This window comes from Janibacter sp. FSL W8-0316, assembly GCF_038004165.1.
GTDB lineage: Bacteria > Actinomycetota > Actinomycetes > Actinomycetales > Dermatophilaceae > Janibacter > Janibacter indicus.
This window is the reverse complement of record NZ_JBBOQX010000001.1, coordinates 2,982,789-3,040,459: the sequence shown is the minus strand read 5'-3', so window position 1 is coordinate 3,040,459 and position 57,671 is coordinate 2,982,789. Positions and strand designations below refer to the sequence as shown.

At 73.3% G+C, this 57,671-nt stretch carries 49 protein-coding genes and 1 tRNA gene (2 of these 50 cut by a window edge); 17 read left to right on the top strand and 33 right to left on the bottom strand.

All coding sequences use genetic code 11. The features are described 5' to 3' along the window. Together NYE39_RS14965 and NYE39_RS14960 are read left to right on the top strand one after the other, a co-directional pair. On the top strand, positions 1-752 hold the 3' portion of the coding sequence (locus NYE39_RS14965) for an IclR family transcriptional regulator (protein ID WP_341013149.1). It extends 55 nt beyond the left edge of the window; only the last 752 of its 807 coding nucleotides appear in the window; its start codon lies beyond the left edge, outside the window; its stop codon occupies positions 750-752. Next, positions 749-1,138 (top strand): Rieske (2Fe-2S) protein, encoded by a 390-nt coding sequence (locus NYE39_RS14960; protein ID WP_341013148.1) that lies wholly within the window; start codon positions 749-751, stop codon positions 1,136-1,138. Before NYE39_RS14965 ends, NYE39_RS14960 begins: the two co-directional genes overlap by 4 nt. A 20-nt stretch (positions 1,139-1,158) precedes the next feature. On the opposite strand, the gene NYE39_RS14955 is transcribed toward NYE39_RS14960, so the two are convergent. Both NYE39_RS14955 and NYE39_RS14950 read right to left on the bottom strand, forming a co-directional pair. After that, positions 1,159-1,347 (bottom strand): hypothetical protein, encoded by a 189-nt coding sequence (locus NYE39_RS14955; protein ID WP_341013147.1) that lies wholly within the window; start codon positions 1,345-1,347, stop codon positions 1,159-1,161. A gap of 11 nt (positions 1,348-1,358) precedes the next feature. Continuing rightward, on the bottom strand, positions 1,359-2,639 hold the full coding sequence (locus tag NYE39_RS14950; protein WP_341013146.1) for an aromatic ring-hydroxylating dioxygenase subunit alpha: 1,281 nt from the start codon (positions 2,637-2,639) through the stop codon (positions 1,359-1,361). Between the two features lie 169 nt (positions 2,640-2,808). Between NYE39_RS14950 and NYE39_RS14945 the strand changes: the two genes are divergently transcribed. From NYE39_RS14945 to NYE39_RS14930, 4 genes are all read left to right on the top strand, one after another. Further along, entirely contained in the window at positions 2,809-4,593 is a 1,785-nt protein-coding gene (locus NYE39_RS14945) for a PEP-utilizing enzyme (protein WP_341013145.1), read from the top strand. Then, the gene (locus NYE39_RS14940) at positions 4,590-5,672 is read left to right on the top strand and encodes a PEP/pyruvate-binding domain-containing protein (RefSeq protein WP_341013144.1); all 1,083 of its coding nucleotides are present in this window, start codon (positions 4,590-4,592) and stop codon (positions 5,670-5,672) included. Before NYE39_RS14945 ends, NYE39_RS14940 begins: the two co-directional genes overlap by 4 nt. Before the next feature lie 137 nt (positions 5,673-5,809). Beyond that, entirely contained in the window at positions 5,810-6,601 is a 792-nt protein-coding gene (locus NYE39_RS14935) for an IclR family transcriptional regulator (protein ID WP_341013143.1), read from the top strand. A gap of 36 nt (positions 6,602-6,637) precedes the next feature. Next, complete coding sequence (locus NYE39_RS14930; protein ID WP_072623925.1) at positions 6,638-7,150, top strand: 4'-phosphopantetheinyl transferase family protein; 513 nt, start codon at positions 6,638-6,640, stop codon at positions 7,148-7,150. Here the strand turns inward: NYE39_RS14930 and NYE39_RS14925 are convergent. The 4 genes from NYE39_RS14925 to NYE39_RS14910 form a co-directional block, all read right to left on the bottom strand. After that, positions 7,117-8,433: a M1 family metallopeptidase gene (locus NYE39_RS14925; RefSeq protein WP_341013142.1), complete on the bottom strand. Its 1,317-nt coding sequence runs from the start codon at positions 8,431-8,433 to the stop codon at positions 7,117-7,119. The two genes, NYE39_RS14930 and NYE39_RS14925, sit on opposite strands and share 34 nt — an antisense overlap. Then, positions 8,430-12,305: a Pls/PosA family non-ribosomal peptide synthetase gene (locus tag NYE39_RS14920; RefSeq protein WP_341013141.1), complete on the bottom strand. Its 3,876-nt coding sequence runs from the start codon at positions 12,303-12,305 to the stop codon at positions 8,430-8,432. The genes NYE39_RS14925 and NYE39_RS14920 overlap by 4 nt, the downstream gene beginning before the upstream one ends. Positions 12,306-12,511: 206 nt before the next feature. Next, positions 12,512-12,588, bottom strand: a tRNA-Met gene (locus tag NYE39_RS14915). A gap of 50 nt (positions 12,589-12,638) precedes the next feature. After that, positions 12,639-15,599 (bottom strand): UPF0182 family membrane protein, encoded by a 2,961-nt coding sequence (locus NYE39_RS14910; RefSeq protein WP_341013139.1) that lies wholly within the window; start codon positions 15,597-15,599, stop codon positions 12,639-12,641. 45 nt (positions 15,600-15,644) lie between these two features. On the opposite strand from NYE39_RS14910, the gene NYE39_RS14905 reads away from it, so the two are divergent. Further along, a complete protein-coding gene (locus NYE39_RS14905; protein ID WP_341013137.1) occupies positions 15,645-16,202 on the top strand; it encodes a PPA1309 family protein in 558 nt (185 codons plus the stop codon). A gap of 36 nt (positions 16,203-16,238) precedes the next feature. On the opposite strand, the gene NYE39_RS14900 is transcribed toward NYE39_RS14905, so the two are convergent. Continuing rightward, positions 16,239-17,336: a YlbL family protein gene (locus NYE39_RS14900; RefSeq protein ID WP_341013136.1), complete on the bottom strand. Its 1,098-nt coding sequence runs from the start codon at positions 17,334-17,336 to the stop codon at positions 16,239-16,241. A 92-nt stretch (positions 17,337-17,428) separates the two neighbouring features. Between NYE39_RS14900 and NYE39_RS14895 the strand changes: the two genes are divergently transcribed. From NYE39_RS14895 to NYE39_RS14880, 4 genes are all read left to right on the top strand, one after another. Next, a complete protein-coding gene (locus NYE39_RS14895; RefSeq protein WP_341013134.1) occupies positions 17,429-18,877 on the top strand; it encodes a zinc-dependent metalloprotease in 1,449 nt (482 codons plus the stop codon). Beyond that, a complete protein-coding gene (locus NYE39_RS14890; RefSeq protein WP_341013133.1) occupies positions 18,874-19,422 on the top strand; it encodes an NUDIX domain-containing protein in 549 nt (182 codons plus the stop codon). Before NYE39_RS14895 ends, NYE39_RS14890 begins: the two co-directional genes overlap by 4 nt. Before the next feature lie 146 nt (positions 19,423-19,568). Then, on the top strand, positions 19,569-20,528 hold the full coding sequence (locus NYE39_RS14885; protein WP_341013132.1) for a TOMM precursor leader peptide-binding protein: 960 nt from the start codon (positions 19,569-19,571) through the stop codon (positions 20,526-20,528). Continuing rightward, positions 20,525-21,832, top strand: a complete 1,308-nt coding sequence (locus NYE39_RS14880; RefSeq protein WP_341013130.1) for an ABC1 kinase family protein — start codon at positions 20,525-20,527, stop codon at positions 21,830-21,832. Before NYE39_RS14885 ends, NYE39_RS14880 begins: the two co-directional genes overlap by 4 nt. On the opposite strand, the gene NYE39_RS14875 is transcribed toward NYE39_RS14880, so the two are convergent. From NYE39_RS14875 to nudC, 6 genes are all read right to left on the bottom strand, one after another. Further along, positions 21,829-22,407, bottom strand: coding sequence for an HhH-GPD-type base excision DNA repair protein (locus NYE39_RS14875; protein WP_341013129.1), 579 nt, complete (start codon positions 22,405-22,407; stop codon positions 21,829-21,831). The two genes, NYE39_RS14880 and NYE39_RS14875, sit on opposite strands and share 4 nt — an antisense overlap. 127 nt (positions 22,408-22,534) lie before the next feature. After that, positions 22,535-22,666: a hypothetical protein gene (locus NYE39_RS14870; RefSeq protein WP_268766697.1), complete on the bottom strand. Its 132-nt coding sequence runs from the start codon at positions 22,664-22,666 to the stop codon at positions 22,535-22,537. Between the two features lie 26 nt (positions 22,667-22,692). Continuing rightward, positions 22,693-22,959 carry a WhiB family transcriptional regulator gene (locus NYE39_RS14865; RefSeq protein ID WP_072623909.1) on the bottom strand — a complete coding sequence of 89 codons (267 nt, stop codon included), beginning with the start codon at positions 22,957-22,959 and terminating at the stop codon, positions 22,693-22,695. A gap of 132 nt (positions 22,960-23,091) precedes the next feature. Further along, positions 23,092-23,265, bottom strand: coding sequence for a hypothetical protein (locus tag NYE39_RS14860; RefSeq protein ID WP_185221666.1), 174 nt, complete (start codon positions 23,263-23,265; stop codon positions 23,092-23,094). Between the two features lie 114 nt (positions 23,266-23,379). Continuing rightward, positions 23,380-25,530 (bottom strand): ATP-dependent DNA helicase UvrD2, encoded by a 2,151-nt coding sequence (locus NYE39_RS14855; protein WP_341013128.1) that lies wholly within the window; start codon positions 25,528-25,530, stop codon positions 23,380-23,382. A 56-nt stretch (positions 25,531-25,586) separates the two neighbouring features. Then, positions 25,587-26,507, bottom strand: a complete 921-nt coding sequence (nudC, locus tag NYE39_RS14850) for an NAD(+) diphosphatase (RefSeq protein WP_341013127.1) — start codon at positions 26,505-26,507, stop codon at positions 25,587-25,589. Between the two features lie 86 nt (positions 26,508-26,593). Here nudC and NYE39_RS14845 point away from each other — a divergent pair, with 86 nt between their 5' ends. Then, positions 26,594-28,063 (top strand): phosphotransferase, encoded by a 1,470-nt coding sequence (locus NYE39_RS14845; RefSeq protein WP_341013126.1) that lies wholly within the window; start codon positions 26,594-26,596, stop codon positions 28,061-28,063. Positions 28,064-28,280: 217 nt separating this feature from the next. Here the strand turns inward: NYE39_RS14845 and NYE39_RS14840 are convergent, their stop codons facing one another. Together NYE39_RS14840 and NYE39_RS14835 are read right to left on the bottom strand one after the other, a co-directional pair. Continuing rightward, positions 28,281-31,580 (bottom strand): ATP-dependent helicase, encoded by a 3,300-nt coding sequence (locus tag NYE39_RS14840; protein ID WP_341013125.1) that lies wholly within the window; start codon positions 31,578-31,580, stop codon positions 28,281-28,283. Continuing rightward, on the bottom strand, positions 31,577-34,729 hold the full coding sequence (locus NYE39_RS14835) for an ATP-dependent helicase (protein WP_341013124.1): 3,153 nt from the start codon (positions 34,727-34,729) through the stop codon (positions 31,577-31,579). Before NYE39_RS14835 ends, NYE39_RS14840 begins: the two co-directional genes overlap by 4 nt. A 110-nt stretch (positions 34,730-34,839) precedes the next feature. Between NYE39_RS14835 and NYE39_RS14830 the strand changes: the two genes are divergently transcribed. The 3 genes from NYE39_RS14830 to NYE39_RS14820 all read left to right on the top strand — a co-directional run bounded on the left by NYE39_RS14830 (position 34,840) and on the right by NYE39_RS14820 (position 36,166). Next, positions 34,840-35,493, top strand: a complete 654-nt coding sequence (locus NYE39_RS14830) for a TetR/AcrR family transcriptional regulator (RefSeq protein WP_185221662.1) — start codon at positions 34,840-34,842, stop codon at positions 35,491-35,493. 43 nt (positions 35,494-35,536) lie between these two features. After that, complete coding sequence (locus NYE39_RS14825; RefSeq protein ID WP_072623903.1) at positions 35,537-35,755, top strand: DUF3107 domain-containing protein; 219 nt, start codon at positions 35,537-35,539, stop codon at positions 35,753-35,755. 141 nt (positions 35,756-35,896) lie between these two features. Further along, positions 35,897-36,166, top strand: a complete 270-nt coding sequence (locus NYE39_RS14820; RefSeq protein ID WP_072623902.1) for a GlsB/YeaQ/YmgE family stress response membrane protein — start codon at positions 35,897-35,899, stop codon at positions 36,164-36,166. Positions 36,167-36,251: 85 nt separating this feature from the next. Here NYE39_RS14820 and NYE39_RS14815 read toward each other — a convergent pair whose 3' ends face one another. Then, the gene (locus NYE39_RS14815; RefSeq protein ID WP_083545998.1) at positions 36,252-36,953 is read right to left on the bottom strand and encodes a ferritin-like fold-containing protein; all 702 of its coding nucleotides are present in this window, start codon (positions 36,951-36,953) and stop codon (positions 36,252-36,254) included. 215 nt (positions 36,954-37,168) lie between these two features. Between NYE39_RS14815 and NYE39_RS14810 the strand changes: the two genes are divergently transcribed. Next, a complete protein-coding gene (locus NYE39_RS14810; RefSeq protein WP_192911539.1) occupies positions 37,169-38,716 on the top strand; it encodes a DEAD/DEAH box helicase in 1,548 nt (515 codons plus the stop codon). A 164-nt stretch (positions 38,717-38,880) separates the two neighbouring features. After that, positions 38,881-40,548: a glycosyltransferase family 4 protein gene (locus NYE39_RS14805; RefSeq protein ID WP_341013123.1), complete on the top strand. Its 1,668-nt coding sequence runs from the start codon at positions 38,881-38,883 to the stop codon at positions 40,546-40,548. A 15-nt stretch (positions 40,549-40,563) separates the two neighbouring features. Here NYE39_RS14805 and NYE39_RS14800 read toward each other — a convergent pair whose 3' ends face one another. From NYE39_RS14800 to NYE39_RS14720, 17 genes are all read right to left on the bottom strand, one after another. Next, entirely contained in the window at positions 40,564-42,267 is a 1,704-nt protein-coding gene (locus NYE39_RS14800; RefSeq protein WP_341013122.1) for a glycosyltransferase family protein, read from the bottom strand. Next, a complete protein-coding gene (locus tag NYE39_RS14795; RefSeq protein ID WP_341013121.1) occupies positions 42,264-44,381 on the bottom strand; it encodes a glycosyltransferase family A protein in 2,118 nt (705 codons plus the stop codon). The genes NYE39_RS14800 and NYE39_RS14795 overlap by 4 nt, the downstream gene beginning before the upstream one ends. 3 nt (positions 44,382-44,384) lie before the next feature. Continuing rightward, positions 44,385-45,158 carry a ParA family protein gene (locus tag NYE39_RS14790; protein ID WP_341013120.1) on the bottom strand — a complete coding sequence of 258 codons (774 nt, stop codon included), beginning with the start codon at positions 45,156-45,158 and terminating at the stop codon, positions 44,385-44,387. A 54-nt stretch (positions 45,159-45,212) separates the two neighbouring features. After that, positions 45,213-46,058: a PHP domain-containing protein gene (locus tag NYE39_RS14785; RefSeq protein ID WP_341013119.1), complete on the bottom strand. Its 846-nt coding sequence runs from the start codon at positions 46,056-46,058 to the stop codon at positions 45,213-45,215. A 132-nt stretch (positions 46,059-46,190) separates the two neighbouring features. Beyond that, complete coding sequence (locus NYE39_RS14780; protein ID WP_341013118.1) at positions 46,191-46,976, bottom strand: enoyl-CoA hydratase/isomerase family protein; 786 nt, start codon at positions 46,974-46,976, stop codon at positions 46,191-46,193. 19 nt (positions 46,977-46,995) lie between these two features. Then, positions 46,996-48,204: a 3-oxoadipyl-CoA thiolase gene (pcaF, locus tag NYE39_RS14775; protein WP_341013117.1), complete on the bottom strand. Its 1,209-nt coding sequence runs from the start codon at positions 48,202-48,204 to the stop codon at positions 46,996-46,998. After that, the gene (locus tag NYE39_RS14770; RefSeq protein WP_341013116.1) at positions 48,201-48,737 is read right to left on the bottom strand and encodes a DUF6158 family protein; all 537 of its coding nucleotides are present in this window, start codon (positions 48,735-48,737) and stop codon (positions 48,201-48,203) included. The genes pcaF and NYE39_RS14770 overlap by 4 nt, the downstream gene beginning before the upstream one ends. 21 nt (positions 48,738-48,758) lie before the next feature. Next, positions 48,759-49,280 carry a gamma carbonic anhydrase family protein gene (locus tag NYE39_RS14765; RefSeq protein WP_341013115.1) on the bottom strand — a complete coding sequence of 174 codons (522 nt, stop codon included), beginning with the start codon at positions 49,278-49,280 and terminating at the stop codon, positions 48,759-48,761. Position 49,281: 1 nt separating this feature from the next. Beyond that, positions 49,282-50,142, bottom strand: a complete 861-nt coding sequence (locus NYE39_RS14760) for an amidohydrolase family protein (RefSeq protein ID WP_341013114.1) — start codon at positions 50,140-50,142, stop codon at positions 49,282-49,284. Positions 50,143-50,148: 6 nt separating this feature from the next. Then, the gene (gene fdxA, locus NYE39_RS14755) at positions 50,149-50,478 is read right to left on the bottom strand and encodes a ferredoxin (protein WP_341013113.1); all 330 of its coding nucleotides are present in this window, start codon (positions 50,476-50,478) and stop codon (positions 50,149-50,151) included. Between the two features lie 11 nt (positions 50,479-50,489). After that, the gene (locus tag NYE39_RS14750; RefSeq protein ID WP_341013112.1) at positions 50,490-51,506 is read right to left on the bottom strand and encodes an NAD(P)/FAD-dependent oxidoreductase; all 1,017 of its coding nucleotides are present in this window, start codon (positions 51,504-51,506) and stop codon (positions 50,490-50,492) included. Next, positions 51,503-53,086: a benzoate-CoA ligase family protein gene (locus NYE39_RS14745; protein WP_341013110.1), complete on the bottom strand. Its 1,584-nt coding sequence runs from the start codon at positions 53,084-53,086 to the stop codon at positions 51,503-51,505. The genes NYE39_RS14750 and NYE39_RS14745 overlap by 4 nt, the downstream gene beginning before the upstream one ends. Positions 53,087-53,091: 5 nt before the next feature. Then, complete coding sequence (gene boxC / locus NYE39_RS14740; RefSeq protein ID WP_341013109.1) at positions 53,092-54,816, bottom strand: 2,3-epoxybenzoyl-CoA dihydrolase; 1,725 nt, start codon at positions 54,814-54,816, stop codon at positions 53,092-53,094. 104 nt (positions 54,817-54,920) lie between these two features. Next, entirely contained in the window at positions 54,921-55,637 is a 717-nt protein-coding gene (locus NYE39_RS14735; protein WP_341013108.1) for an ABC transporter ATP-binding protein, read from the bottom strand. Next, positions 55,634-56,470, bottom strand: a complete 837-nt coding sequence (locus tag NYE39_RS14730) for an ABC transporter ATP-binding protein (RefSeq protein WP_341013107.1) — start codon at positions 56,468-56,470, stop codon at positions 55,634-55,636. The genes NYE39_RS14735 and NYE39_RS14730 overlap by 4 nt, the downstream gene beginning before the upstream one ends. Then, complete coding sequence (locus NYE39_RS14725) at positions 56,467-57,429, bottom strand: branched-chain amino acid ABC transporter permease (protein WP_341013106.1); 963 nt, start codon at positions 57,427-57,429, stop codon at positions 56,467-56,469. The genes NYE39_RS14730 and NYE39_RS14725 overlap by 4 nt, the downstream gene beginning before the upstream one ends. Further along, a protein-coding gene (locus NYE39_RS14720; RefSeq protein WP_341013105.1) for a branched-chain amino acid ABC transporter permease crosses the window boundary here: on the bottom strand, positions 57,426-57,671 show its final stretch. Its footprint extends 660 nt past the window's final position; only the last 246 of its 906 coding nucleotides appear in the window; its start codon lies off the right edge, out of view; its stop codon occupies positions 57,426-57,428. The genes NYE39_RS14725 and NYE39_RS14720 overlap by 4 nt, the downstream gene beginning before the upstream one ends.

Here is a 57,671-nt window from a genome sequence, read left to right as displayed (position 1 = left end):
AGCGGCTGACGAGTGCCGCGGCGACCGCGCGAATCCTCCAGGCCTTCGGCCACCACGCGACCCAGCTCGGGGTGAGCGAGCTCGGCCGTCGCGTCGGGGTCAGCAAGAGCACGGCTCACCGGATCATCTGGACGCTCGTCGACGAGGGCCTGCTCGAGAAGGTCGAGGAGACCGGACTCTTCCGCCTGACGAGCACGATGCGCTCGCTCGGCCAGCGCGCCGAGACGGCGCAGCAGCTCCACGAGGCGGCGACGATCCCCCTCGACGAGCTGCGCACCCTCACCCGGGGCACCCTCCACGTGGCGATTCTCGACGGCGCGGACGTGCTGTACATCGAGCGAAGGGAGGGCCCCGGCACCATCCCCGTCTTCCGCGAGGTCGGCAGCCGCAACGCGGCCCACTGCACCTCGAGCGGCAAGGTGCTGCTCGCCCACCTGCCGCACGACCAGCAGGATCGCGCGGTGGACCGACTTCGCCTGGGTCGCAAGACTCCTCGCACGATCACCACGCGGGAGGAACTGCTGCGCGAGCTCGCCGTCGTCCGCCGGCAGGGTTTCGCGGAAAACAGGGGCGAGTCCGAGCCGGGCATGTGCTCGATCGCCGCGCCGGTGCGCGCGCCCCTCGGCGCGGTCGTCGCCTCGTTGTCCGTGGCGATGTACGTCGAAGACGTGGAGGTCGGGCTGAGGCACCTCGCACCGCCGGTGATCCAGGCGGCCAACCGCGTCTCGGCCGCTCTCGGATGGCGCCCGTGACCGGGCCGTGGCTGCGGATCTGCCGCGTCGAGGACCTCGACCGCGCGCACCCGCTCGCTGTCGAAGTGACCACGCCTGACGGCAGCACCGCGCGGGTGTGCGTCGCGCTCACGCCCGACGGCACCCCGTCGGTGCTGCTCGACCGGTGCCCGCACCGCGACATCGCGCTGTCCGGCGGGATCGTGCGCGACGGCGAGCTCGTCTGCCCGGGACACTTCTGGAGGTTCGACACCCGGAGCGGCGCGCGCACCGACGCCCCGACCGCAGGCGCGACGGTGCACCCGAGCCGGGTCGTCGACGCGTGGGTCGAGGCCCGGGTCCCCGACCCGCCCGCCCCGGCGTCGATGCGAGAGTGGCTGCTCGCCCGGGCCCGGGAGCAGCCCTAGGGGTCGCCCCCCCGTCGTCCCTAGTGCTCCGGCTCGGAGAGGATCACGCGATCGGAGATCGTCACCGTGCACTGGCTGGAGCACCGGGGGCACCAGCACAGGAAGTTCTGCTCCCGCGCGCTCCAGTACTCCTGGACGAAGGCCCGCTGGTCGCGCAGGTCGCGGCCACACACGGGGCACCACGCAACCGCCCGGTCCACGGCGTCCATGGCTCCTGCGCTCAGACCGTGGCCGGCTCGGCCGGGCCGGCCACGTCGGCCGGTGGCTCGTCGCCGAAGAGCTCGAAGATCTCCTTGCGGATCGGGCTGTACCGGATCGAGCTCTCGGCGAGCCACATCTTGCGGAACTCCTCGGCGCTGCCGAACTTGTCCTTCTCCATCGGCAGGTCGATCTGGCCCGCCGGGTCCTGGTCGCGGTAGGTGCAGATCGGGTCCTGACCATCGGCCACGACGTCGATCTGCTCCGTGAAGAGCCGGCGCAGGGTGATCACACCGAGGTCGGAGCGGCCGAGGTGCTCCTCGGTGCGGTCGGCGATCTCGCCCTGGGTCACCCAGGCGGTGATGTCCTGGCCGTCGACGTAGTCGCGCAGCCACTGCCCCTGCTCGTCCTTGAGCGGCACCTCGTAGACGGGGATCGACTCCTGCTCGGGCACCGCACCGCCCGGCGTGTAGCACTGGTACCACACGTGCCATGTGTGGGTGTCGTCGACGGGGACGCGGATCTGGAAGGTCGCCAGACCGCCGCTGCCGACGCGCAGCATGCCGGGGAAGACCAGCGGGTGACCGACCTTCCAGTCCTCGTCCTCCTCGGTCTGCCCCTCGAGGATCCGGCGCTTGAGGATCCCGTGCTCGAAGACCTCGAAGGCGACCTTGACGTGCTTCTTCGTGACGACGGGCAGGGGCGGCTCGCCGGCGAGCTCCTTGAGGAAGGAGCCATAGCGCCCGTGGAGCCACTCGACGTGGTGCGGGTCGACGGAGTTCTCCATGATCTGCAGGAAGTTGCACGGCAGCTCGGCGTGCGCGATGTCGCGCCAGGAGTCGGCCATGACGAAGAGGTCGTAGCGCGGCAGCGGTGGCGCCGGGGACTCCTCGGTGTCCGGCCCGAGATAGGCGAAGACGAGCCCGCCGAGCTCCTGCACCTTGTAGGCGGTGGCCCGGATCCGGTCCTTGAAGTCCGAATCGGCGGGCTCACCCGGCTGGTCGAGGCACTGACCGCTCGTGTCGAAGAGCCAGCCGTGGTAGCCGCAGCGCAGGCCCCGCTCCTCGGTGCAGCCGAGGGTCAGCGAGGCGCGTCGGTGCGGGCACCGCTCCTGCAGCAGCCCGAGACGTCCCTGCGCGTCGCGGAAGAGGACGAGGTCCTCGCCGAGCAGGCGCCGCTTGATCGGGATGCGGCCCACCATGTCGTGCGTGGCGATGGGCCACCAGTAACGACGGAGCAGCTCACCCATCGGCGTGCCCGGCCCCACGCGAGTCAGCAGTTCGTTCTTCTCATGGCTCAACATGCGGCCGACCATAGGGAGACGTGGCAAGGGAGGGAAGGCCCGCGTTCCCGGGTGACGAACGGGCCGCCTCGTTCGTCGCCCCCGAACACGCCTGTTGTCACCCGGGTCGGCGTGCAGCACGGTGTGACCCAAGCCGCGCAGCAGCTGCGTTCGAACACAAAGGAGTGTCATGGCCACGCTGATCCCCGTCGACGAGTACTGCAACGACGAGTGGTACCCCGGCTTCACGCCGGCGTACGACCACGCGCCCTGGGTCGTCGACCCCGTGAAGACCTTTTCCAAGAAGGACGAGGAGAACTTCTGGTTCCTCGACTTCCACTGGCCGCGCGGGATGACCCCCATGGGGTACATCTGGATGGAGGACGGCTACAACTGGGGCACCCAGCTCGCCGCCGAGACCCTCCCCCTTCCTCCCGGCCGGGGAATCACGACCCGCATGGCCGGCACCCACATCTACGCCTCCTCGATCCCGGTGACCGAGCCTCGGCACATCGCCGCCCGCGGTGCGCGTTTGAGCCGCAGCCTGCCTCCCTTCCTCGAGAACTTCCAGGAGATCTGGGGCGGCATGCGTGACGAGCTCGAGGGCGAATGGGCCCACTTCCGCTCCGTCGACCTGTCGAGCCTGTCGCTCGAGCAGCTCGGCGACAACCTCGTGCAGGCCCGGGCGTACCACAAGCGCGCCTTCGAGATCCACTTCCAGGTGATGTACCCGCTGCTGGCGAACTTCGTCGGCTTCTACGGCCAGTGCGTCGAGTTCGGGATCGACCCCCTGGACATCGGGACGTTCCTCCAGGGCGAGGACACGAAGATCATGGAGACCGACCGCGCTCTGTGGGACATGACGGCGAAGGCGAAGCAGGCCGGGCTGACCGACGTCTTCGAGCGCACTCCCGCGGAGGAGCTGCGCGCGACGCTGAGCCGTGAGGGCGGCCCGGCCGGGACCTGGCTGCGCGACTTCGACGACTTCCTCGACGTCTACGGCTGGCGGACCGAGGGCTCGTGCGACATCGCGCTGCCCTCGTGGATCGAGGACCCCACGCCGGCCCTGGGCATGATCAAGACCTTCATGCAGCAGGAGGTCCACGACTTCGACGCGGCCCGCGCCGCAGCCCTGCGCGAGCGCGACGAGGCCGTCGACCGTGCCCGCTCGACCCTGACCGCGCAGGAGCAGGCGATCTTCGACGGCGGTCTCGCGTCGTGCCGCGCCGCGAACTTCCCGTGGTGGCAGGACGACCACAACTACTACATGGACCTCAAGGTGTCGCTGCCGATGCGGTGGGCCTGCCAGCAGATCGCCGAGCGGGTGGGCGCCGACGCGAGCGACGACATGAACTTCCTCTTCTGGCCCGAGAACCTGCAGCTCGTGCGCGGTGAGAAGTCCTATGCCGACTTCCGCACGATCATCGAGGCGCGCCGGCAGTACTTTGACCACTGGTACGACCGTCGCCTCACGATGCCGAAGATGCTCGGCAACATCCCCGACACCGTCGACGACCCGATCCTCATCGAGGTCTTCGGCCTCAACCCGCAGTTCCTCGACACCGTCAAGGCGTCGGCGTCGGGCACCGAGATGACCTCGCTCAGCGGCGTCCCCGCCGCGAAGGGCAAGGCCCGCGGACCCGCCCGAGTGCTCACCGACGCCGACGAGCTGCACCGCATCCAGCCCGGTGAGATCCTCGTCTGCGAGTCGACCTCACCCAACTGGACGCCCGCCTTCGCGAAGATCGCCGGCTGCGTCTGCGACGGTGGCGGCACCCTCTCGCACGCCGCGATCGTCGGGCGCGAGTACGGCGTCCCGACGGTCACCGCGGCCGTCGTCGCGACCTCGATGATCCGTGACGGCGACATCGTCGAGGTGGACGGGACGGCGGGGACTGTGACGATCTTCCGCGACAGCGCACCCGATGCCGAGGCGGGGCGGGACGAAGCGCAGGAGAAGGAGCTGAGCGCATGACGGCCGTCGACAGCGATCCCATCGTCTGGATCGACGGCGTCGACGTCGACACCGCGGTCAAGGTCACCGGCTCGAAGATGGGGCGTCTGTCCGAGCTGCACCTCGCGGGCGCCAACGTGCCGGACGCCTTCTCGGTGGCGACGAGCGCCTACCGCGCGCACGTCGTGGCCAGCGGTCTGGACACATTCGCCAGCGAGGTCGTCGACGCACTCGGCCCCGACCCGGCACCTGATGCCGTCGAGCGGGCATCGGAGACGATCCGGTCCGAGTTCGAGCGACGGCCGATCGGCGAGGACCTGGCCGGGCAGATCCGGGCGGCCTACCAGGAACTCTGCCTCAGGTGCGTCGAGGTCAACGTGCCCGTCGCCGTGCGGTCGTCGGCGACGGGCGAGGACTCCAGCGATGCCTCCTTCGCCGGGATCTTCGACACCTACCTGGGCATCTCCGGCGAGGAACGGGTCCTCGACGCCGTCCGCCGGTGCTGGGCCAGCCTCTTCACGGGCCGGGCCCTGGACTATCGGCTGCGTCGCGGCATCAGTCACCTCGAGATGCCGATGGCCGTCGGCGTGGTCAAACTCGTGCACGCCCGCTGCTCCGGCGTCGCCTTCTCGGCGCACCCGGTGACCGGCAAGCGCGATCGGGTGGTCATCGAGGGCAGCTGGGGCTGGGGCGAGGCCGTCGTCCAGGGACTCGTCACGCCCGACCACGTCGAGGTCGGCAAGACCGACCGGCGCGTGCTGCGCTACGACGTGTCGCACAAGACGATCGTCTCGGCCTTCGACTACTCCATCGGCGCGGTCGTGGAGATCGACATGCCGGACAACCTCGCCGACCGCGCGATCCTGGACGAGGAGGAGATCGGCGAGATCACCCGGGCGGTGCTCAAGGTGGAGGAACACTACGGCTACCCCGTCGACGTCGAGTGGGTCCTCGACCGGCACCACCGGCCCGAGGACTCCGTCTCGATCGTCCAGGCCCGACCGGTCACCGTCTCCGAGCCGGAGACGGGGACGGCACCCGCCGGCTGGGACCCGGTGGCGATGGCCGCCAAACACGCCTTCGGCAGCACCTCCGGGTGACCCACGGCGCGACGAAGGGGAGATGTTCCGGTCCACGGGACATCTCCCCTTCGGGCGCGCGGGTGCGACCAGACTCCGGACATGTCACGGTCACCGCTTCGCACCCCCGACCTCACGATGGCGACGGCGGTCTCGTCATGACCGCCGTCGCGGCCCGGCACGTCGGGCACGACGCCACCGGGCTGCGGTCAGTGTCGATCTCCACCCGCGTCATCGGCTGTTTCGCCAGTCACGAGGAGCTCGGGCCGACCCAGGTGGCGCGCGAGCTCGACATCGCCAAGAGCACCGCCCACGAGATGCTGGTCGCTCTTGCCACCGGCGGGCTGCTCGAGCGGGCGCCGCGAGGGCGCTACCGGCTGAGTCTGCAGCTCTTCGACTACGGCCAGCTCGTCCTCGACCGGCTCCCGATCCGGCGGGTCGCTCGCCCGGAGCTGCTGGCCCTGCACCGCCGTGTCGAGGAGACAGTCCAGCTCGGCCTCCCGGCCGGCGGCCGCGTCGTCTACGTCGAGCGCTTCGACTGCGGCTCGCTCCCCGAGGAGGCGAGCGTCGAGTGGATGCGCAAGGTGAATGGCTTCGCCTCGAGCTCGGGGCGCGTCCTCGCCGCCTTCGACGAGGACATCGCCGAGGCGACGCTGGCGCTGCCGCGCACCCGGTACACCCCCCGCACCATCACCGACACCGCGCGGTTGCGACAGATCCTCGCCATCGCTCGTGAGCGCGGCTGGGTGTGCACGAGCGAGGAGCGCGCCCTCGGCCTGACCTCGATGTCCGCGCCGGTCTTCGCCGCCTCCGGGCGGGTGAGCGCGGCCGTCTCGATCGTCGGACGCACCCGTGCGCTCACCGGCACCCGCGGCGAGTTCATGCTGCGCAGCCTGGTCGTCAGCGCGCAGCGGATCAGCGGCGAGCTGGCCGCCTGCGGCAACGACTAGGAGGGGCACCGGCCGGCCGCGCCCTACACTCCCGGCGTGGACGTCGCGTGGCACACCGGGATGAGCGGGGACGGGGGCCTGCGCGCCCACCTGCTGCGCAGCTGCGGGTCCGACGTCGACCTCGGCCGCCACTGCCCCGCCTGCGGCTCCGACCGCCACGGCCGCCCGTGGGCGCGCCTGCCCGACGGCAGCCGCCCGCACGTCAGCCTGGCGCGGTGCGGTGACGTCGTGGTGACGGCGGTCGACCCCCTTCGGCCGGTTGGCGTCGACGTCGAGGAGATCGCCGCCGTCGACGCCCGCTGGGACCCCGACCTCGTGCTGCACCCGGGAGAGCGTGCGGACTCCCCCGCCGAGCGGGCAGCGATGTGGTGCCGCAAGGAGGCGATCCTCAAGGCGCTCGGCACCGGGCTGCGCACGCCGATGAGCCGGGTCCAGTGCGCCGACTGGCCGGTCGTCGACCTCGTGGCCCCACCCGGCCTGGCCGCCGCGGCCGTCGTGCTCCCACCGACCGCCGGTCAGTCCGGCAGCGGCGGCAGCTCAACGGTGTAGAGCCAGGCCTCGAAGAGCTCGCCGAGGTCCTCGCCGGCGACCCGCTCGGCGTGCTCGACGAACATCGCCGTCGTCACGGTGCCGAACTGGTTCTCCTCGCACCAGGTGCGCAGCACCTCGAAGAAGCGGGCGTCACCGATCTGCCGCCGCAGCGCGTGCAGGGTGAGCGCGCCCCGCTTGTAGACCCGGTCGTCGAACATCAGGTCCGGCCCGGGGTCGCCTAGGAGCAGCTCGTCGCCGTCGTCGGTGCGCACCCGCTCGTGGTGCACCTCGGCCCGCTCGCCCACGGTCATCAGGCCGATCCGCTCCGACCACAGCCACTCGGAGTAGCAGGCGAAGCCCTCGTGCAGCCAGATGTCGCGCCAGTGCCCGAGCGTGACCGAGTTGCCCCACCACTGGTGGCTCAGCTCGTGGGCGACGAGCCGGATGCACTCCCAGTCGTCGCGCATGAAGTTGCGTCCGAAGGTCGACAGGCCCTGGGACTCCAGCGGGATCTCGAGGTCGTCGTCGGTGATGACGGCGGTGTACGAGGCGAAGGGGTAGTCGCCGAAGGTCTCCGCGAAGAAGCCGAGCATCTGCGGCTGCATCCCGAAGGCCGCCTCGAAGTCCTTCTCCGGCCGGTCGGCGGGCGCGACGACGCGCACGGGCACGGGTGCACCCGCCTGGTCGATGACCTCGTAGCGCCCGATCTGCACGGTCGCGAGGTAGGTCGCCATCGGCGCGTCCTGCACATAGGTCCAGGTCGTCGTGCTCCCCCGGGTCGAGCGGTCGAGGAGCTCGCCGGCGACGGCCACGTGGTACCCCTTCGCCGCGGTGACGGTGATGTCGTAGGTCGCCTTGTCGTCGGGCCGGTCGTTGCACGGGAACCACGAGGGCGCGCCGTGGGGCTGGGCGGCGACGATGACCCCGTCGCTCAGCTCCTCCCAGCCGGCCTGGCCGTGCCGGCGGCTGCGCACCTGCTTGGGCGTGCCGGCGTAGCGCACCCGCACCTCGACGCTCTCACCCTCGGGGACGGTGCGCCCGAGGGTCACCGCCAGGCGGTCACCGCGGTGCGAGTAGCGCGCGCTCGTCCCGTCGACGTGGACGCGAGCGACCTTGAGTGCGTGCAGGTCCAGCTCGAGCCGGCTGATCGGCGCGAGCGCGCGGCAGCGCAGCGTCGCCTCACCGGAGAGCCGGTTGCCGGCGACCTTGTAGTCGAGCTCCAGGTCGTAGTGCTCGACGCCGAAGGACGCGTCGCCGTGGCCGGGGACGTAGTCGTCGGTGCCCGCGTGCTGCTGCCTCACTGCTCCTCTTCCTCCCACGGACCGATCGGGTTGCCGATCCAGCGTGTGCGCGACGGTACGCCCTCGCCGCGCATGACGAGCGACACGGGTCCGACGGTCGCGTCCCGGCCGACGCTGGACGAAGGGAGGATGACGCTGTTGGGGCCGAGGGTCGCCCCGGCCTCGAGGACGACCTTGTCCATCTGCAGGACCCGGTCGTGGAAGAGGTGGGTCTGCACGACGCACCCGTGGTTGACCGTCGCACCGTCGCCGAGCTCGACGAGGTCGCTCTCGGGGAGCCAGTAGGTGTCGCACCAGACGCCCTCGCCGACCTTGCTGCCCATGAGCCGTAGCCAGGCGTTGAGTGCCGGCGTCCCGGTGGTGATCCGGGCGAACCAGGGGGCGGCGAGCATCTCGGTGAAGGTGTCGGCGAGCTCGTTGCGCCAGACGAAGGAGGTCCACAGCTCGTGGTCGCCGGCGCGGTGGCGGCCGACGAGCAGCCACTTGGCGACGAGGGTGACGCCGGCGGCGAGGTGACCGGCGACGATGAGGACCGGGCCGGCGAGCAGCACTGCGGCCCAGACCGATCGGTCGAGCAGGGCGAGCAGGCTCAGGCCGACGCCGACGTGCAGCGCGACCCCGATGAGCAGCGGCACGACGCGGCCCAGCTCGACGAGCGAGCGCAGGACCTTGAGCCGGGTCGGCGGGTCGTAGGTGCGGCTCGCGTCCTGCTCGTCGGCGGTGCGGCGCAGCTTGCGCGGGGGCGAGCCGATGTACGAGGCGCCCGCCTTGGCCTTGGCGCGCTGCGGGGCCGCGGAGAGGACCGCGACGAGCGAGCGCTTGGGGACCCGGCGGCCGGGCGCGAGCATGCCGGAGTTGCCGACGAAGGCCCGCTTGCCGACCTTGACCCGCTCGACGCGGACCCAGCCGCCACCGAGCTCGTAGGAGCCGATGAGGGTGTCGTCGGCGAGGAAGGCGTGGCCGCCCACCCGCACGAGCTTGGGGATGAGCAGCACGGTCGAGGCCTCGACCCCCTCACCGACGCGGGCGCCGAGCAGCCGCAGCCAGATCGGGGTGAAGGCGCTGGAGTAGATCGGGAAGAGCCACTCGCGCGCCTCGTCGAGCAGCCGCACGGTGTAGATGATCGCCAGCCCCTGGGCCGAGCGGACCGGGAAGTGGCCGGGCTCGATCGCGGTGGCGAGCAGCCGGGTGAGGGCGAGGACGAGCAGCGCCAGGACGAGGTAGCCGACGAGGGCTGCGAGCGGCAGCCAGGGCAGGGCGGCGCGCACCGCCTCGCCGAGGGAGTCGGTGCCGGAGACGGCCGGCCACAGCACCGCGCCGCCGGCGAGGGCGGCCAGGCCCGGCAGGCTGGCGATGAGCACGGCGATGACGCCCATGCCGACGAGCCAGGGGCGGGGGGCCGGTGCGTCCTCGCGCGACCACGGGCCACGAGCCGGGGCCTGCCGCTCGGCCGGAGAGCCGGACCAGAACTCTCCCGCGGTCACCGTGCCCGTGACGTGCGAGCCAGGGGCGACCTCGGCGGCGCGGCCGACGACGGCGCCCGGCGAGAGGGTGCTGCGGGCACCGATGCGGGCGTGCTCGCCGACGGTGATCGGACCGACGTGCACGCGGTCACCGTCGATCCAGTAGCCGACGAGGTCGACCTCGGGCTCGATGGCCGCTCCCGCGCCGACGTCGAGCCAGCCGGTGACCGGCGGCAGGGCGTGCAGGTCGACGCCCTCACCGATCCTCGCGCCGAGCAGCCTTGCATACCAGCGGAACCAGACCGCCCCGGACAGGGCCGCCGCCGCGAGCTCGTCCTGGGTGCGGGCAGCGAGCCAGAGCCGCAGGTGCACCTTGCCGCCGCGCGGGTGAGAGCCGGGGGTCACCCCACGCAGGACGAGCCGAGCCAGGCCGGCCGCGAGCACCATACGGCCGGGGCCGGTGAGGAAGAGGGCCGCCATGGGCACGACGAGCCAGAGCGGGAAGCTCGGCAGCCACGGCAGCGCGAGGTGGCCGATGGTCGAGCCGAGCACGAGCCAGGCGAGCCACCGCATGCCGGCGAGCGCGCGAAGGGGGATCATCCCGACGAGCTGCGCCACCTGGGTCTTCGTGCGGATCGGGCGCACCTTGCGGTTGGTGCGCACCATCGTCGAGGCGGCGGCCGCCTCGTCGAGCCACGCAGCGAGGTCGCCAAGGGTCGGGTGGGCGTAGAGGTCGCCGACCGTCGTCTCGGGGGTGCGCTCACGCAGCCGGCTGACCACCTGGGCAGCGGTGAGCGAGCCGCCCCCGAGGTCGAAGAAGTCATCCGCCGGGTCGCTCACGTCGGCCCCGATGACCTCGGCCCAGATGCCGGCGACCCACTGCGCGGTCTGCCCGAGCTCTCCCTTCGCCGGGGTGTCGGCGGAGGTGGGCAAGGGCCACGGGAGGGCATCGCGGTCGACCTTGCCGGAGGTGCGCGTGGGCAACTCGTCGACGACGGCCAGGCGCGGGACGAGGGCCGCGGGCATCCGCTCGCGCAGCAGGTCGCGGGCGTGCGGTGCATCGAAGCTCGCGTCGGTCGTCAGGTAGCCGACGAGCAGCTTGTTGCCCGCGGCGGTCGAGCGCACGGCGGCCGCGGCGGAGACCACGCCGGGCAGCCGCAGCAGCTGCTCGTCGATCTCGCCGAGCTCGATGCGGCGGCCGCCGAGCTTGATCTGGTCGTCGGCGCGACCGGCGAAGACCAGGCCCGCCGGGTCGTTGCGCACGACGTCGCCGGAGCGGTAGGCGCGCTCCCAGCCGAGGGTGGGCATGGGCGCGTACTTCTCCGCGTCCTTGGCCGGGTCGAGGTAGCGGGCCAGCCCGACGCCACCGATGATCAGCTCGCCCGACTCGCCCTCGGCGACCGGGTGGCCCGCGCCGTCGACGACCGCGAGGTCCCAGCCGTCGAGGGGCAGCCCGATGCGCACCGGGTCGCTGCCGTCGAGCATGGCGCCGCAGGCGACGACGGTGGCCTCGGTGGGGCCGTAGGTGTTCCACACCTCGCGCCCCTCGCGCTGCAGCCGGGAGGCGAGCTCCGGCGGGCAGGCCTCGCCGCCCATGATGAGCAGCCGCACCCGCTCCAGCGAGCTCGGCGGCCACAGCGCGACGAGGGTGGGCACGGTCGAGACGATGGTGATCTCGTTGGCGACGAGCCAGGGCCCGACGTCGACCCCGGAGCGCACGAGCGAGCGCGGCGCGGGCACGAGGCAGCCGCCGTAGGCCCAGGCGAGCCACATCTCCTCACAGCTGGCGTCGAAGGCCACCGACAGACCGGCCATGACACGGTCCCCCGGCCCGATCGGGTCGTCGACGAGGAACATCCGCGACTCGGCGTCGACGAAGGCGGCGGCATTGCGGTGGGTGACGGCGACCCCCTTCGGCTTGCCGGTGGACCCGGAGGTGAAGATCACCCAGGCGTCGTCGTCGGTCCCGGGCGGCGCGGGCTCGATCGGCGAGCGCCCCTGTCCCACAGCGGTGGTCGTGACGACGAGATCGTTGCCGATGATCGCGGCGGCCGCCGACTCCTCGAAGACCACCCGGGCCCGCTCGTCGGGGTCGTCGGCGTCGACGGGCACGTAGGCGGCGCCCGCGAGGATCGTGCCGATGATCGCGACGTAGAGGTCGGTCGAGCCGGAGCGGATGCGCACCCCGACCTTGTCCCCCGGCCCGATGCCCAGCTCCGCGAGCGACTCGGCGAGCGCCGTCGCGGCCTCGGCCAGCTCGGCATAGGTGAGCATCTCCTGGCCGCTGTCGACGGCCGGCGCGTCGGGGTGCTCCGCGACGACGCCCATGAAGATGTCGACGAGCGTGCGGGGCGCGGGCGCGCGGTCACTCGCGAGGAGCGAAGGGAGCAGAGCCGGTGGCGTGGTCACGGCGAGAAGGATCCCCCACCAAGGTGAACGTTCGGCGCACCGGGTCCGGCACGCCCCGCCGCCCGACTGCCCCCGGTCCCTGGCCTTCGAGAAGCTCGCCCGCTTCGCGGACTCTCTCCTCAGGATCCGGAGGCCGCCTGCGGCCGTCTCGAAGGGACCCGGACATGCGAGAGGCCCTCGACCAGATGGTCGAGGGCCTCTCGGAGTGGTAGCGGGGGCGGGATTTGAACCCGCGACCTCCGGGTTATGAGCCCGGCGAGCTACCGAACTGCTCCACCCCGCGTCGTTGTCTTGCGAGATGAAACTCTACGTGAACGAACGGGGCAGACCAAATCAGCCCTCGTCGAGGGTCGCCGACCCGCCACCCGGCTGGGCCTCCGCGGCGTCCTCGAGGTGCTTGCGCAGCTCCTTCTGGGCCTTGTCGTAGGCCGCGAAGTCGCCCTTCTTCAGGGCGTCCTGGCCCTCCTTGTAGGCCTGCTCCATGCCCGAGATCGCCGCACGCAGCTTCTTCTCGTCGGCCGTGAGGTTCTTGGGCTCGGCCGGCTCCTCGGGCTCCGCAGACGGCCCGTCACCACCGTCGTCACCCCCTTCGTCCACGCCGGCGTCGCCGCCGAAGAGCTCGTCGAGAGCACCGTCGAGGCTCTGCCCCCAGGCGACCCGCCCGGCGAAGGTCGCCACGACGATCCGCAGCTGCGGATAGCTCGTGCCGGACGCCGAGGAGATGTAGATCGGCTCGACGTGCAGGAAGCCCTCGCCGACGGGCAGCGCGAGCTGGTTGCCGAAGTGCACCTGGGACTCGCCGCGGTTGGCGTTGTTGAGGTAGTCGGTGAGCGTCTGCGTGCCCGAGCCGGTGGTCGACGTCGACGAGACGATGTTGTTCTGCACCTGGCCGACGCCGGGGACGGTCGTGTCGCGTGGCACCGACAGCAGGCGAAGCTGCCCGTAGCCGGACGCCGGTTTGCCCGCTGCCGAGCCGGCATCACCGTCGGCCGACAGGTAGCCCGCCATGACATTGCGAGTGCCGCGCGGGATGTAGGTCGAGGTGAGCGACCACACCGGCTGGCGCTGGTCGGGCATCGCGAGCGAGAGGAAGTAGGGCGGCTGGGCCACCCCGTCGTCGCCGCGCGAGGGGTCCTCGGGCACCCGCCAGCGGTCCTGGCCGGCACGGAAGTCGCTCGCCGCGGTCACGTGGTAGTCGGCGAGCACGGCGCGCTGCATGCGGAAGATGTCCTCCGGGTAGCGCAGGTGCGACATCAGCTCGCCGCTGATCGACTCGGTCGACTTCAGCAGCCCGGGGAAGGCCTTGTCCCAGGCGTCGACGATCGGGTCCTCCTCGTCCCACTTGTAGAGCCGCACGGTGCCGTCGTAGGCGTCGACGGTCGCCTTGACCGAGTTGCGCATGTAGTTGATCCGGTCGCCGACGAGCGAGCTGCTGCGCTGGGTCTGGACCGACGAGACCTGGCCCGACTGCACGCCCGAGATGGAGAAGGCCGTGCTGTAGGGGTAGTCGTTGGAGGTCGTGTAGCCGTCGACGACCCACTGGATGCGCCCGTCGACGATCGTCGGGTAGACGTCGTCGTCGAGGGTCAGCCACGGGGCGACCCGCTTGACCCGCTCCTTGGGCGTGCGGTGCTCGAGCAGCCGCGAGTCGCTGCCGACGGCGTCGGAGAGGATGAACTTCACGTCGCGCTTGGTGATCGCGTAGGCGGTCTGCCGCGCGAGCGAGCCGATGCCGACGCCGCCCGCGCCCTGGTAGGTGTAGCGCGACTCCTCGCCGCCGGTCGGCCGGTCGACCTCGCGTGGGGTCGAGGTGTCGCCCTGACCGACGATGGAGAAGTGCTGCATCTCCTCGCCGAAGTAGATCCGCGGCTCGTACTCGCCGAACTCGCTCGTCGGGCTGAGCCACTCGGGGTCGCCGCCGCGTGACTGCGCCCCACGGGCCATGACGAGGCCGTAGCCGTGCGTGTAGACGGTGTGGTCGTTGACCCAGTCACGCCGGTCGGAGGGCACCTTGTCGAGGTCGAGCTCGCGGGCGCCGACGACGACGTCGACCATGTCGCCGTCGATCTCGTAGCGGTCGACGTCGAGGTCGTCCTGGAAGGTGTAGTAGGGCTGCTGGGCCTGCAGCTCCTGGTAGGTGGGGCTGACGACCGACGGGTCGAGCAGGCGGATGCCGGGGATGGAGTCGGCGTCCTCGCGCAGCTGGCCCGAGGAGACGTCGGAGACCGCGTCGTAGGAGGAGGTCTTGACGTCGGTGACGCCGTAGGCGTCGCGGGTGGCGTCGATGTTGCGCTGGAGGTAGGGCTCCTCGAGCGAGTTGCGCGAGGGCGAGACCTTGTAGGTCTCGACGAGCGCCGGGTAGATCGACCCGACGACGACCGACAGCACGACCAGGGTGCTGACGGCGATGACCGGCAGGCGCCACGACCGCGAGCGCACCGAGGCGAGGAAGAGCCCGGCGCACATGGCCGCGGCCACCGCGAGGATGTACTTGGTCGGCACGATGGCGTGCGCGCCGGTGTACCCGACACCGGTGAGGACCTCGCCCTCGCGTGTCGTCAGGCCGTGGGCGTCGAGGATGTAGCTCCACGCCCGCAGCAGCGCCAGCACGGCGGCGATGAGCGCCAGGTGGAGGAAGGCCGCGCGGGTGGACCGGCCCCGGCCGGGCGGCACGATGCCGCCGTAGACGTAGTGGGTGAAGAGCGAGGCGAGCAGCGTCGCGATGGCCACGACCGTGAGGAAGCCGACGACGAAGCTCCACCACGGCAGCGAGAAGAGGTAGTAGCCGATGTCGCGGCCGAACTCGGGGTCGGTGACGCCGGTCGAGCTGCCGTTGCGCCACAGCTTCCAGGTCTGCCACTGCGCGGCCGCCGCCAGTCCGCCGAGGATCCCCAGGACCGAAGGGAGGGCGATGGCCGTCGTGCGTCGGAAGGGTTCGATGGCGCTGCGGTACTGCGCGAGCGCGTGCTCACCGGCCGTCATCGGCACGGAGAGCGGCCGGGTGCGGTGGGCGAGCCACAGGCTCACCGCGATCGGGACCGCCGTGACGAGCCCGCCGACGACGAAGAGGAAGACCTGGGTGCGCAGCCGCGACCACCACATGCCGGAGTAGCCCAGGGACTGGAACCACAGCGACTCGGTCCACAGCGAGGCCGCGAGCGTCACCAGCACGATGACGGCCGCGATCGCCAGCAGCACCTTGGTCAGGCGTGACCGCGGCACGCGTGTGGAAGGGGGGTCCTCGCCTCGGGGCGGCGGCGCGCCCCCTTCGTCCGGCCAACTCGCGCTGCTCATGGTGAGGCCACCGTACCCAGCCCGCCTGAGCGGCCGTAGGGCAGCATGGTCTTCGTGCCCGACTCGTCACCAGACCCCACCCCCACCACCGAGCCGCTCGCCGTCGCCGCCCTCGAGACCGAGCGCCACGTCGCCGCCTCCGGGTGGGACCAGAACCCCCGCGTCTTCGCCCTCGTCGACACCGCGGCCCTCGCCGCGGCCGAGCCCCAGCTGGCCGCCTCGCTCACCGGCGACGCCGACCGCGCACCGGGCGCGCTCACCGCGATCGAGCAGGAGGACCTGCCGCGCACGGCGAAGCTCGAGTCGCTGCTCGGCCGGATGGCCTGGCCCGAGACCGTCGACGGGGTCGCCCTCGCCGTCGAGCGCATCGTCATCCCGCCCGGCGCCGAGCGTGACCTGCCCGAGGACCCCGACACCGCCGTCGATGCCCTCGCGGCGCACCCGCAGCGCGAGGACGTGCGGCTGCTCGTGGCGGTGCACCGTGACGGTCGGGCGGTGTGCCTGCTGCGTCAGCGGGCCAACGACCGCGACGACCGGGTGGCCACCGGCGAGGACATCGCCCCCGGCCTCGTCCACGCCCTGCGCGCGACGCTCGAGGACTGAGCCCTCCCCCCTTCGCCCGGGGTGGACACTCGGCGGTCAGGAGGCGCGGGCCACGACCTGCTCGCACGTCTGCAGGTCGCCGGTATCGCCGTCGGCGATGGCCTCGACGGTCTCGGTCGCCTCGTCGAAGTCGCCCACCGCCGCCACGCGCAGACCGTCGGGGACGTGCCCCACGACCTCGTCGCAGTTGCTCTCGGGCGCCAGGAACCACTGCGCCCCACCGGCCTTGGCGCCGACGAGCTTTTGCTGGATGCCGCCGATCGGGCCGACAGTGCCGGCGTCGTCGATCGTGCCGGTGCCGGCGATCTGCTCGCCGCCGGTCAGCGGCCCCGGCGTGATCCGGTCGTGGACGGCGAGGGCGAACATCATGCCCGCGCTCGGGCCGCCGACGTCGCCGGCGTCGATGCGGACCTCGTAGGGGTAGTCGTACTTCGGCTCGAGGGCGATGCCGATGCCGGCCCGGCCGCCGCCGAGGTCGGTCGTCTTCATCTCGACCTCACGCTCGCGCCCCTTGCGCTCGACGGTCAGGCGGACCGTGTCCCCGGGCGTGCGGTCGGAGATGGCGCTCACGATGTCGGCGACGTGCTCGGTGCGCTTGCCGTCGACCTCGAGCACCTCGTCCTCGAGCGCGAGACGCCCGTCGGCCGGCAGGTCCTCGGCGATCGTCGCGACGAGGTTGACCTGCGGCACCTTCACACCGGTGCTGCGCAGGCCGACGGCGATCGAGTTCTTCTGCGCGCCCTGCATCTGGGCGGTGTTCATCTCGCGGACCTCCTCGTCGGTGGTGTCCGCGGGGAAGACCTCCTCCTCGGGCAGCACCCGGGAGTCGCCGTCGAGGTGCCCGGCGACCCACTCCCAGACGTTGATGTGCCGCTCCGGTCCGCCGAGCACCCGCACGGTCGTGAAGTACAGGGCGCCGTCGGTCGGGTAGCTCTTGGTGCCCTTGACCCGCACGAGGTCGGTGCCGTCGTCGAGGGCGCCGAGGGTGTCGGTGACCGGCCCGGGCTTCTCGACCGCATAAGGGACCTTGATGAAGGTGCCGGCGAGGACGACGACGAGGAGCACGAAGGAGATCGCGAGGATCCACCGGGCGATGCGCTCGCTGCGCGGGATGGCAGACACCGGCTGGGTCACAGGGCCTCCTGACCCGGGTGGGAACCATCCGGGGCCGCTCGTGGTTGGGTTGAAGGACAGCACATCCTCTCAGGAAGAGAAGAGACGTCGACGTGAGCAACGACCCCAGCACCCCGTCCGGTTCCCCCGGGGACGACGGTCTGCCCCCGGAGATCGCCCGGATCTTCCGCGACCTCAACGGCGGCCGTGACCTGCCGCCCCAGGTCGTCGAGCAGCTCAAGGCGATGGGCATCGCCGATGCCGACCCCGGCCAGGTGGCGGCCATGACCTCCCAGATCAAGTCGATGTTCACCCCCGGTGCCATGACGAAGGGGGTCGACGTCGCCTCCGCGACGACCGCCGCCCGTGAGGCCGCCGAGAACGAGGACCACGAGATGGGCGAGCGCGAGCGGGGCCTCGCCGAGCAGGCCGCCCACGTCGCGTCGATGTGGCTCGACCGGGTGACCGACCTCGAGGCCCCGGGGCTCACCGGTGCCGCGCTCTCGCGCAGCGAGTGGATCGAGGAGACGATGCCGGTCTGGGCCTCGCTCGTCGACCCGGTCGCCGACGGCCTGTCCGCCGCGATCCGCGACTCCTTCACCTCGCGGCTCCAAGGGACCGACGCACCCGATCTGCAGGCCCTCGGTCTGCCGGCCGGCATGGACCTGTCGATGCTCACGCAACAGCTGGCTCCCTTCGTCGACACGATGGCGTCCTCGCTCATCACGGGCCAGACTGCCGAGGCCGTGGGCGCGCTCTCCTCCGACACGCTCACCGCCACCGAGGCCGGGGTGCCGCTGCTCAGCGGTCGGGTGGGGCTGCTGCCGGGCAATGTCGCGGCCTTCGCCGAGGGGCTCGATGTCCCGCTCGACGAGGTGTGGCTGCACCTGGCGGCGCGCGAGGCCGCGCGCACCCGCCTCTTCACCGCCGTCCCGTGGATCGGCCCGCAGATCCTCGCCGCGATCCAGTCCTACGCCCGCGGCATGGCCATCGACACCGACGCCATCGACGCGGCGGTGCGCGAGGTCGACCCGAGCGACCCGTCGGCGATCCAGGAGGCCCTCACCGGCGGCTTCCTCAACCCGACGCCGACGGCGGCCCAGCGCGCCGCGCTCGCCCAGCTCGAGACCTGGCTGGCGCTCGTCGAGGGGTGGGTCGACCACGTCGCGGCCAGTGCCACCGCCGACCACCTGCCGCACACCTCGGCGATGACCGAGACGATCCGGCGCCGGCGGGCGACCGGCGGGCCGGCCGAGCGGACCTTCTCCGGGCTGGTCGGCCTCGAGCTGCGGCCGCGACGGATGCGCGATGCCGCCAACCTCTTCGCCGCACTCGAGGAGCGGGTCGGGGCGAGCGGTCGCGACGGCGTGTGGGCGCACCCCGACGTCGCGCCGACGGCCGCCGACCTCGACGACGTCCTCGGCTTCGTCGAGCGCACCGCGGCCGGTGAGGGCAGTGGCGAGCGCAGCGACCTCGAAGACGTCCTCGAGTCGATCCTGCGCGAGGCCGACGAAGGCGGCTCTGCCGCAGGCGGATCCGACTCCTCCCCCGGCGACCGGTGAGCACGCACGCCCACCTCGACGCCGACCTGCACGAGCTGCTGGCCGGCTGGTCCGCGCCCTCGCCCGAGCAGGAGCGGCTGCGCCTGGACTACCTCGCGCACCTCGCCGCGCACGAGGACGCGAGCGCCAAGGCGGGCCCGCCCGCGCACTTCACCGCGTCGTGCCTCGTCGTCGACGAGCCTCGCGAGCGGGTGCTGCTCACCCTGCACCGCAAGGTCGGCCGGTGGCTGCAGTTCGGCGGGCACATCGAGGCGAGCGACCCCGGCGTCGCCGCGGCGGCCCGGCGCGAGGCGGTCGAGGAGTCGGGCCTGCACGCCGGGTCCCTGCGGCTGCTGCCCGAGCTCGCCCAGCTCGACCGGCACGCGCTCGGTTCGGGCTTCACCCGCTGCACCGAGCACCTCGACCTGCGGTGGGTCGCCGTCGCCGAGGCCGGCGCCGAGCCGGTCGTCTCCCCGGAGTCGATCGACGTCGCGTGGTGGCCGGTCGCCGCCCTCCCCCCGGACACCGACGCCTCCATCCGCGCCCTCGTCTCTGCATTGCCGTAGGGCAATGCGGCCTCCTGGCCCTTCGTCTCTGCATTGCCGTAGGGCAATGCAGCCTCCTGGGCGGGGCCTGTGGATGACGCGGGAGGCGGGGCGGCGATCTCCGGCAGAGTGGGCGGACCACCAGCCGCCCACCCGAAGCAGCCGCCATGCCCCACCCACCGCACGACCCGGCGCCCGCCACGCGCCGTCCGGACCTCGACCGCCCGCCGCACGACGCGCCTCCCGGCCCCCTGCGCCGGGCGCGGCTGCACCCCCTTCGGCGTCCTGACGGCAGCGTCCAGCTGGGCACCGGCCCACGGGCCAACCGTCTGCTCGGGCTGAGCGACGACGAGCTGCGGTGGCTCGCGACCCTCGACCCCGGGCGGGCGCTCACGGAGGCCGTGACGACGGCGGCGCTCGAAGGCATCGAGCCGACCCGCGCCGCCGACGTCCTCGACCGGCTCGTCGCGCTCGGGCACATCGCTCCCGTCGACACCGCCCGGCCGCCGCGGGTGGCCGTTGTCGGGGCCGGCGCCCTGCCTGCCCTGCTCACCGACGTGCTCCGGCAGGGCGAGCAGGTCGACGTCACCCGGGTGCGCCCCGGAGACGCGACGAGCGTGGACCTGGCCGTCGTCGTCAGCCCGGCACCGGCCGACCCCGCGGCCGTCCACCCGTGGCTGGCGGCGCGGACACCCGTCCTGCCGCTGTGGTGCCAGGCCGAGCACGCGAGCATCGGCCCCGTCATCACGCCCGAGGGCCGGCCCTGCCTGCACTGCCTCGACCTGACCCGTGTCGGCGTCGACCCCGACTGGCCCTACCTGCGGGCCCAGCTCGTGCGGCCGCGCGTCGCCGGCCCCGAGCCGGCCGATGCCTCGCCCGCGGTGCGTCTGCTCGCCGCCGGGCTGACGACGGCGCTCGTCCTCGACCACCTCGCAGGGCGGGTGACGACGCCGGAGTGGTCCTTCGAGGTGGCGACGCCGGGCCCCACCCTCGAACGGCACCGCTGGCCGGCCCACCCCGGGTGCCCGGAGTGCGGTGATCCTCGCCCCCGTGCCGCGACCGACACCACGACCGAAGGGGGGTCCGCCGCCCCGGTCTCAGGATGGGACGACACAATGGCCGGGTGAGCCAGATCCCACGCCGTGCCGCCGGCCGAGCCGCGCGGCTGGCCGCCGTCCCGATCGGCCACGCCGGGCGCAGCGCCCGAGGCGTCGGTCGACGACTCACGGGCACGCCCGCAGACGTCGTCACCGAGGAGATCCAGCGCCGCACGGCCGAGCAGCTCTTCGCCGTCCTCGGCTCGCTCAAGGGCGGCGCGATGAAGGTCGGCCAGGCCCTGTCGGTCCTCGAGGCGGCGATGCCCGAGGAGATGGTCGAGCCCTACCGCGAGATGCTCGTGCGACTGCAGGACGCCGCTCCCCCGATGTCGACCGAGCAGGTCCACGAGGTGCTGCGCCGCGACCTCGGGCCCCGGTGGCGCGAGCAGGTCGACATCGAGGACGCGCCCGTCGCCGCGGCGTCGATCGGGCAGGTGCACCGGGGCGTGGCCGCCGACGGACGCGAGGTCGCGGTCAAGGTGCAGTACCCCGGTGCCGACACGGCGCTTCGCTCGGACCTGCAGCAGATCGCCCGACTGGCACGGGTCGCGACGACCTGGATGCCCGGCGTCGACATCAAGCCGGTGACCGAGGAGCTGCTCGCCGCGGCCGACGAGGAGCTCGACTACGCCCTGGAGGCGGCCAACCAGCGCGCCTTCGCCGAGGCCTTCCGCGACGACCCGCACGTCGCCGTCCCCGATGTCGTCCTGCACACCCGGCACGTCATCGTCGGCGAGTGGCTCGCCGGCGCCCCACTCAGCCAGGTCATCCGCGAGGCCGACCAGGACGTGCGCGACCGGGTCGGCCAGCTCTACTTCGAGTTCCTCCTGGACGGTCCCGGCCGAGCCGGGCTGCTCCACGCCGACCCGCACCCGGGCAACTTCCGGCTCACGCCCGACGGGCGCCTCGGCGTCATCGACTACGGCGCAGTGGCCCGGCTGCCGCACGGCATCCCGCCGGTCGTCGGGCGCCTGGTGCGCCGGGCCCTGGCCGACGACGCCCAGGGGGTCGTCGACGGGCTGCGCGCCGAGGGCTTCATCCTCCCCGGGATCGAGGTCGACGCCGACGAGGTGCTCGCCTACCTCCCCTTCGTCGAGCCGCTGCGCGAGCCCGAGCACACCTTCACCCGCGAGTGGCTGCGTGCCGCGGCGCGGGGCGTCACCGACCTGCGAGCCCCGGAGTTCGCCACGGGGCTGCGCATGAACATGCCGCGCGAGTACGCGATGATCCACCGCGTCTTCGTCGGCTCGACCGGCGTGCTGTGCCAGCTCGGCGCGACGATCCCGGCCCGCGGGTCGATGGAGCGCCTGCTGCCGGGCTTCGCCGAGGGTTAGCCCTTCGCGGCCTTCGCCTTGGCCTTCGCGGCCTTCTTGTAGTCACGGACCTCCTGCAGCGAGGTCTCGTCGGTGACATCGGCGACCGAGCGGCGCGCCCCGTCCTCGGCGTAGGGGCCGATCGCCTCGCGCCAGCCAGCCGGTCGTACACCGAGCTGCTTGCCCAGGAGCGCGGCGAAGATGCGCGCCTTCTGGTCGCCGAAGCCGGGCAGGGCCTTCAGCCGCCCCACGATCTCGGCCGGGTCGTCGGTCGTGGTCCAGATGCGCGTGACGTCGCCGTCGTACTCGTCGCGGACGACCTCGGCGACGGCCTGGATGCGCCCGGCCATCGAACGGCCGTAGCGGTGCACGGCCGGCGGGGTGGCGCACAGGTCGGCGAACTCCTCCGGGTCGGCCGCCGCGAGCTTCGCCGGGTCGAGCGAGCCGAAGCGCTCCTTGACCTTGGCCGGGCCGGCGAAGGCGCGCTCCATCGGGAACTGCTGGTCGAGCAGCATCCCGAGCAGCAGGGCGAAGGGGTCGGAGGAGAGCAGCTCGTCGGCGGTCTCGTCCTGGGCGATGCGCAGCGTGGTGACCATGTGCACCAGAGTGCCACGCTCCTCCCTTCGCCCTCCCCACCAACGACAACAGGCCCCACCCGGGGCATCGGGTGGGGCCTGTCGGCCTCTCGGGCGGGGTCGTGATCGACGCCGCCGGTGATCGCGCTCATCGGAAGCTCAGGTGGGCGGGTCGGGGGTCCTGCCGGCGGGCGAGCAGCTCACGCCGCTCGACCTCGGGGACGTAGGCCAGGGGCCGGTCCGTGGTCCGCAGCCGGGACATCTTGGGGAACTTCATCATGTCGGTGCCTCCTCTCGTGATCTCGCTCAGGCGGGGATGGGGTGCTTGCGGGGGCGGCCACGCGGCCGCTTGCGGGGGATGACGCGTCCGGAGTCGAAGAGCTCTCCGCCCCAGACGCCCCAGGGCTCACGGCGCTCGAGGGCTCCGTCGAGGCACATCTGCTGGAAGGGGCAGGACTGGCACAGGGCCTTGGCGTACTCGACGCCCGCGGGCGTCTCGGCAAACCAGATCTCCGGCTCCTCGGCCTGGCACGGCGTCAGTCGCTGTATCGGTGGGTGGGTCGTGGTCGTCACGTCGGGTTCTCCTGGTGGCGTGTGATGCGTGGTGTGGCGGGTGCTTGTGGCGGTGCCGGGACACGACGAAGGCCGCGGTTCCCGGGTGTCGGGATGCCGCGGCCTGTAGAGGAGGACCTGTGAGTCCGTCTCCTAGACGGGAGGTCCTGCAGGGCGCGGGTCCACGACGAAGGGGGTCTTCGGCTCAGCGGCCAGGGTGCGGCCACGATCGGTGAAGACGCCGGTGGCGCCGCCGATGCAGAGATCGGCGGACGGCACGAGGGCAGCCCAAGACTCCGGGATGAGGTTCATCGTGATGTTGTCCATGGGTCCTGCCCTCCTCTCGTCGACGCGCTCTCGGATCACACGCGTGGGTATGTCCGACTGACAACGGCCAACCTAGAGCACACCCGCCGGGTGCGCCACCGAATTAATCTCGGATCAGTCCTCGGGCTCCCCGACGGCCGCCTCGGCGACCTCGTCGGGGTCGGCTCCGCCGACGACGGCGAGCACCTGGTCGGCATAGAGCGAGAGCTTGCGCGGGCCGACACCGCTGATCGCCGACAGGTCCCGCTGGTGGGCCGGCTCGGCCTCGGCGATCGCCTCGAGGGTGGCGTCGGTGAAAACGACGAAGGCGGGCACGGACGCCGCCCGGGACACCGCGAGCCGCCAGGCGCGCAGCCGCTCGAAGGTCGCCTCGTCGTAGGTGGGCGGGCAGTCGGGGCATCGGCCGGAGGCCCGCTCGGTTGCCGTGCTCAGCTCGGTGCCGCACACCTTGCACACCTTGGGCCGGGAGGGCTTGAGGGGGCCGGAGCCGCGAGCAGCCTTGGCGCGCTTGGGCGTCGAGCGTGCGCCCTCGCCGAGGATCGAGCTCGCCTGGTCGAGGAAGCGGCTGACCCGGCGGGTGCCGCGGGCCCCGGGCGTGCGAGCGCGCGCCCACGACAGGTGGAGCACCTCCCGCGCGCGGGTCACCCCGACGTACATGAGCCGCCGCTCCTCCTCGATCTCCTCCGGCCCCTCGGCCATCATGATCGGCAGCAGCCCGTCGGAGCAGCCGGCGAGGAAGACGACGTCCCACTCCAGGCCCTTGGCCGCGTGGAGGGAGGCGAGGGTCACGCCCTCGACGTCGGGGGCGTGCTGGGCGGCGATCCGCTCGTCGAGGTCGCGGACGAGATCGGGCAGCCGCGCGTCGGGCGTGGTCGAGGACAGTCGGCCGGCGAGGTCGACGAGCGCCTTGAGCGACTCCCACCGGGCCCGCACCGCACCGGAGCTCGACGGTGGGTCCTCGTGCCAGCCCATGCCACCGAGCACGTCACCGACGAAGGCCGGCAGCGGCTTGCTCCCGTCGTCGGTGCGGGCGGCGCCGCGCAGCAGGAGCACCGCCTCGCGGACCTCCTTGCGGGAGAAGAAGCGCTCGCCCCCGCGGACGAGGTAGGGCACGTCGGCGTCGGCGAGCGCCGACTCGAAGGCCTCCGACTGGCCGTTGGTCCGGAAGAGGATCGCGATTTCGCGCAGCGGCCGCCCCTGGGCGACGAGCTCCTTGACCTTGCCCGCGACCCAGGCGGCCTCCGCCGGGTCGTCGTCGAGCGCCATGAGCGAAGGGGGGTTCCCCCCTTCGCGCTGCGGCACCAGCTCGACGGCGCCGCCGCGACGCTGACCCTGGGCATCGGTCAGCAGGCGGTTGGCGAGGGCGAGGACGGGCGGGGTGGAGCGGTAGTTGCGCACGAGGCGCACGGTCGCCGCCCCGGGGTGCGTCGCGGTGAAGCGCAGCAGGTGCTCGGGGGTGGCGCCGGTGAAGGAGTAGATCGTCTGGGCGGGGTCGCCGACGACGCAGATGTCGCCGCGGTTGCCGAGCCACAGGTCGAGCAGCCGCTGCTGGAGGGCGTTGACGTCCTGGTACTCGTCGACGACGAAGTGCCGGTACTGGTCGCGCACCGTGCGGGCGATGTCCTCGCGCTCCTCGAGGATGCCGACGGTGAGCAGCAGGACGTCCTCGAAGTCGATGACCCCGCGCTCGCCCTTGACGTCCTCGTAGGTGGCGATGAGCCGGGCCATGGCGGTCAGGTCCATGCCGGGCGCCTCGCGGCGGGCCCGGCGGGCGGCCTCGGGGTAGGTCTCGGGCGTGAGGAGCGAGACCTTGGACCACTCGATCTCGGCGGCGACGTCGCGCAGCTCGCTGCGGTCGAGGCGCATGCCCATGCGGGAGGCGGCCTCGGCGACGGCCGGCACCTTGTGCGCCATGACCTCGGGCGCGGCCCCGCCGATGGCCTGCGGCCAGAAGTAGTGCAGCTGCCGCAGGGCCGCCGCGTGGAAGGTGCGCGCCTGGACCCCGACGACGCCGAGGTCGCGCAACCGCGTGCGCATCTCGCCGGCGGCGCGGGCGGTGAAGGTCACCGCGAGCACCCGCTGCGGCTGGTAGGCACCCGAGCGCACGCCGTAGGCGATGCGGTGGGTGATCGCCCGGGTCTTGCCCGTGCCGGCTCCCGCCAGCACCACCATCGGTCCACTGGGGTGGGCCGCGACCTCGCGCTGCTCGGGATCGAGGCCGGCGAGGATGTCGTCCGCGGTGTGCAGCTCGGGCGAAGGGATCACCCCGGCACTCTCTCACCCGTCACGGACACCGCCCGCGTCGAGGGGCGGGCCCGGGGTCACACCTCGTCGAGCCGGTGCCCGAGCCAGCCCTCGATGAGCCGCGACGAGATCGACAGCCGACCGGCGGCCCGCAGGTAGCCCTCGCGCAGCTGGCTGCGGAACTCCTCGCGGGTGAACCACCGCGCCTCGGCGATCTCGTCGGGTTGCGGGGTGATGTCGGTCGTCGTGGCGCGGGCGGTGCAGCCGATCATCAGCGACGCGGGGAAGGGCCACGGCTGGTCGGCGACGAAGCGCACGTCGGTCACCGCCACCCCGGTCTCCTCCGACACCTCGCGGGCGACCGCCCCGGCGATCGTCTCGCCGGGCTCGAGGAAGCCGGCGAGGACGGAGAAGCGGCCCTCCGGCCAGCCGATGTTGCGGGCGAGAAGGAGCCGGTCGGCGGCGTCGGTGACGGCCATGATGACCGCCGGGTCGGTGCGCGGGTAGTGCTCGGAACCGTCCTGAGGGCAGCGCCTGACCCACCCCGACTGGACGACCTCGGTCGCGGCGCCGCAGCGCGGGCAGCACGGGTGGCGCACGTGCCAGTTGGCCAGGCCGAGCGCCGTCGCGAAGAGACTCGCCTCCTGCGGCGGCAGTTGGGCGGCCACGGTGCGCAGGTCGGCGAAGGGGGCGGCGTCCAGGCGTTCCTCGCGCGGCACCGGCTCCCGGGGTGGCGCCGGGTGGCAGGTGGCGACGTGGGCGATGCCGTCGACGAGACCGAGGTGGACGAGCAGCCCGTCGGCGTCATCCGGCTGCGGCGGCCGCAGGTCGAGCCGTCCGTCAGGACGAAGGGGGGTCTGCTCGCCCCGCAGCTCGAGGACGCGCGTGGCCGGGTCCGCGAGCAGCCGCGGCAGGAGGTCGGGGTCGGACCGCCGCGCACCGTCGCGGTCGATGTCCAAGGCGGTCATGGGCAGGTCGCGCATCGGGTCGTGGTCCACCTCGCCCACAGTAGGCCCGCCACGGATCCCTCGCGTCACGGGCGTCGCTCCCGCCCTCCGGGCCGCCGGACTCGTACGGTGGGCGGGTGACCTCTCGTGGACCGCTGACTCTCGCCGCTCTGGCCAGCGCTGCCGTGCCCGGCCTCGACCCCGACTCGGTCGAAGGAGTCGTGACGCCGGCGGTCTCCCCCTTCGACGTGGCCTTCGTCCAGGACCACGAGCACCGGCGCTGGGTGGTGCGCAGCCCGCGTACGCCCGCTGCCTCCGCGCAGCTCGAGCAGTCGGCCGCGCTCCTGGCGCTGCTCGCGCGGCGCCTGACGATGCCCGTCCCGGCGGTCCGCGGGTGGGCGGCCCTCCCTGAGGGCGGCCGGGCCTGCGTCACCTCCTACCTCACCGGCCGGCTCGTCGACCTCGAGTCGATCGCGCCCGGGTCCCGGCTCGCCGCCGGGCTGGGGCGGGCGCTCGCCCAGCTGCACAACCTCGACACCCGGGTCTACGAGGAGGCCGGTGTCCCGGTCTACGACGCGGCGTCCTACCGCACCCGTCGCCTCGCCGAGCTGGACCGCGCGGCGGCCACCGGCCGCGTGCCCACCGGGCTGCTCGCTCGCTGGGAGGGCATCCTCGACGACGCGTCGCTGTGGGGCTTCGTCGCGACGCCGACGCACGGCGCCATCGGCCCCGGCACGGTCCTGGCCACTCCCGACGACGGCGAGGAGCCTGACGTCAAGGGGCTGCTCGGCTGGGAGTCGGCCCAGGTCGCCGACCCGGCCGACGACCTCGCCCCCCTCGTCGGCGAACTGCTTCCTGAGGCGCTCGACACCGTCCTCGAGGCCTATGCCCACGCCCGGGTCGAGCGCCCGGACCAGCACCTCCAGCGGCGGGCCCGGCTCGTGCACGAGATGCAGCTCGTCCGCTCGATGATGGTCGCCGTCGCCGCCGGTGACGACACGGGCGCCGAGCAGCGCGCCGCCGAGCTGCGTCGCCTCGACAAGCAGCTGGCTGCCGAGGAGACCGCCGAGCAGTCCCGACTCCCGGAGCCGAAGGGGGAGGCCCCCGCCGCGGACGAGGCCCCCGACGAGACCTCCGACGACGCGCCCGACGCGAAGGCCGGCACGACCACCACCCAGCCCGTCGCCACCGCTGCCGCGGCTCAGGCCGCCGAGTCGGACGAGGACCAGGCCGTCGAGGTCGAGCCCACCGGACCTGCGCAGCCCGTCAAGGCCGAGGCATCCGACGCCGTCGACGAGCCTTCGGACGACGGCGAGGCCCCCGCGGCCGCTGCCGACGCCGAGGACGACGTCACCGACGCGAACCTCGACACGGAAGCGACCACCGACGCGGCTGCGGACGCGGACACCGGCCAGGACGCGGGCGAGGCCACCGACGCGGCCGCGGAAGCACCGGCCGAGGCAGGCGCGCCGAGCGAGGCAGGCGAGCCCGAGGAGGTCCCCGTGGCCGTGCCGCGGCAGGGCAATGACCACGAGACCGCCGAGATCGTCCCGATCAACGACGAGGACGACGGCGACGACATCATCCCGGTCCTCCCCCGCCGCTGACCTGCCCCACCCCCTTCGCATTGCCCTACGGCAATGCAATCACCACCCCGCATTGCCCTACGGCAATGCAGTCACCACCCCGCATTGCCGTAGGGCAATGCAGTCACCCGGTCCGGCTCCACGGGATGGGCCAGACCGTGACCCACCGTACGGAGCAACGGCGTAGGCACGCCCGCGCCCCGACACCCCGCCCACCAGGGCGGCGGCACCGCGGCGATCAGGCAACGACCTCCCCGAGGAGCCGCACGACCTCGTCCTCGTCGAGCAGGCGGGTGCGGATGGTCTCGCCGGTCGCGGCGTGGAAGAAGGCCCCCCGGACGCGGGCGGGGTCGAGCCCGCGCCACCGCGCGTAGGCGATCCGGTAGGCCGACAACTGGACTGCGCGGACCTGCGCCTCGTCACCCCGGGGCGGGCGGCCGGTCTTCCAGTCGACGACGGTCACGCCGCCGTCGTCATCGGCGAAGACCGCGTCGACCCGGCCGCGCACGGCGTGCTCCCCGATGACGGTCTCGAGGGAGAGCTCGACCTCGAGGGGCACCCGCTCGGCCCACTCGCTCGCCAGGAAGTGCTCCTGCATCGTGGCCAGGTCGGCGTCACCGAGCGATTCGTCGGCGCTGCCGGGCATCTCGAGCAGGTCGACCAGCCCCGCATCGGCGTAGTGCTGCTCGACCCACGCGTGGAAGGCCGTGCCCCGCCGCCCGGCCACCTGCGGCGGCTGCGGCATCGGGCGTCGCAGGTCGAGGGCGAAGGCCCCGGCGTCACGCGCGAGCGCGACCAGCTGCGAGGTCGACAGGTGCGCGGGCAGCTCGACCTCGACGTCTTCGTCGCGGGCGCGACGACGCTGCTCCCGCTCCCGCAGGAGCAGCCGCATCGTCGCGTCGATCTCGTCGGGCTCGGCACCGACGTCGCCGCCTCCCCCGGCACCGTCAGCCGCCCCGACGTCCACCGCCTCGTCACCGTCGGCCCCGGCGCGCGCGGCCATCGCCGCCGCCGCGGCCTCGAGCCCCGGCCGCTCCGGCGCCGGCTCCCCGCCGGGCCAGCCCACCTGCCGGCCGACCTCGAGCGAGGGGTTGGTCGCCTCGGCAGTCTCGGGCATGTCCGCCCAGCCGAGCACCTCGACCGGCCCGGCCGCGAGCGCCTCGTCGAGGAAGCGAGACTGCAGCCGCGGCTGCTGCCCCGTCGCTCCCCACACCCACGAGCCGAGGAGCAGCTGGCTGCGCGCGCGGGTGAAGGCGACATAGGCCAGGCGCCGCTCCTCGAGCAGCCCGTGCTCGCCGTTGTCGGCCCGGTAGCGCCCCAGCTCCTCCTGCAGAGGCTTGGTCTCGGCCAGGGACAGGTCGAGGTGCGGCAGGCCTTCGCGGTCGCCGCGCAGCGGGAAGGGGACCCCGTCGAGCCCGGTGATCCACCCCGAGTCGTTGACCTGCCCGACGACCCACTGCCCGTCCTTGAGCGAAGCTCGCGACAGGTGCGTCGGGAAGACGCCCTCCGCCAGCCCCGGCACGGCGACGACGTCCCACTCCAGCCCCTTGGCCGCGTGGCAGGTGAGGATCTGCACGGCGTCCTTGGTCGGCTCGACGACCGGCTTCTCCAGCCCACGCTCCTGCTCGACCGCCGCCTCGATCCAGTCGATGAACCCACCGAGCGTCGGACGGTCGGCACTCGAGGCGAACTGCGCCGCCACGTCGGCGAAGGCGTCGAGGTGCGCCCGCGCGGCTCCCGGGGACCAGCCGGGGCGCGCGAGCACCTCGACGTCGACCCCGAGCTCCCGCTCGGCCTCCCCGACGAGGTCGGGCAGGGGCACGCCGGCCTGCCGTCGCAGCCGCGCGACCATCGCTCCGATGTGCTGCAGCCGGCGCAGCGCGCTGCCGCTGATCGTCTGCCCGCCGTCCCCGATCCACCCGGGCTCGGGCAGCCGGTCGAGCGCGTCGACGATCGTCACCGTGTCGTCGGGCCCGGGTGGGGGTGCGTCGTCGCCGAGCTCGGCCCGCGCCTCGCGCGCGAGGTGTCGCGCCCAGGTGCTGAGACCGTCGAGGTCGGCCGGCCCGAGGAGCCCGGGCGGCCCGGTGAGCAGCCGCATGAGCCGGTCGCCGCGCGAGGGGTCCTGCACGACCGTGAGCAGCGAGATGACGTCGGCGACCTCGGGCGTGAGCAGCAGCCCGCCGAGCCCCACGACCTCGTGCGGGATGTTGCGTGCCGCGAGCGCCTCGGCCACGAGGGTGAACTGGCTGCGCTTGCGGCACAGCACCGCCGCCGTGCGCCGCCCGTCTCCCCGCCGGGTCGCGATCCACTCGGCGACCTGCGCCGCCTCGTCGTGGGCGGTCTCGACCCGCAGCGCCTGCACCTGCCCCTGGCCGGCCCCGGGGCGAGGACGAAGGGGGGCCACCGGCACACCGCTCACGGCGCCCAGCGGTCCGGCCACGGCATTGGCGACGGCGAGGATCGACTCGTCGTTGCGCCAGCTCGTCGACAGGTGCTTGACGGGGGCGGCCTCCCCTGCGGTGGCGAAGGACCGCGGGAAGGTCGCCAGCGTCGTCGCGCTCGCCCCGCGCCAGGCGTAGATCGACTGGTGCGGGTCGCCGACGGCGGTGACCGCGGCCGGGGCCTGCCCGGCGGGGGCGAAGAGCTCGCGCATGAGGACCAGCTGCGCCTCGGAGGTGTCCTGGAACTCGTCGAGCAGCACGACCCGGAAGCGGTCGCGCTCGGCCTGCCCGAGGTCGGGGAAGCGCGTCGCCAGGGCGGCCGCGAGCGCCATCTGGTCGGAGAAGTCCATGACCGACCGCTCGCGCTTGACCTCGCGGTAGCGCTCGACGATCGGCAGCACGAGACGCTGCTGCGCCATGGGTGTCATGACCTTGCCGCGGAAGTCCTTGGTGAAGTCCTTGCCCGCGGCGGCCACGCCCTCGAGGTGCGCGAGGGTCCGCCGGGCGAAGTCGTCGACCTCCGCCGGCGAGCGCAGGTGCTCGGCCAGCTCGCCCGCGAGCGAGACGACGGCATTGGTCACCGTCGACTCGGTCTTGTCGATGTCGGCCATCGGCCCGTCCCAGGCGACGACGACCTCGTGCGCGAGCTGCCAGGTGGCGGCTTCGGAGAGCAGGCGGCTGTCCTTTTCGTAGCCCAGGCGCAGGGCGCCCTCACGGACGAGGCGACCGGCGTAGGCGTGGTAGGTCGAGATCGTCGGGGTGCCACCGAGTCCGTCGGCGTCGGGCTCCTGCGGCGGCGACCAGACCCCCGCCGACTCGAGCGTCGCCAGACGTCGCCCGACCCGCTCGGCGAGCTCGCCGGCCGCCTTGCGGGTGAAGGTCAGACCGAGGACCTGCTCGGGGGTGACGAGGTCGTTGGCCACGAGCCACACGACGCGCGCGGTCATCGTCTCGGTCTTGCCCGAGCCGGCGCCGGCGACGACGAGCAGCGGATCGAGCGGTGCCTCGATGATCTCGCGCTGCTCGTCGGTCGGCGGGTGCTCCTGACCGAGGGCACGGGCCAGGTCGACGGCGGAGATGCGGGGCGGGTGGCTCATCGCAGTCGGCCTCCTTCTTCGTGGGCGGGGCAGGACGAGCGGACCGGGCAGATGCGGCACCGGTTGTCCTCGGGCCGGGCGACGAAGGTCGCCGCGGCCATGCCGTCGGCCGTGTCGGTGATCAGGTCGTGGAAGTGGCGCGGCTGGTCGCTGTCGGCGATCGGCTGCTGCTCCTGCACGGCGTTGCGGGAGGTGCGGGCCCGCCCAAGGTGGACGAGCGCCGCACCGGCGCCCTCGCGCCCGTGCTCGCCGAAGCCGCCCTCGGCGATGGCCACCTGGTAGGAGCCGAGCTGCGGGTGCTCGACGAGCTCGGCGGCCGTGGGCGCGGACGCCCCGGTCTTGTAGTCGATGACCCGCAACCGCCCCTGCTCGTCGGCCTCGAGCCGGTCGACGCTGCCGCCGAGCACCGCGCGCCCGAGCTCGACCCGGAAGCCCGCCTCGGTCGCGACCGGGCGCCACCCCTCGGCCCGGGCGCGCTGGTGGTACTCGGCCAGCCAGTGCACCATCTGACGGGCTCGCTCGAGCTTCTGGTCGGTCACCCACCCCGGGGCCATCCCCAGCTCGGGCCACCTCCGCTCGAGCTCCGCGAGGAAGGCCGCCTCCCCCGCGTCACCGAGCTCGTGGGCGATGTCGTGGACGAGCGTGCCGACCTCCTGCGAGACGCTGCTCGGGCCGTCTCCGCCCGACGACTGCAGCAGCCACCGCAGCGAGCACTCGCCGAAGAGCGCCACCCGCGAGGGGCTGACGCGCACCGGATCGTGGGGACCGCGCAGCGCCCTGGCGTCGCTGAGGTCGCGCAGGGCCCACCACGTCGACGGCGCCGCCCCGGGCACGCCGGCCGCGGCGAGGTGCGCCAGGCGGGCGACCGCGCGGGCCACGACCCCGGAGTCGGTGCTCGCGAGCCGCTGCCGCAGCACGGCGACGAGCCCGGTGAGGTCGAGCGGCGCCGGCACGTCGGTCGGCTCGCGCCGGCTGCCGTCGTCGTCGCGCGGGTCGACGACGTCGAGGTAGACCGAGGGCTGCTCGTCCTCGGCCGCGACGGCCGTGACGACGACCCGCTCGGTGGCGCGGGTGAGCGCGACGTGGAAGAGCCGCGTCTCGTCGTGGCGCACCGCGGTCGCCGCACCGGCACCCGTGCGGTCGCGACCGGTGACGACGTCGACGAGCCGCTCGGAGCCCAGCAGCGAGCCGCGCAGCCGCAGGTCGGGCCACACGCCCTCCTGCACCCCGGCGACGACGACGGTGTGCCACTCGCGTCCGGCGGCGGTCTGCGGGGTGACGAGGGCGACCGCGTCGGCGTCGGGGCTGCGGGCCGCCAGCGAGTCGGCGGCGACGGCCTGCCCGGCGACCGCGTCGAGGAAGGCGTCAGGGCCGGACGCGGGCAGGGCGTCCTGGTGGGCGGCGGCCGCGTCGAAGAGCGCGACGACCGCGTCGAGCGAGCGGTCGGCCCGGACGCCCGCCGCACCGCCGGCGAGAGCCGTCGAGCGCCAGGCGTCGGCGACGCCGAGGGCCCGCCACAGCTCCCACAGGACCGACTCGGCGGACACGCCCGGCGCCCAGCCGGTCTCGGTCGTGGTGGCTACCGCCCGCCCCGCCGCGAGGGCCACGGCCAGACGACGAAGGGGGCCCACGTCGTCACCCAGGTGAGCCAGCCGCTCGGGGTCGAGGACGACCTCGCCGAGCAGCTCGTCGCTCGTGCGGGCGCCCCCGGCCGCGAGCTCCTCGTGGCGCAGCACCCGCCGCAGCCGGCGGACCGCCACGGTGTCGGCGCCGATGACGGGGCTGGTCAGCAGGTCGAGCACGTCGGGGGCCTCGAGCCCGTCGATGCGGCCGCGCGCGAGGCCGACGACCGCGGTGAGCAGCTGCAGCAGCGGCCGGGCCGCCGGCTCGTCGCGCACCGGCACCCGGTGGGCGTCACCCTGCACGGGCACCCCGCGCGCGGCGAGCACCCGACGCAGCGTCGCCTGCCGGGCCGAGCCGCGGACGACGACCGCCAGCTGCCGCCACGGCACACCACCGAGCAGGTGCGCGGCGCGCAGCTCGTGGGCGACGAAGGCCGCCTCCTGCGCGCTCGAGTGGAGCACGTGGGCCTCGACGACGCCACCGTCGGCCGCGGGCGCGGCCCCGCGCTGCGCGCCGCCGCCGAGCGCGGCGATCTTGGGCGTCACCCGCGCCGCCGCGGCGTGCACGGCCGCGGGCAGCCGGTGGCCCCGCGTGAGGACGTGGGTCTCCTCGTCGCGCCCGGGCCACGGGTCGACGAGGTGGTGCGGGTCGGCCCCGCGGAAGCCCTGGACCGTCGCGTCGGGGTCGCCGACGAGGACGAGGTCGACGCCGCTGCCGGTGAGCACGCGCAGCAGCCGGGCCGCGGGCGCGGTGAGCTCGTGGGCGTCGTCGACGACGACGACGCGCAGCCCGGACCGCACCCGGTCGCGGGCCTCGGGGTCGTCCTCGAGCAGCTCGGCGGCGGCCGCGAGCACCCACGCCGGGTCGAAGGCCCCCGGCCGCGACAGCGCGGTCACCTCGTCGTACTCACGGGCGACCTGCGCGGCGGCGACCCACTCGGGCCGCCCGTGCTCGCGCCCGAGGGTCGCCAGGTCGTCGGGCGAGACGCCGTGCTCGATGGCCCGCATGAGCAGGTCGCGCAGCTCCTCGCGGAACCCACGGGTCGGCAGCGCCTCGGCGAGGTCGTCGGGCCACGCCGGCCCGCCGCCGGACTCGCGGTGGCCGGCGAGCAGCTCGCCGAGCACGAGGTCCTGGTCGGCGCCGGAGAGCAGGCGCGGCGCCGGCTGGCCGAGGAGCGCCGCCTGCTGCCGCAGCACCGCGAACCCGAGCGACTGCATCGTGCGCGCCATCGGCTCGGTCGTCGCCCCGATGAGGCCGGCGGTCACGGCATCGCGTGCCTCGGCGGCGGCGAGCCGGGTCGCCGCGACGAGCAGCACCTCGTCGGGCCGGCACTCCCCCTGCCGCACCCGGTCGAGGACCGCGGCCACGGCCACCGTGCTCTTGCCGGTGCCGGGGGCACCGAGCACCCGCACGAGGTCGGCCCGGGAGGCGATGGCGAGCGCCTGCTCCTCGTCATGACGAAGGGGGGCGCCCGCCCCCTTCGTCACGGGTCGCCGCAGGTGCACGCTCGCCAAGTCTTCAACCACGACGCCATCCCATCACCTCGACCCGACAGCCTCCCCGGCGCACGAGCCGTCACTACCGCGCAGTAGGATCCTGTGACCCACCACACGGTGGGCTGATCCCCGGAGGAACCATGAGCTCCCACGCGACCGGCACCCGCGTCCAGCGGATGCCCCGCGCCCAGCGACGGGCCCAGCTGCTCGGCGCGGCGCTGACCGTTTTCGTCTCCAAGGGCTACCACGCGGCCGCGATGGAGGACATCGCCGACGAGGCCGGGGTGTCCAAGCCGGTGCTCTACCAGCACTTCCCGGGCAAGCTCGACCTCTACCTCGCCCTCCTCGACAACCAGTGCGACCACCTCGAGACACTCGTGCTCGAGGCGCTCAACTCCAGCGAGGACCACGAGGAGCGCGTCTACGCGACCGTCCGCGCCTTCTTCACCTTCGTCGCCGACGAGGGCGGCGCCTTCCGCCTGATCTACGAGTCGGACCTGACCAACGAGCCCCAGGTGCGCCACCGCATCGACGCCCTCGAGGCCCAGCTCGGCGAGGCGATCGCCCAGCGGATCATCCAGGACACCACGCTGCCGCTCGAGCTGGCCGAGATGCTCGGCCTGGCGATGTCCGGCGCGGCGCAGGTCATGGCCCGCACCTGGCTGGCGCACGGCTCGCAGTTCCCGCTGGAGGTCGCGGCGCAGGCCGCGGGTCACCTCGCCTGGCGCGGCATCGGCTCCTTCCCCGTCAACCGCATGGGCGACCCCGACCGTGGCACGCCCGGGCAGGAGTGACACGATGAGCGCGAGTCACAGCACCGACAACCAAGGAGTGACCGTGGAGGTCAAGATCGGGATCCAGAACGTCGCCCGCGAGGTCGTCCTCGAGGCGAGCGGCTCCGAGGCGGAGATCGAGGCCGCCGTGCAGGCCGCGCTCGACGGTGGCGCCCTCGTGCTCACCGACGACAAGGGCCGCCGCGTCATGGTCCCCGCCGGCGCGCTCGGCTACGTCGAGGTCGGCGAGCCGAGCCGTGGTCGGGTGGGCTTCGGCGCCTGATCGCCGGGGCCACCGCGCCCAAATCGTCACTTCCTGAGATTCGCCCCACCCGTCTCAGGAGTCTATGTTGGTCACGGAGCCCGCACGGGCTACCTGAGCGCGTCCGCTCACCCCTGTCGGGCGCAAGAAGGAGTGATCACTGTGATTGGTTCCATCATCGGCGCGATCATCGTCGGCGCCATCATCGGTGCGCTGGCCCGCCTCGTGCTGCCGGGCAAGCAGAGCATCTCGACGCTCGTCACCGTCGTCCTGGGCATCCTCGGCTCGCTCATCGGGTCCTGGGTCGTCTACCAGATCGGCTACAGCAACTCCAACGGCGGCTTCGAGATCATCCCTTTCCTCGCCGGCATCATCGCCGCCGCGGTCCTGATCGTCGTCTACGGCATGGTCGTCGGCCGCAAGCAGGTCTGACGCACCAGCGCGAAGGGGGTCCCGCCCAGTCGGCGGGACCCCCCTTCGTCATGTCGTGGGGCTGCGGACGGTGACGGCAGGCGCCTCAGGCGGACATGCCGAGGCGGGCCATCCGCTGCTGGTGCCGGTCGGTGAGCCGCTGCATGAGCTCGCCGACCTCCTCGAGGGTGGCGCCGGGCCGGTCGTGGCTCAGGCCGAGGACGAGCTCGCTGAGGGCCTCGCGCTGGGCGGCGACGACCTGCCCCTGGGTGAGGGCCTCGCCCATGAGCCGTCGGCCCCACAGCGCGAGCGGGCCACCGCGGCGCGGGTCCTCCCTGATGCCGCGACGCACCGCGGCGACGATCGTGTCGCGGTCGGCCTGCAGGCCACCGGTCTGCTCGATGACCGCCCGCGCCGCGGGGTCGACGTAGCGCGAGATCTCGACGAAGAAGTCACGCGCGATGCCGTCACCGATGTAGGCCTTGACCATGCCCTCGAGCAGGTCACGTGGCCGGGTGCGCGCGTGGTAGGCCTCGAAGGCGTCCTCGAAGGGCGCCATCGCGGCAACCGGGTCACCGCCGAGGGCGACGATGTGGTCGCACAGCTGCTCGTGGCTCTGGAACTCGCGCACCGCCATGCTCGCCAGCGCGCGCTTGAGGACGAGGTCACGGGCCATCTCGGAGTCCGCCGCCATCCGGGTGAATCCGGAGATCGAGCCGTAGGCGATGACCCCGAGGAGCTCGATCGTCCCCTCGCGCTCGCGGTCGCCGAGCTCGGGCACGGACGAAGGGGGAACCTGCTCGCTCATGGTCGCAGCCTAGTGGCGCACCGGCCTCGTTTCGGCTCCGGGAGGGGGTCGCGGGTAGCATGAGGTCGACCAGCGGTGCCCGGTCGGCATCCTTTGCCCCGGACGAGACGTCCGGCGCGGTCGCCCCACGTGGCGGCAGACCGCTTGACTCACCTCCGATCGGCCCGTGCCACCCACGGCGCGCGATGCGTCGTTCACGCTGATCGAGAGATTCCATGACCGACACCGACACCGACACGACCGTGCCCGCGTCCGACGCCGAGCGCGAGGCCGTCCAGGCCACGCCCGACGTCGAGGGCACCGCGCCCGAGGCGGCGCAGCAGACCTTCGGCGACTTCGACGTCCACCCCGACATCGTGGACGCGCTCGCCGACGCGGGGATCATCCACCCCTTCCCCATCCAGGCGATGACCCTGCCCGTCGCCCTCGCGGGCCACGACATCATCGGCCAGGCCAAGACCGGCACGGGCAAGACGCTCGGCTTCGGCGTCCCGATGCTCAACCGCATCGACCTGGAGTCCGACGACACCCGCCCGCAGGCCCTCGCGGTCGCCCCGACCCGTGAGCTGGCCAGCCAGGTCGCCGCCGACCTCGAGCGCGCCGGCAAGCGCCTGGGCATCAAGGTGCTCACCGTCTACGGTGGTCGCGCCTACGAGCCGCAGATCGAGGCGCTGAAGAAGGGCGTCCACGTCGTCGTCGGCACCCCGGGTCGCCTCATCGACCTGGCCCAGCAGCGCCACCTCGACCTGTCGGGCACCAAGACGGTCGTCCTCGACGAGGCCGACGAGATGCTCGACCTGGGCTTCCTGCCCGACGTCGAGAAGATCATGGCGATGACCTCCCCGGCCCGCCAGACGATGCTCTTCTCCGCGACGATGCCCGGCGCGATCGTCGCCCTGGCCCGTCGCTACATGACCCAGCCGACGCACATCCGCGCGATGAGCGAGGACGGCGAGGGCGACAGCCACACCGTCAAGGCGATCGAGCAGTTCGTCTACCGCGCGCACGCGATGGACAAGGTCGAGATGCTCGCCCGCATCCTGCAGGCCAAGGACCGCGGTCTGACGATCATCTTCTCGCGCACCAAGCGCACCGCGGCCAAGGTCGCCGACGAGCTCACCGACCGGGGCTTCGCCGCGGCGTCGATCCACGGTGACCTCGGCCAGGGCGCCCGCGAGCAGGCGCTGCGTGCCTTCCGCAATGGCAAGGTCGACGTCCTCGTTGCCACCGACGTCGCCGCGCGCGGCATCGACGTCACCGACGTCACCCACGTCATCAACTACCAGTGCCCCGACGACGAGAAGACCTACGTCCACCGCATCGGCCGCACCGGCCGCGCGGGCAACACGGGCATCGCCGTCACCTTCGTCGACTGGGACGACGAGACCAAGTGGGCGATGATCAACCGCGCCCTCGACCTGGGCATCCCCGAGGCCGTCGAGACCTACTCCTCGAGCCCGCACCTCTTCACCGACCTCGACATCCCCGAGGGCACCAAGGGCCGCCTCCCCCGCGGGCAGCGCACCCGCGAGGGCCTCGACGCCGAGCGCCTCGAAGACCTCGGCGAGACCGGCAAGTCCAGCGGTCGTCGCTCCGGCGGCGGGCGCGGTGGCTCCGGCGGCCGCGGCAACGGCGGTGGCCGTGGTGGCGAGCGCTCCGGCCAGACCGAGGCCAAGGGCGACGGCGAGTCCCGTCCCCGTCGTCGCCGCAACCGCCGCCGCACCCGCGGTGGCCAGTCGCAGGCCTCGGGCTCGGAGAGCTGAGCGGCTCCTCCCTTCGTCCCACCCGTCTCCCGATTCTCGGGTGACCCGAGAAACTGCCTCTTCGCAAGAGTTTCAAACCCTTGCGAGGGGGCAGTTTCTCTTGCCCAGTGCGAAGGGGGCCCGCCTCCCGGCTCCCTTCGGCCCGGCGAACTAGGCTGCCTCGGGTGCGTGACCCCCGAAGCCTCGCCCGCGGCGCCGCCCGCCGGGCCTACGCGACCCTGCAGCGCCTGCGTCCCCGCCCGACGGCCTCCGACGGGAGCAGCGCGGCAGAGGTCACCGCGCGGCTCGCGACACTGACCGAGCAGCGCGACCACGCCGGCGCCGTCGACCTCGTCCGTCGCGAGGTCGACGCGCTGGGCCGGGACTCCGGCTTCCTCGACCAGGCCCGCCGCAGCGCCTCGCGGGCCGGCGAGCCGAGCCTGCAGGCCGAGATGACCCGCGCCCAGCTCGCCGTGACCCCCCGCCTCGCCGGCCCCGCCCGCACCCGTCTGGCCGCGGCGCTCGACCAGGTCGAGGGGCGACTGCGTGAGACCGACCCGGCGTGGTCCCCTTCGCTCGACCCCGCCGCGGTCCGCGCCGCCCGCACCCGCCAGGAGCGCACCGCTCCCGGCGGCGGCCGCCGCGTCGTCCACCTGCTGAAGATCGCCCTGCCCCACCGGCAGTCCGGCTACTCCGTGCGCACCCGCTACAACCTCGCCGCCCAGGTGCAGGCCGGCATGGACCCGGTGGCGATCACGGCGCTCGACTTCCCCGGCGGTGACGCCCCGGAGGTCGAGGAGGTCCACGGCATCCGCCACCGGCACCTGCTGCGCGAGCACGTGCCCGGCGACGAGCGGGTCGACAGCTACCTTGACGCCTACGCGAGCGCCCTGCTGCCGGCCGTGGCAGAGGAGGCCCCCGACCTGCTCCACGTGCACTCCGGCGGCCGCGGCTACGAGGCGGCCCTCGTCGGGCGCGCCGTCGCCGACGCCCTCGACATCCCATGGGTCTACGAGGTGCGTGGCTTCTTCGAGGCGATCTGGAGCCAGGACCTCGATCGGGCCGAGTCCGCCGAGACCTACCGCCGCCGGCGCGACACCGACACCCGGTGCATGCAGGCCGCCGATGCGGTCATCACCCTCAGCGAGTCGATGCGCTCGGACATCATCGGTCGCGGTGTGCCCGCCGACCGGGTCCACGTCGTGCCCAACGGCGTCGACGCCCAGGCCTTTGCGCCACGCTCCCGGCGCGACGACCTCGTCGACGACTACGGCCTGCGCGACCGCTTCGTCTTCGGCTACGTCTCCAACCTCGACCACTACCGCGAGGGGCAGGAACTGCTCGTCGACGCCGCCGTCGCCCTGCGCGAGCGCGGCGTCGACGCGGTGGCGCTCGTCGTCGGCGACGGCACCCGGCGCGCCGAGCTCGAGGCCCACGCGGAGGCCGTCGGCGCGGGTGACGCCGTGGTCTTCACCGGCCGGGTCCCCCATGACGAGGTCCTCGACCACTACGCCCTCATCGACGTCTTCGTCGTCCCCCGCGTCGACGAGCAGGCGGCCCGCCTCGTCACGCCGCTCAAGCCCTTCGAGGCGATGGCCACGGGTCTGCCCGTGCTCGTCTCCGACCTGCCGGCCCTCACCGAGATCACCGGCGAGGGCGCGTGGGGCGAGTCCTTCGCCGCGGGTGACGCCAGCGCCCTGACCGACGCGCTCGAGCGACTGGCCGGCGACCCGGGGCGCCGGGCCGAGCTCGCGGCCGCCGGGCGGGCATGGGTCGAGACCGAGCGCTCCTGGGCGGCCAACGGCCAGCGGTACGCGCAGGTCTACGAGCAGGTGCTCGGCGCGCGCGCCTGACCCCGGTGAGCGCCCTCAGACGTCGACGTGCTCGCGCGGGTCGCCGTAGAAGACCACCCGGCTCGAGGCGTTCATGAAGGACGCGTCCTCAAGGGTCCACGTGTGCGCGTGCCGGTCGGTGCCGCGGATGCTCACGTAGTTGAAGCGGTCGGACGAGTAGGTCCGCACCCCGGCCGCCTGGGCGCGGTTGAGCAGGTCGGTGTCGACCGCGCGCGGCAGGTCGGAGAAGCGCAACCGCCGCGCGACCTCGCCCTGCATGAGGATCGAGCCGCCCTGGACGAGCCGCTCGAAGCGGTGCTCGCTGCGCGGGAAGCGCAGGATCACCGCGCCGGTGCTGCGCAGCCAGGTGTAGTGCGCCCACTTGCCCGCGATGCCCGCGCCGGAGTAGTCCAGCGCGTCGACGAGGTCGAGCAGGTAGTGCCGCCCGTAGAAGTTGTCGTCGTCGATCTTGGCCACGTGCGCACCGTCGCTGGCGTCGATGCCGAGGTTGAGGCAGGCGCCGAGGGTGAGCGAGGAGTCGGCGGGCACGACGACGAGCTGGTCGATGCCCCGCTCCCGGAAGCGCGCCTCCACGTCGGCGACGTCGACGTCGAGCCCGTGGAGCACGAGGACGACCTGCAGCTCCCCGCTCTCGCGCAGCGACTGCCGGGCCATGTTGTCGGCGACGGTGTCGAGCTCGTGGGCGCGGTTGGTCGAGATGACCGCGCTCACGCTCCGGTCGAAGGGAGCACCCGTCGCCTGCCGCAGGTCACGGGGGCGGCCGACGAGAGCCTCGAGGTCGGCGGCCCGGTGGGCGAAGGTGTGCCCGCCGCGGACGGCGCGGGCAGCCGGCAGACCCACCCGGTCGACGAGCTCGTCCTGCCACAGGTGCGCGCGCACCTGCAGCGCCAGCTGGGTGTCGTCCTCGACCCGGCAGGTGTGCTCGGCCAGGGACTCGGGCAGCCGGTCGATCGTGGCGCCCGTGGCGACGACCGCCGTGCCGGCCGCCGCGGCCTCGAGCACGTGCCACGGCGCGATGGGACGGTCGGCGACCAGCGCCGCGGCCCGGTAGCGCCCGAGGACCGGGCGGTCGCCGGGCAGCTCGCTCGCCGCGTCGTCGCCGCCGATGACGTCGAGCCGCTGCGGCTGCACGGGGGCGAGTCGGTCGAGGTCGACCTCGGCGTCGCCGACGAGGGCGACGACCTGCTCGCGCGCCTCGGTCGCACCGACGAGCGAGGGCGCGTGGACCGTGTGGTCGACGGCCGGTGCCAGGTGACGCACCTCGCGGCCGAGGGCCGCGGCCCACTCGGGGATGCTCGCGGCGTCGTCGACGTGGATGTGCACGGGTGCGGTGACGCCTTCGACGAGACGCGCGACGTCGTCGGCCACGACCCGGGCGCTGCTCGTCACCCACACGATGACCGGCACCTCGACGCCCGCGACGGCCGCCCGCTGCCGCCCGAAGGGGGCCGCCACCGTCACGCTCGATCGCGCGTCGACCTCGACGAGCACCGCGTCGGGGTCCTCGTCGGTGATGAGCCACTGGCTCGCCAGCCCGGAGCGCACGCGGTCGGAGGCGTGGACCTCGACGCGCAGCCGCTCGAGCGAGCGTCGCTCCGGGGACACCGGGGCGGTGACCCGCGCCTGCCGCCGGCTCCGGGCACGTCGGGCACGGGGGGTGGCGGTCGCGTCGCGCACGGCCGCGCGAACGGCCTTGGCGGGTCCGGTCAGGGCACTCATCGCATCTCCTCGGCGAGCTGGTGGACCCGTGCTCGGGCCTCGTCCTCGGGCAGCCACAGGGCGCTGCCGGCCGGCACGCCCCACGTCACGAGCTCGGCCTCGACGGCGGACCGGGTCCAGGCCGGCTCGACGAGGTGGGTGCGGGCGCCGCTCGGGGTGCTGACGACGACCTCACCGGTCGTCAGGTCGGGAGCCGGTCGTCCGACGGCCAGCGCCTCGGCCCGACGGACCCAGGTCACCGCGGCCTCGACGGGCTCCTCGGGGTGCACCTGGATGAGGTCGTCGGCGTGGTCGACGAGCCGGCGCACGGCGGGCAGCAGGCCCTTGCGGTACAGGCGCAGCCGCGCCGGATTTTCGCGGTGGAGCAGGCCGACGCGCACGTCGAGGTCGAGCAGCTCGTCGAGCACGTCGCGCAGCTCGCGGGGGTCGGCCATCGTGTCGGCGGCGTCGTCGACGACGAGCACGTCGAAGGGAGCCAGCGGCCGCGTCGAGATCCACGCGTGCGGCGCGGTGAAGGGGCGGCCGGGCGCACTGTCGCGCTCGGGGTCGGACTCGCCGTGACGGGTGGCCCAGTCGAGGACGAGTTCCCGGGGGACGTCGGCACCGGCGGCGACCGGCGGCAGCTCCCCCTTCGTCCTGGCGGTGACCAGCTGACGGTGCCACGCCTTGTAGGCCGAGCGGTAGGCCAGGCGCGCGCCGATGCCCCAGCCGACGCCGAAGTCGCTGCGGGACAAGGACCCCGAGCGCAGGCGGGTGATCTGCAGGGGCGGGGTGACCATCGGGGGGACCTGCCCGGTGACCGCCTCGATGCGGGCGTTGTACTCGCTGTCGGCGCTCTTGCGCACGTCGTCGAAGCTGCCCACCCGCTCGTGCGTGGACCGCCGCATCACGAGGCCGGCAGCGTTGTGCCGCACTGCGGGGTAGCCCAGCCAGGCGAGCCGCAGGTCCTCGCTCGCCCGGATCGCCAGGGCGTGCGTCGCGACGACCTCGGGGTCGGCGAGCAGCGGGAGCACCTGCCGCTCGATGCGCTCGGGATGGCACCAGTCGTCGGCGTCGAGGAAGGCGAGGAACTCCCCCTGCGCCTGCGCCAGACCGAGGTTGCGCGCACGGTAGGCCCCGCCGTTGCGCTCGCGGGTGATGACCCGGGCGCGCGGGTCCAGGGCGGCGATGCGGGCGATCTCGTCAGCGAAGTCCGGCCCGGACGCGTCGTCGACGACGAGCACCTCCAGGCGCGACCAGGTCTGGTCGAGCAGGGCCCGGATCGCCGTGGCGAACCACGGGCCGGGGCGGTAGGCGGTGACGACGACGCTGACCAGGGGCAGGTCGTCGGGGTCGACGTCGCGGCCGGTGGCCTCACGGAACCGCTCGCGCAACCCGGCGCGGCGGGCCGCCAGCTCGTCGGCGTCGGGACCGACCCGGTCGTAGACGTCGAGGTCGTCACCGAAGGCGGCGACCGACTCCGGTCCGACGACGGCGGCCAGCTCGGCGTCGGTGAGCAGCCGCGGCACGAGCATCCCCGCGTCACGCCAGCGGCGGGTGAGCAGCTCCAGCCAGGCGTCGCGGTCGCCCGTGATCGAGGGGTGCGCCAGGTCGGTCTCGAGGTCGAGGCGTTCGTCGTCGCTGAGCGCGGTCAGCCGCGGCAGCTGGGCGGCGAGGACGGCGGCGCCCTCCCCCGCCTCGGTCTGGCGGGCGAGCAGCGTGTGGGCGTGCAGCAGGCACTGCCGCCCGGTCAGGGCGCCCGCGTGACCGTCATCGACGAGCTCGCGGAAGACCGCGGAGCCGGTCCGGGCGAGGTCGGCGTCACCGCTGGTGACGAGCAGCTCGGCCCAGCCGGCCCGCCAGCTCGGCGCCCCCGTGCGCTCGGCGAGGAGTCGGGCCGCGTCGCGGAGCAGGGCCGAGCGGGTGCGGTGGCCGGTGGCGACGAGGTCGTCGACCCCGATCTGCTCGGCACCGCGCGCATAGCCGGCGACGAGCGGGTCGGCACCGGTGAGCGGCGTGGGCCGCAGCCGGGCGCGAAGGGGGTCGATCACCCGTCGTCGGGCGGCCGGGTCGCCGGTGACGACCGCCCGCAGGCCGCCGACCGCGAGGGTGCGGGCGCGTTGCAGGGTCGGCACGGCTCAGATCGCCGCGAGGATGGCTTCGGTGACCTCGCGGTAGGCGGTCGCGCCCTTGCTGGAGCGGGCGGTGTCGAGGATCGAGCGACCGGCGGCGGGCGCCTCGGCGAAGCGCACCGTGCGCGGGATCGGCGGCGAGAGCACCGGCAGTTTGTAGCGGGTGCCGAGGTCCTCGAGAACCTCGCGGGAGTGGTTGGAGCGGCCGTCGTACATCGTCGGGAGGATGCCGATGGTCTTGAGCTTCTTGTTGAGCAGGCGCTTGACGTCCTTGACCGTGTCGAGGAGCTGGCCGACCCCACGGTGGCTGAGCATCTCGGCCTGCATCGGGATGATCAGACCGGTCGCCGCGGTGAGCGCCGAGAGGGTGAGCACCCCCAGGCTGGGGCTGCAGTCGAGGAGGATGACGTCGTAGTCGCCGCGCACGTCCTCGAGCACCGACTGGAGGACGAACTCGCGCCCGGGGCGGGTGAGCAGCTGGGCCTCGGCGCCGGCGAGCTCGATCGTCGAGGGCAGCAGGTCGATGCCGTCGCTCGCCTCGAGGATCGCGTCGCCGATCTCGGCCTGGCCGAGGACGACCTCGTTGACCGAGGGCTCGACCGCGTCGGGGTCGATGCCGAGGCTGAAGGTCAGGCTCGCCTGCGGGTCGAGGTCGACGAGGAGGACCCGCCGGCCGAGCTCGGCCATCGCGGCACCGATCGAGGCCACGGACGTCGTCTTGGCGACGCCCCCCTTCTGGTTGGCGACCGCGATGATCGCCGCCTTCTTCGCCCGTGCCACGTCTGACGCCTTTCGCCTGGGAGCCCGCTGCCGGGCTCATCCTCTCACTACCGATCAGTAGAGGTTGGGGGTGACACCCGAGGCCGCGGCCTCGATCCGGGCGAGCGACTCCGCGGGCGTCGTGTTCTCCCCGAGCCGGTTGGTCTTGCCGTCGCCGTGGAAGTCGCTGCTGCCCGTCGGCACGAGATCGTGCCGGGCCGCGAGCTGCCGCGCGAAGGCCCGGCCGTCGTCGTCGTGGTCGCGGTGGTCGACCTCGATGCCCACGAGCCCGGCCTCGACGAGCATGGCCACGTCGTCGGCGTCGAGCGAGCGCTGCCGCTTCGTCGCGAAGGGGTGCGCGATCACCGGCACTCCCCCGGCCGCGCGCACGAGCCGGACCGCCTCGACGGTCTCGACGGCGTAGTGCGGCTCGTAGTAGGCCGAGCCGTTGTGCAGCCACCGGTCGAAGACCTCGTTGCGGTGGGCGGCGACGCCATTGGCGACGAGGGCGTCGGCCAGGTGCGGGCGCCCCAGCGAGGCTCCCTCCTCGACCTGGGCAAGGACGTCCTCCCAGGACACGTCGAATCCGTCGTCGGCCATCCGCTCGACGATCCGCTGCAGCCGCGGCACCCGGTCGTCGCGCATCCGGTCCATCTCGTGGGCCAGCGGCTCGTCCTGCGGGTCGAAGAGGTAAGCGAGCAGGTGGACCGACCGGCCCCGGTGCCGGGTCGACAGCTCGGCACCTCGCACCAGTGCGACCCCGTGCGCGGCGGCGGCCTCGGCCGCCTCGGCCCACCCGGTGGTCGTGTCGTGGTCGGTGATCGCCACCGTCGTCAGGCCCGCCTCGGCGGCCTGAGCGATCAGGTCGGCGGGCGCGTCGGTCCCGTCGCTGCGGGAGCTGTGCGTGTGGAGGTCGATCACGTCCCCACCCTAGGCCGTCGCGGCCAGCGCCGTCTCGACCCGCTCCCGGCGAAAGGGCCCGGCGCGCTGCCGACGTCCTCCGACCTCGTGTGGTCACCTCGTCGTCCTCGACGTCGGCCTGACGCCGGCCGGTCAGCCCAGCCCGGGCCACTCGGGCGTGCGCTTCTCGGCGAAGGCGCGCACGCCCTCGGCGCGGTCGGCGCTGAAGGCGGTGTCGTGCCAGCGGGCGTCCTCGAGGTCGAGTCCCTCGTCGAGGCCCACGTCGAGGCCGCCGCGCATCGCGGCCTTGGCATTGCGCACCCCGACCGGGGAGTGCTTCGCGATCGTGCTCGCCAGGGCGAGGGCCTCCCCCTTCGCGTCGTCGACGAAGCGGTCGGCCAGGCCGAGGCGCAGCGCCTCCTCGGCGTCGATGCGGCGGGCGGTGAAGATCAGGTCGGCGGCCCGCGACCAGCCGATGCGGCGGGTCATCAGCTGGGTGCCCCCGCCCCCGGGGATGACCCCGACGGAGACCTCCGGCAGCGCGAAGAGCGCCCGCGGGCCGGCGACGATGAGGTCGCAGGCCAGGGCCAGCTCGCAGCCACCGCCCATGGCATAGCCGTCGACCGCGGCGATCGTCGGGACGGGCAGGTCGAGCAGGGCGCGGTAGGCGAGGCGGTTGCCGGGGCGCTGGGCGCGCAGCTGCTCGTCGGTGAAGCCGTTGCGCTCCTTGAGGTCGGCACCGACGCAGAAGGCCTTGTCGTGGCTCGAGGTGAGCACCACCGCGCGCACCGAGGTGTCCTCGGCGAGGGAGGCGCCGGCCGCGGTGAGCGCGGTGGCCATCTGCGTGGAGACGGCGTTCAGCGCCTCGGGGCGGTCGAGGACTACCTCGACGACGCCGGCCTCGTGACGGTCGATGCGGATGAGCGGGGTGTCGATCATGAATCCATCCAATCAGCAGTCACGGACGCGAGAGCAGGGCCGCGATGCCCTGTCCGACGCCGATGCACATCGTGGCGATCGCGTGGTCGTGGTCGCCGTCGGCCATCGACAACGCGGCCGACCAGGCGATCCGGACACCGCTCATCCCGAGGGGGTGGCCGAGGGCGATCGCCCCACCGTGCGGGTTGACCCGCGGGTCGTCGTCGGCGATGCCGAGCCGACGCAACACGGCCAGGCCCTGCGAGGCGAAGGCCTCGTTGAGCTCGATGACGCCCACCTCGTCGAGCCCGACACGGGTGCGCGCCAGAAGTCGCGTGACGGCGGGCGCGGGGCCGAGCCCCATGACGCGCGGCTCCACGCCGACGACGGTCACCGCGTCGACCCGGGCGACCGGGGTGAGCCCGTGGCGCTCGACCGCCTCCTCGGAGGCGACGAGCAGCGCGGCCGCGCCGTCGTTGACCCCGGAGGAGTTGCCCGCGGTCACCGACCCGCCGTCGAAGAGCGGCCGCAGCCCGCCGAGGGCCTCGAGCGAGGTCGCGCGCGGGTGCTCGTCGGTGTCGACGAGGACCGGGTCGGCCTTGCGCCGGGGCACGCTCACCGGGACGATCTCGCGGGCCAGCCGGCCCGAGGCGATGCCGGCCGCGGCCCGCTCCTGGGAGCGCAGCGCGAAGGCGTCCTGGTCCTCGCGGGAGACGGCGTCTTCGACCGCGACATTCTCCGCCGTCCGCGGCATCGGGTCGGTGCCGTACCGACGCTCCATCTCGGAGTTGACGAACCGCCACCCGATCGTCGTGTCCTCCACCGTGATCCCGCGGGCAAAGGGGGTCTGTGCCTTCGGCAGGACGAAGGGGGCCCGGCTCATGCTCTCGACACCCCCGGCGACGACGAGGTCGGCGTCGCCGGCGACGACCGCGCGGGCCGCGTAGCCGACGGCGTCGAGCCCCGAGCCGCAGAGCCGGTTGATCGTCGTCCCCGGCACGGTGACGGGCAGGTCGGCGAGCAGTGCGGCCATGCGCGCGATGTTGCGGTTGTCCTCGCCCGCCTGGTTGGCGCAGCCGAGGACGACGTCGTCGACGAGCGCGGGGTCGAGGTCGGCCTGCCGGGCGAGCAGCTGGCGGATCGTGTGCGCGGCGAGGTCGTCGGGCCGCACGCTCGACAGCGCACCGCCGTAGCGGCCGATGGGTGTGCGGACCCCGTCGACGAGGTAGGCGCGGCGGGGGGCGCTCACTCGGTGCCCGCGAGCCGAGCGCGTCCGGCCTCGGTGAGGACCCGGTCGGTGCCCTCCGTGGCGACGAGCTGCGGGTCGGCGCGGTAGAGGTCGGCGCGCACGGCCGGGTCGAGCCCGACCTCCCGGGCGATCTGGTGGGCCTCGAGCTTGTTGAGCCGCCCGCCGTTGTCGGCGAGCTTCTGGAGAAAGGCGAGGACCGGGTCGGTCGCGGGTGCCGCGTCGGCCGGGCTCGGGTCGGGAAGGTCGACGAGGGCCTCGAGCTGGGCGATGACCGCGCGCACGGTCTCGCGCCACGAGGCCGCGGTCTGCGCGATGTCGGTCGCCGCGCCGCCGCTGCCCTGCCAGGTGCGCTTGGGGTGGCGGCGGACGTACTCGCGCTCCAGCTCGAGCATCCGAGCGGTGTGGTGGGCGAACTGCTCCGCGCTGCCGTGGAGGAAGACCCAGTTGCGCGTCTCGTGGGCGCGGGTGCCCTGGGCCTCGAGCTCCTCGTCGCTCAGCTCGGACGCCGGCACGCCGGTCGTGGCATCGGACATGGTGGTTCCCTTCGTCGTGCGTCAGTCGAGTCGACGCAGCTGGTCGCGGTAGCGGGTGGAGTTGTCGAGGTACTCGCCGACGCCGAATCGGATCCATTCCTCGGCGGCGGCCGGGACGGGCCGGACCTGCGCGGGGACGCCGACGGCCATCGACCCGGCGGGCACGTCCGCGTGCTCGCGGACGACGGCGCCGGCGGCGACGACCGAGCCGGCGCCGACGGTGGCGAAGTTGAGCAGCGTCGAACCGGAGCCGACGAGGCAGTGGTCACCGACGGTGCAGCCCTCGAGGTGCGCGTTGTGCCCGACGACGCAGTCGGCGCCGACCGTCGTCGGCTGCTCCTCGATGACGTGGATGACCGTGCCGTCCTGGATCGACGTGCGGTCGCCGACGAGGATCCGGCCGAAGTCGGCCCGCAGCACCGCCGTGGGCCACACCGAGGCCTGCTCGCCGAGCGTCACGTCGCCGATGACGACGGCATCGGGGTGCACGTAGGCGGAGGCGGGGATGGTCGGCGTCGCGTCGCCGAGCGCGTAGATCGCCATGTCAGGCCGCCCCGGGCAGCTGCCGGTAGATGCGAAGGGCGTTGCCCCCCAGGACCGCAGGCACGTCCGCGTCAGGCACGAGGTCGGCGACGGCGCGGGCGTTGACGTCGGTGCCGGGCACCCCCGGCCAGTCGGTCGCGAAGATCATCTTGCGCGCGAGCCGCTCGAGACCGGTCGCCCGGTAGTACTCCGGGAGCCGCTTGGGCGGCAGCCCGGACAGCTCGATCCACACGTGCGGGTTGCTCATCGCCATGAAGGCGGCCTGCTCGTACCACCAGCCCCGTCCGCCGTGTGCGAGGACGATATCGAGCTCGGGGAAGTCGCGGGTGACGGCGAGCAGGTGCGAGGGGTCGGCGTACTGGTTGGACGACCCGGCGAAGGTCGAGGTGCCGCAGTGCACGACGAGCGGGGCGTCCTCCTCGCAGAGCACCTGGTACGCCGGGTAGAGCATCGGGTCGTCGCAAGTGAACCCGCCGTGGACCGGGTGCAGTTTCAGCCCCGCGGCACCGTGCCCGAGCTGGCGGCGCACCTCGTCCCCGATGGGGAAGTGCAGGTGCGGGTTGACGTTGGCCATAGGGCGGAACCGCTGCTGGTTGTGCTCGACGACGGGCAGCAGGTCGTCGAAGAGCTGCATGCCGGTCGCCTTGGGGCTGTACTCGCAGAAGAGGATCGCGACGTCGACGCCCTGCTCGGCGAAGAGCTCGTCGACGACCGCAGGTCGCGGGACGCCGTCGGCGTCCCACGCGCGCTCGAGCAGGCCGTCGGGGCCGAACTGCCGCGCCCAGTCGATCCACGACGGGGACAGGGTCGGCAGGACGGGCAGGTGGACGTGCGCGTCGACGAGGGGGTGACCGTCGAGCACGGCGCCTCAGAGGTCCTGGACCATCGGGGTGTCGACCCCGATCGGTCCGGTCTTGTGGCTGCCGCCGGGCGCGCCGAGCGGCTCGTCGCGGCCCTCGAGGGGCTCGGTGAAGAAGCGCCGGTTGTCCTCGATGTGGTCCTTCATGTCGTCGGCGACCCGACGGTCCTGACTGATCGCCTCGACGGGGCACACGGGCTCGCAGGCGCCGCAGTCGATGCACTCCTTGGGGTTGATGTAGAGCTTGCGCTCCCCCTCGTAGATGCAGTCGACGGGGCACTCCTCGGTGCACGAGGTGTCCATGACGTCCAGGCAGTGTCCGGCGATGACGTACGGCATGTGAGTTCCTCTCAGGCGGGCTGCGGGACCGCGGGCTGGTTGTCGGTGGAGTGCCCGGGGAAGAGCTGGGCCTCCGGGTCGATGTGCACGGCGGCGTTGTTGACCGCCGTCGCCACCTCGCCGAAGCCGACGGCGATGAGGCGCACCTTGCCGTCGTAGTCAGTGATGTCGCCGGCGGCGAAGATGCCGGGGACGTTGGTGCGCATCGCCGGGTCGACGACGAGGTGCCGGTTGTCGTGGAGCTCGACGCCCCACTCGCGCAGCGGGCCGAGGTTGGCGGTGAACCCGAGCGCGGCGACGAGCCGGGTGCAGGGAAGGGAGCGGGGCTCCTCCCCCTTCGGCGTCACCGTGACCGACTCGAGGGCGGAGCCGCCGACGGTCTCGGTGACCTGGGCGTTGAGCACGATCTCGACGGGCGCCGCCTGCATCTGCTCGACCGAGCCGTGGTGGGCGCGGAACGCATCGCGACGGTGCACAAGGGTGACCGTCTTCGCGATGGGGTGGAGCATGTTGGCCCAGTCGACGGCGGAGTCGCCCCCGCCGACGACAACGACGTCCTGGCCGGCGTACTCGGCCGAGCTCGGGACGAAGTACTCCAGACCGCGGCCGAGGAAGTCCTCGCCGGCCGGCAGCGGGCGCGGCGAGAAGGTTCCGATACCTCCGGTGACGACGACGGCGCCCGCCTCGACGCGGTCGCCCGTGCTCGTCGTGACGACGAGCCGCTCGCGGCCCTGCTCGTCGGTGGTCCGCTCGAGTTCCTGGGCCTCCTGCCCGAGCAGGTAGACCGGCTCGTAGGGAGCGGCCTGCTCGACGAGGTTGGCGATGAGCTGGCGGCCCGAGACGGCGGGGAAGCCGGCGATGTCGAAGATCTGCTTCTCCGGGTACATCGCGCTCACCTGCCCGCCGACCTGGCTCAGGCTGTCGACGACGGCGGTGCGAAGACCGCGGACCCCTGCGTAATAGGCACCGAAGAGCCCGACGGGCCCGGCTCCCACGATGAGCAGGTCGACACTGGTGGTGGTGCTCATGAGACGGCCTCCATGGCGGCGAGGTCCTTGACGAGCGCGCGCACCTTGAAGCGCTGCATCTTGCCCGTCGCGGTCTTGGGCAGCTCGTCGACGAAGTAGACGTGGCGGGGTCGCTTGAAGGGGGCGAGCCCCTCGCGACACCAGGTGTCGAGGTCCGCGGCGGTGACCGGGCCCCGGGGGACGACGACGGCGACCGGCTTGACCAGCCCGTCGGCGTCCTCCTGCCCGACGACGGCGCACTCGGCGACCGCGTCGTGGGCAAGCAGCCGGTCCTCGACCTCGGTGGGGCTGACCCAGATGCCGCCGGCCTTCAGCAGGTCGGTGGACCGGCCCATGCAGGCGTAGTAGCCCTCGCTGTCGCGCACGTAGGTGTCGCCGGTGTTGAGCCACTCCCCCTGGAAGACGGTGCGGGTGGCCTGGGCCCGGCGCCAGTAGCCGAGCGCGGCCGACCCGCCGCGGACGAAGAGGGTGCCCGGCTCGCCGTCGGGCACGGGCGAGCCGTCGAGGTCGCGGATCTCGAGGTCGTAGCCCGGCACGGCCTTGCCCGTCGTGCCCGGCTTGATCTCGCCCGGGCGGTTGGACAGGAAGATGTGCAGGCACTCGGTCGACCCGATGCCGTCGAGGATCTCGAGGCCGAACCGCGAGAGCATCCGCTCCTGCACACCCCGCGGCAGCGGCTCACCGGCCGAGGCGCCGAGGCGCACCCCGGCGAAGGTGTCGTCGGGGATGTCGCTCGAGAGCAGGCCGGCGTAGAAGGTCGGCACCCCGAAAAAGAGCGTCGGGCGGCCGGTGGCGATCCGCTCGGCTATGCCGGCGGGTGTCGGCCGCTCGGGGTTGAGCACCGAGGTCGCGCCGACGGACAGCGGGAAGAACATCGAGTTGCCGATGCCGTAGGCGAAGAAGAGCTTGGCGACGGACAGGCACCGGTCCTCCGGCGTGATCCCGAGGACCTGCGCGCCGTAGGTCTCGGTGACGATGCGCAGGTTGTCGTGCCGGTGCATCGCCCCCTTGGGCTTGCCCGTCGTGCCCGAGGTGTAGAGCCACAGGGCCCACGCGTCGGGGCCCGCGGGCACCGGCGCGTGCTCGGCGGGGTCGGCGCCCGCGCCGCGGGCAACGAGCTCCTCCCAGGTCATCTGCTGGGCCGCGCCGACCTCGGCGGCCACGGCCCCCGGGTCGCCGTCCCAGACGACGTGACGCAGCTCGGGGCACCGTGCGGCAGCCCGGGCGGCGGGCTCGGCGAAGGTCGAGCTCGCGACGAGCGCGACCGCTCCCGAGTCGGCGATGATCTCGGCGAGCTCGTCGGGGCCGTACATCGTCGAGACGGGCACCGCGACGAAGCCGCCGCGGATCGCCCCGAGGATCCCCGCGAAGAGCGCGATGTCGTCGTTGGCCACGAAGACGACGCGGTCGTCGCGCCGCAGGCCGAGGGACCGCAGCCCCGCGGCGGCCCGACCGGTGAGGTCGACGAGCTCGGAGTAGGTGAGCGTCTGCGTCGGGGTCTCGACGGCCGGGTGGTCACCGCGCTCCTGCGCGATCCGGTCGACGAGCCAGGCTGCAGCGTTGAAGCCGGCGTCGGTCATGGTGCTCAGACCCTCTCGAGGTTGTAGTCGCCCTTCTGACCCGACCCGTAGCGGCGCAGCGCGCCGTCCGGACCGGAGGCATTGGGCCGGATGAAGATCCAGTTCTGCCAGGCGGTGAGTCGGCCGAAGATTTTGGTCTCGAGCGTCTCGGGCCCGACGAAGCGGTGGTTGGCCTCCATGCCCGTGAGGGCATCGGGGCTGAGGGCCGCCCGCTCCTCGAGGACGATGCGCAGCTCCTCCTCGAAGTCGATGTCGTCGAGGGCGACGGTGACGAGGCCCGCTGCGTCGGCAGCCGCGGCGTCGAGGTCGGTGCCGGCGGTCGCGAGCGCGGCCTCGAGCTCCTCGTCGCGGCCGTAGAAGCGCGACTCGAGCCGGGTCAGGCCGTTGCCCATCGGGTAGCGGCCGCGGTTGGCGTCGGTGATGCGCACCGTCGCCGGGTCGGCGTCGGGGTCGACGTCCTCGAAGACCCCCTCGAGCATGTACTGCCGGTCGGCGGCGAGCGCGAGCTCGAGCAGGGTGCCGACGAAGGCCGAGCCGGGCTCGATGACGGCGACGAGGCTGCGCGAGGTGACGTCGAGCCGCTTGAGGGTGCGCTTGAGGTAGTGCACGACCTCGTTGACGAACCAGTGGTCGGCCCACTCGCCGAGCTTGTCGTCATGGGCGACGACGAGCGCCTGGTCGCCCTTCGCCCGCAGGACCCAGGTGCCGAGCATGAGCTCGTTGGTCCGCAGGTGGAGGATGAGGTCGTCGAGCTCGCGGGCGAGGGCCAGCGGGTAGTAGTCGACGCCTCGGGCGCGGGCGGCCTCGGCGTCGGCCGGGGGCTCCTCGTTCGGCGCGGAGACGACGATGTCGACGCGGCGCCCGGCGCGGTCGAGCGTCGCGCTCACGTGGCGGTAGGAGATCGTGTCGCCGTCCTCGGTGCGCTCGATCGGCGTCAGCTGGACGCCCTCGCCGGCGGCGCCGCCACGGGTGGACTCGTCGGCCGCGGCGTGGGCCCGCTTGCCGATCTCCTCGTCCCAGGCCCCGCGCGGGATCGTCGCGTCGACGAGACCCCAGTCCACCGCGGTCTGGCCGCGGTAGCCCTCGGACTTCGTCGCGAAGAGGTCGGCGCGGTCCTTGCGCACGTGGCGCTTGTCGACGACGCGGGTCAGGCCGCCGGTGCCGGGGAGCACGCCGAGCAGCGGCACCTCGGGCAGCGAGACGGTCGAGCTGTTGTCGTCGACGAGGACGATGTCGTCGCAGGCGAGGGCGAGCTCGTAGCCGCCGCCGGCCGCGGTGCCGTTGAGCGCCGCGATCCACTTCTGCCCGGAGCTGGCCGTCGCGTCCTCGATCCCGTTGCGCGTCTCGTTGGTGAACTTGCAGAAGTTGACCTTCCAGCTGTGCGGCGAGCCGGCGAGCATCCGGATGTTGGCCCCGGCGCAGAACATCCGCTCGATGCCGCCGGTCATGACGACCGCCTTGACCTCGGGGTGCTCGAAGCGCATCCGCTGGACGATGTCGTAGAGCTCGATGTCGACGCCCAGGTCGTAGGAGTTCATCTTCAGCTCGTAGCCCGGGACGAGGCCGCCCTGCTCGTCGACCGCGAGGGCGACGGTGGCGACGTCACCGTCGTAGCTCACCCGGAAGTGCTTGTACCGGTCCGGCGAGGTGCGGAACTCGACGACCGGCGGGCCCTGCGGCGCTGCCTCGGTCGCTGCGGGTGCCGCCTTGTCGATGGTGGTCTCGCTCACGTCATGCCTTCCGTCGATCAGCGTCTGACGCCACGGACCGCGGCGTCGAGGTACTTCATCATTCTCTACATCTACTCCGCGATTCGTCAAGAGTGTGTAGCACTTTATTGTCCGACGCCGAGTAGCCGCCGGGCGCGGTCTGCGTCGCTGCGGAACTCCGTCGTCGTGCTGTCGTGGACGATCCGCCCCTTCTCCATGACGACGACCCGGTCGGCGACCGAGAAGGCCGCGCGCAGGTCCTGCTCGACGACGAGCACGGTGATCCCCTCGCGGGCGAGCTCGTGCACGACCCCCATGACCTGGGCGACGATCGCCGGCGCCAGGCCGTCGGAGGGTTCGTCGAGGAGCAGCACCCGCGGGCCGAGCAGCAGCGCTCGGCCGATGGCGAGCATCTGCTGCTCGCCGCCGGAGAGCTGATCGCCGCGGTTGCCCCGCCGCTCCCGCAGCCGCGGCATGAGCTCGTAGACCCGCTCGAGGGTCCAGTCGCCGGAGTGCCGGCCCTCAGCGATGCGCAGGTTGTTGTGCACGGTGAGCGGGGCGAAGACCCGCCGCCCCTGGGGGACGATCGCCAGACCGGCCCGCGCCCGGGCGTGGGTCGGCAGCGAGGTCACCTCGTCGTCGCCGATGTGGATGCTGCCCCGCTGCGCGCGGACGAATCCCATGATCGTCGACATGAGGGTCGTCTTGCCGACGCCGTTGCGGCCGAGCAGGGCGACGGTCTCCCCCGCCGCGACGTGCAGGTCGACCCCCGTGAGCACGGTGCTGCCGCCATAGCCGGCCTCGACCCCGGCGACCCGCAGGTCCGCTCCCTTCGTCGTCATCGGGCGGTCTCCTCGGTGAGAGCCGGCACGCTGACCGGCGGTGGTGCGGTGGGCGGCTCGTCGAAGAGCTCCTCGAGGGAGTCCTCGCCGAGGTAGGCCTGCTGGACGGCCGGGTCCTCGCGGACCTCGCTCGTCGGGCCGTCGGCGATGAGCGCGCCGAGGTGCAGCACGCTGATCCGGTCGGCGAGCTGGAAGACGAGCTCGAGGTCATGCTCGATGATGACGACCGTGAGGTCCTCGGGCAGCGAGCGCACGAGCTCGGCGAAGCGGGCGCTCTCGGCCGGCGACATCCCGGCAGCCGGCTCGTCGAGGAGCAGCAGCCGCGGCCGGGTCGCGAGGGCCACGGCCACCTCGAGCTGGCGCCGCTCGCCGTGCGAGAGGTTGCCGGTCATGATGTGCGACCGGTCGGCGAGGCCGACGTCGGCGACGCACTGCTCGGCGACGTCGTCGATCTCGCTCGAGCGCCTCGACGCCGGCGTGAGCCAGGACATCCCCTTGCCGGCGACCCGCTGGGCGGCGAGCGCGACGTTGTCGAGCGGGCTCATCGACAGGAAGAGCGAGCTGTGCTGGAAGGTCTTGCCCAGCCCCCGCCGGGCCCGCCACGCGGCCGAGCGCGAGGTGACGTCCTCGTCGCCGAAGAGGATCTGGCCGGAGGTCACCGGCAGCCCGCCGGCGACGAGGTTGAAGAGCGTGGACTTGCCCGCGCCGTTGGGGCCGATGAGGGCGTGGCGGCCCCCCTTCGCCACCTCGAGGCTCACGTCGTCGACGGCGGTGAGCGCGCCGTACCGCTTCGTCACGCCGCGCAGGGTGAGCGCGGGGGTCTGGGTGGTCATGCCGATCCCTCCTGGGTGCGACGGGAGAGCAGCCGGCGCCAGCTCGTGCCGGCGAAGCCGTGCGGAAGCAGGTAGACGACGGCGATGAAGACGAGGCCGAGCAGGAGCGGCCCGCGCCCACCGAGAGAGGCGCCGATGTCGTCGCGGACGATCGTCACGAGGGCCGCGCCGAGGACCGCCCCCCAGAGCCGTCCTCGGCCGCCGACGACGACGGCGAGCAGCGCCATGGCCGAGACCTCGAAGGCGAGGTCCTCGGGCGAGACGAAGCGGTTCTGCGCGACCCACATCGAGCCGGCAGCCCCGGCGACCGCCCCGGCGATGGCGTAGACGGTGAGCTTGAGCCGGAAGGTCGAGTAGCCGAGCGAGGACATCCGCTCCTCGTTGTCACGCAGGCCCCGCAGCGACCGGCCAAGGGTCGAGCGGGCCGTCCACCACACGACGGCGAAGCCGACGAGGAAGACGACCAGCAGCCACCAGTAGCGGATCCCCGCGAGGGTCACCGGCTCGCCGCCCGGGGCGAGGGTGATCGACGGGATCCCGTAGAGCCCGTTGGTGCCTCCGGTGAGGCCCACCCAGCGCTGGGCGAGCACGTGAGCCAGCTCGGCGATCGCGAGGGTGAGCATGAGGAAGTACGTGCCCTTGGTGCGCACCATGAGCACGCCGGTGACGAGGGCGAAGAGCCCACCCGCGAGCACCGCGAGGAGCAGCGGGACCGGGGCGAAGGCGTCGACGTCGCGCGCGACGAGGGCCGCCGTGTAGGCACCGACGCCGAAGGGGGCGGCGTGCCCGAGCGAGGGCATACCCGAGACCCCGACGAGCAGGTCGAGCGAGACGGCGAGGAGGGCGAGCGCGAGCACCCGGCTCAGCGTGTTGGCGGTGTCCGCGGGGAAGACCAGCGGCACGGCGACGAGGAGCAGGACGACGAGGACGCCGACGACCGACGAGGCGCGGGCCCTCATGCCGCCGCCCCCTTCTGCCCGAGCAGACCCTGGGGCCGCAGGAGCAGCACCAGACCCATGGCGCCGAAGACGAGGAAGCTCGCGTGGTCGGGCAGGAGCGAGACCCCGAGGGTCTCGATCTGCCCGATGACGAGCGCCCCGACGAGGGCCCCGCTCACCGAGCCGAGGCCGCCGATGACGACGACGACGAGCCCGAGGAGCAGGACCCGGTTGTCCAGGCCGGGGTAGGCCGAGAGGATCGG

Coding starts and splice junctions, on each gene's coding strand:
- NYE39_RS14955 (WP_341013147.1), bottom strand. CDS start 1,347: ATGGACGCCGTGGACCGGGCGGTTGCGTGGTGCCCCGTGTGTGGCCGC.
- NYE39_RS14950 (WP_341013146.1), bottom strand. CDS start 2,639: ATGTTGAGCCATGAGAAGAACGAACTGCTGACTCGCGTGGGGCCGGGC.
- NYE39_RS14945 (WP_341013145.1), top strand. CDS start 2,809: ATGGCCACGCTGATCCCCGTCGACGAGTACTGCAACGACGAGTGGTAC.
- NYE39_RS14940 (WP_341013144.1), top strand. CDS start 4,590: ATGACGGCCGTCGACAGCGATCCCATCGTCTGGATCGACGGCGTCGAC.
- NYE39_RS14935 (WP_341013143.1), top strand. CDS start 5,810: ATGACCGCCGTCGCGGCCCGGCACGTCGGGCACGACGCCACCGGGCTG.
- NYE39_RS14910 (WP_341013139.1), bottom strand. CDS start 15,599: ATGAGCAGCGCGAGTTGGCCGGACGAAGGGGGCGCGCCGCCGCCCCGA.
- NYE39_RS14905 (WP_341013137.1), top strand. CDS start 15,645: ATGGTCTTCGTGCCCGACTCGTCACCAGACCCCACCCCCACCACCGAG.
- NYE39_RS14885 (WP_341013132.1), top strand. CDS start 19,569: ATGCCCCACCCACCGCACGACCCGGCGCCCGCCACGCGCCGTCCGGAC.
- NYE39_RS14875 (WP_341013129.1), bottom strand. CDS start 22,407: ATGGTCACCACGCTGCGCATCGCCCAGGACGAGACCGCCGACGAGCTG.
- NYE39_RS14870 (WP_268766697.1), bottom strand. CDS start 22,666: ATGATGAAGTTCCCCAAGATGTCCCGGCTGCGGACCACGGACCGGCCC.
- NYE39_RS14860 (WP_185221666.1), bottom strand. CDS start 23,265: ATGGACAACATCACGATGAACCTCATCCCGGAGTCTTGGGCTGCCCTC.
- NYE39_RS14840 (WP_341013125.1), bottom strand. CDS start 31,580: ATGAGCCACCCGCCCCGCATCTCCGCCGTCGACCTGGCCCGTGCCCTC.
- NYE39_RS14830 (WP_185221662.1), top strand. CDS start 34,840: ATGAGCTCCCACGCGACCGGCACCCGCGTCCAGCGGATGCCCCGCGCC.
- NYE39_RS14815 (WP_083545998.1), bottom strand. CDS start 36,953: ATGAGCGAGCAGGTTCCCCCTTCGTCCGTGCCCGAGCTCGGCGACCGC.
- NYE39_RS14810 (WP_192911539.1), top strand. CDS start 37,169: ATGACCGACACCGACACCGACACGACCGTGCCCGCGTCCGACGCCGAG.
- NYE39_RS14800 (WP_341013122.1), bottom strand. CDS start 42,267: ATGAGTGCCCTGACCGGACCCGCCAAGGCCGTTCGCGCGGCCGTGCGC.
- NYE39_RS14780 (WP_341013118.1), bottom strand. CDS start 46,976: ATGATCGACACCCCGCTCATCCGCATCGACCGTCACGAGGCCGGCGTC.
- NYE39_RS14770 (WP_341013116.1), bottom strand. CDS start 48,737: ATGTCCGATGCCACGACCGGCGTGCCGGCGTCCGAGCTGAGCGACGAG.
- NYE39_RS14765 (WP_341013115.1), bottom strand. CDS start 49,280: ATGGCGATCTACGCGCTCGGCGACGCGACGCCGACCATCCCCGCCTCC.
- fdxA (WP_341013113.1), bottom strand. CDS start 50,478: ATGCCGTACGTCATCGCCGGACACTGCCTGGACGTCATGGACACCTCG.
- NYE39_RS14750 (WP_341013112.1), bottom strand. CDS start 51,506: ATGAGCACCACCACCAGTGTCGACCTGCTCATCGTGGGAGCCGGGCCC.
- NYE39_RS14745 (WP_341013110.1), bottom strand. CDS start 53,086: ATGACCGACGCCGGCTTCAACGCTGCAGCCTGGCTCGTCGACCGGATC.
- NYE39_RS14735 (WP_341013108.1), bottom strand. CDS start 55,637: ATGACGACGAAGGGAGCGGACCTGCGGGTCGCCGGGGTCGAGGCCGGC.
- NYE39_RS14730 (WP_341013107.1), bottom strand. CDS start 56,470: ATGACCACCCAGACCCCCGCGCTCACCCTGCGCGGCGTGACGAAGCGG.
- NYE39_RS14725 (WP_341013106.1), bottom strand. CDS start 57,429: ATGAGGGCCCGCGCCTCGTCGGTCGTCGGCGTCCTCGTCGTCCTGCTC.